The organism is Cellulosimicrobium sp. NPDC030954, assembly GCF_055571305.1.
This window is the reverse complement of record NZ_JBVIFN010000003.1, coordinates 172,083-228,922: the sequence shown is the minus strand read 5'-3', so window position 1 is coordinate 228,922 and position 56,840 is coordinate 172,083. Positions and strand designations below refer to the sequence as shown.

Here is a 56,840-nt window from a genome sequence, read left to right as displayed (position 1 = left end):
GCTCCCCGACACCCCGACGCTCGAGGCGTTCGTCGAGCGCGTGAACCGGCACACGCTGGTGCACGAGGACTTCCGCACCTTCATGGGGACGTTCCCGCGCAACGCCCACCCGATGGCCGTGCTCTCCTCCGCGATCAACGCGCTGTCGACGTTCTACCCCGAGTCGCTCGACCCGTTCGACGACGAGACCGTCGAGCTCGCGACGGTCCTGCTCCTCGCGAAGACGCGCACCATCACCTCTTACCTGCACCGCCGCCGCGTCGGTGAGCCGCTGCTCTACCCCGACTACTCCCGCGGGTACGTCGACGACTTCCTGCGCATGACGTTCGCGACGCCGTACCAGCAGTACGAGGCGGACCCGGTCGTCGTCGACGCGCTCGACAAGCTGCTCATCCTGCACGCCGACCACGAGCAGAACTGCTCGACCTCGACGGTCCGCGTCGTCGGCTCGTCGCACGCCAACCTCTACGCGTCCGTCGCCGCAGGCGTCAACGCGCTCTCCGGCCCGCTGCACGGCGGCGCCAACGAGTCAGTGCTGACGATGCTCGACAAGATCGCGGGCGCCGAGTACGACGTCGACACCTTCATGAAGAAGGTGAAGAACAAGGAGGACGGCGTCCGCCTCATGGGCTTCGGGCACCGGGTCTACAAGAACTACGACCCGCGCGCCGCCATCGTGAAGAAGTCCGCCGACGCCGTGCTCTCGACGCTCGGCAAGAAGGACCAGCTCCTCGACATCGCGATGGGCCTCGAGGAGATCGCGCTCAACGACGACTACTTCATCGAGCGCAAGCTCTACCCGAACGTCGACTTCTACACGGGCCTCATCTACAAGGCCATGGGCTTCTCGCCCGCGATGTTCACGCCGCTCTTCGCCCTCGGCCGCATGCCCGGCTGGATCGCGCAGTGGCGCGAGATGATGAAGGACCCCCAGACCAAGATCGGCCGCCCCCGCCAGGTCTACGTCGGCGAGACCGAGCGCGACTACGTCCCGGTCTCCGACCGCTGACACCCGCTCCTCCGGACGCCGCGTCGCTCACCCTCGGTGAGCGACGCGGCGTCCGTCGTCTCCGGTAGCTGCCGGTCAGTCCTCGTCGGGGACGGCGACGTGGACGCGGACGAGGCCCGCGTCGAGCGGGGCAAGCTCGTCGGGGTCGAGCGCGCTCCACGTCGAGTCGTCGCGGGACCAGCGGCGGTCCCCGACCTCGACGGCGACGACGTTCGTCGCGTCCGCGGTGGCGACCGCCCACTGCGCGACGGCCCAGGCCGCACGGTCGAGGCCGCCGTCCTCGCCGGCGGCCGGCAGCCCGGAGGCGTCGACCTGGAGGGTGCTCCCGTCGCCGCCGTCGAAGGGCTCGACCCGGGCGCCGTCGCCGAGGTCGCGGGCGAGGCGGTCCTGGAACGGCTGCGTCGCGGCGCCGTCGGTGGGGACCTCCGTCGTGGCGACGGGGGCGAGGTCGCACGTGAGCGACGCGGGGGACCAGCCGGAGAGCGCGGAGGCCCAGGCGCGGGATCGCGGCTCGTGCTGCGCGTACGCGTCGGGGAAGCCGGACCGCTGGACGGTCTGCGCGGCGACGGTGACCTCCATCGCCTCGTAGCCCTCGACCGTCTCGAGCACGTCGTAGAACGCGTTGCTCGAGTACACCGGGTCCATGATCTCCTCGACGCTGCCCCAGCCCTGCGACGGGCGCTGCTGGAACAGGCCGACGGAGTCGCGGTCGCCGTAGTCGATGTTGACGAGGCGGGACTCCTGGAGCGCGGTCGCGAGCCCGATGGTCGCGGCGCGGGCGGGGAGGCCGCGGCGCACGGCGGTGCCCGCGACGAGCGCGGCGTTGTCCGCCTGCGTGACGGACAGGTACCAGGTGCGGCCGTCGGCGGTGGCCGCGCACCGCTCGGCGACGGGCGTCTCGTCGTCGAGCCGGTTGAGAGCGACGACGACGCCGCCCACCCCGACCGCGGCCACCGTGAGGAGGGTGACCGCGGCGCGGAGCGGGCGGCGCCGGCGGCGCGGGCGACCGACGTCGGGCAGGTCCCGGGAGCGGGGGGCTCGGGTCGCGGTCATGCGGGGCGCCGTCGTGCTCGTCGGCGGGTCAGTTGGCGTGCAGCGCGGCGTTGAGCTCGACGCCGGCACCGGTGCGGGACACGGCCTCGACACCGCCGGTGAGCGAGTTGCGGCGGAACAGGATGCCGGAGCGGCCGGAGAGCTCGCGCGCCTTGACGACGAGCGGCGCACCGTCGGCGCCGGTCTGCCCGACGACGGTCACCTTGGTCCCCGCGGTGACGTACAGGCCGGACTCGACGACGCAGTCGTCGCCCAGGGGGATGCCCAGGCCCGCGTTGGCGCCGAGGAGCGAGCGCTGCCCGACGGAGATGACCTCGCGGCCGCCCCCGGAGAGGGTGCCCATGATCGAGGCGCCGCCCCCGACGTCGGAGCCGTCGCCGACGACGACGCCGGCCGAGATGCGACCCTCGACCATCGAGGTGCCGAGCGTCCCGGCGTTGAAGTTGACGAAGCCCTCGTGCATGACGGTGGTGCCGGGCGCGAGGTGGGCCCCGAGGCGCACCCGATCGGCGTCGGCGACGCGGACGCCCGCGGGGACGACGTAGTCGACCATGCGGGGGAACTTGTCCACGCCGTACACGGTGACGGTCTGGCCGGCCGCGCGCAGGCGGAGGCGCGTCTCCTCGAAGCCGTCGACCGCGCACGGACCGTGGTTGGTCCAGACGACGTTCGTCAGGACGCCGAAGAGGCCGTCGAGGTTCTGGCCATGCGGCGCGACGAGGCGGTGGGAGAGCAGGTGGAGTCGCAGGTACGCGTCGGCGGTGTCGGCGGGGGCGGCGTCGAGGTCGATCTCGGTCCGGACCACGATGACGTCCACGCCGCGCAGCTCGTCGCGCTCGGCGAGCGCGTCGAGAGAGGCGGGGACGGTCGTGTCCGCGGGGGCGCTGCCGAGCGCCGGGGCCGGGTACCAGACGTCGAGGGTCGTGTCGTCGTCGGTGACGGTCGCCAGGCCGTAGCCCCACGCCGTACGCGGCTCGGACGCGGCCGCGGAGGGGGCGGTCGCGGGGGTCGCAGAAGTCATGCGCCCCACCCTATCCGCCGCGGGTAGGGTGCTGGCGTGACCTCTCCCACCACCGGCACCACGCCCGTCCTCGACCTCCGCGGCGACCTCGTCGCGCTCTTCCGCGCCGTGTGCGACACGCCGTCGGTGAGCGGCGACGAGCGGACGCTCGCGGACGCGGTCGAGACGGCGCTGCGTGCGTACCGGCACCTGGAGGTGGTGCGCGACGGCGACACGGTGGTCGCGCGCACGTCGCTCGGCCGGGAGCGGCGCGTCGTGGTCGCGGGCCACCTGGACACGGTGCCCCTCACGGACCCGCCGAACCTGCCCACGCGAGTCGTGGGGGAGGGTGCGCACGCCGAGGTCTGGGGCCGTGGGACGGTCGACATGAAGGGCGGCGTCGCGGTCGCGCTCGCGCTCGCGGCCGAGCTCGACGCCCCGGCGCAGGACGTGACGTGGGTGTTCTACGACAACGAGGAGGTCGCGTCCGACCTCAACGGGCTCGGGCGCCTCGCGCGCAACCGTCCCGACCTGCTCGCGGCCGACTTCGCGGTCCTCGGCGAGCCGACGTCCGCCGGTCTCGAGGGCGGGTGCAACGGCACGCTGCGGGTCGACGTGCGCGTCCCCGGGGTCGCGGCGCACTCCGCGCGCTCCTGGACGGGCGCCAACGCGATCCACGCCGCGCACGAGGTGCTCGACCGGCTGGCGGCGTACGTCCCGCAGGAGATCGAGGTCGACGGCCTGGTCTACCGGGAGGGCATGAACGCGGTGGGGATCCGCGGCGGGATCGCGGGCAACGTGATCCCGGACGAGTGCGTGGTCACGGTGAACTTCCGGTTCGCGCCGTCGCGCTCGGTCGCCGAGGCGGAGCAGCACGTCCGCGAGCTGCTCGCCGGCTTCGAGGTGGTGCTCACCGACGCCGCACCGGGCGCGCGCCCGGGGCTGGACGACCCGCTCGCGGCGGACTTCGCCGCCGCGGTGCTGGGCGTCACGGGCGGCGCGCCGGCCCCGAAGTACGGCTGGACCGACGTCGCGCGCTTCGCGGAGCTGGGCGTCCCCGCGGTGAACTTCGGCCCGGGAGACCCGCTGCTCGCCCACAAGGACGACGAGCGGTGCCCGGTCGGCGAGCTCGCGCTGTGCCGCGAGGCGCTGCGTGCGTGGCTCACGGCCGCCCCTGCGACATAGGCTCGTGACCATGAGCGACACGGTGCGTGACCAGGGTTCCGACGACGGCCTGCCCCAGGCCGGGACGGGGTACCGCAAGGGGCCGGTCCTGCTGCGCGGGGACCAGATCCCGCGCCAGACGACCGACCAGCGTCTCCTCGACACGGGGGGCAGCGCGGACTGGGTCCACTCGGACCCGTGGCGCGTGATGCGGATCCAGAGCGAGTTCGTCGAGGGCTTCGGCGCGCTGGCGGAGGTCGGCCCGGCCGTGTCCGTCTTCGGGTCGGCCCGGACCAAGCCGGACCACACGGACTACGCGCTGGCCGAGGACGTCGGCCGTCGCCTCGTCGACGAGGGCTTCGCCGTCATCACGGGCGGGGGACCGGGCATCATGGAGGCGGCCAACAAGGGCGCGTCCGAGGCGGGCGGGCTGTCGATCGGTCTCGGCATCGAGCTCCCGTTCGAGCAGGGCATGAACCGGTACGTCAACCTCGGCGTGAACTTCCGCTACTTCTTCGCCCGCAAGACGATGTTCGTCAAGTACGCGCAGGGCTTCGTCGTCCTGCCCGGGGGCTTCGGGACGTTCGACGAGCTGTTCGAGGCGCTCACGCTCGTGCAGACCCACAAGATCACCGAGTTCCCCGTGGCGCTCGTCGGGACCGACTACTGGAGCGGGTTGCTCGACTGGGCCCGGACCGCGGTCGCCGGACGCGGCATGATCAGCGCGCACGACCTCGACCTCGTCCACCTGTGCGACGACCCCGCCGAGGCCGTCGCGTACGTATGCGACCGCGGCGCCGAGCTGCGCGCCGAGGAGCTCGAGGCGACCGAGGAGCTCGCCCGGGCGCAGGCCGGCGACGCGAGCTGACGGCCGCGGCGCGATGACGTCACCTGGCTCGGCCGCGCCCACCGGGCCGACGGCGGCGCGACCCGACGACGGCCCCCTGCCGCTGCCGCCGCTCGGGGTGCCGCCCCGCGGCACGTCGCTCGTGCTGCGCGGGCGGACCCTCGCCCGGCCCGCCGTGATGGCGATCCTCAACCGGACCGACGACTCGTTCTACGCGGGGGCGCGCCAGCTCGACGACCGCGCCGCGCTCGCGGCGGTCGAGCGCGCGGCGGTCGAGGGCGCGGAGATCCTCGACGTGGGCGGCGTGCGGGCCGGCGTGGGGCCGGAGGTGACACCCGCGGAAGAGGTCCGCCGTGTCGTGCCGTTCGTCGCCCGGGTGCGCGCGGAGTTCCCGGACCTGCTCGTCAGCGTCGACACGTGGCGGGCCGAGGTGGCGCACGAGGCGGCGCTCGCGGGAGCCGACCTCATCAACGACACGTGGGCAGGTCATGACCCGCGGCTCGTCGAGGTCGCGGGCGAGCACGGCGTCGGGGTCGTGTGCTCGCACACCGGGGGCGCGACCCCGCGCACCGACCCGTTCCGCGTCGCGTATCCCGCCCGGCCCGGTGCCGCGGACCCGCGCGACGGCGTCGTCCAGGACGTCGTGGCGACCCTCCGCGCGGCGGCGGAGCGCGCGGTCGCGTGCGGGGTCCCGCCGGCGTCGGTCCTCGTCGACCCGACGCACGACTTCGGCAAGAACACGTGGCACTCCCTGCACCTCCTGCGCCGGACCGAGGTTCTCGCGGACCTCGGGTTCCCGCTGCTCATGGCGTTGTCCCGCAAGGACTTCGTGGGGGAGACGCTCGACCTGCCCGCCGACGAGCGGCTGGAGGGCACGCTCGCCGCGACGGCCGTCGCCGCGTGGCTCGGCGCGCGCGTCTTCCGCGCGCACGACGTCGCGGCGACCCGGCGCGTCCTGGACCTGGTCGCCGCGGTGCGCGACGAGGTCCCTCCGGCGGCCCCGTTGCGGGGACTCGCGTGACCACGCCGCGCGCCGCGGCCGGTCCGGACGGGCGACCGCGGCTGCTGCGTCCGGCCACCTGGCCGTGGTGGGCGCAGGTCCTCGTGGTGTACGGCCTCGCGCGCGGCGTGAGCGCCGTGGTCCTCCTCGCCGTCGCCAGGTCCCAGGAGGCGAACCCCTGGACGGACGCCGCACCGTCGTACGTGCCGTACGTCGCGCGCATGTGGGACGCGAGCTGGTACGAGCAGATCTACGCGTCCGGCTATCCCGACACGCTCCCCGTCGGGCCGGACGGCGCCGTCGAGCAGAACGTCTGGGCGTTCTTCCCGCTCTTCCCGGCGCTGGTCCGCGCCCTCGACGCCGTCACGGGCCTGGGATGGGACGTGCTCGCGCCCGCGGTCGCGCTCGCGTGCGGCGCCGGCGCGGTGCTCGTGATCCACCGGCTCGTCGCGACGGCGGGCGCCGCGGCGGTCGCGCGCAGGCCGGGCCTGCCCCTCGCGACCGTCCTGCTCGTCAGCGTCTTCCCGTCCAGCCCCGTGCTCCAGGTCGCGTACACGGAGTCCCTGGCGCTGCTCCTCGTGGCGTCCGCGCTCCTGCTGCTGGCGCGGCGCCGCTACGGGTGGGCGGCGATCGTGATCGTGCTCCTCGGCTTCTCCCGGGCCGTCGCGCTGCCCATGGCGGCGGTCGTCCTGTGGCACGGGTTCGTCCGGTGGCGCCGGGGCGACCTGCGCGTGCCCGACGTCGCGCGGCTCGGTGGCCTCCTCGCGGTCGCGCTGGCCAGCGGGTTCGTGTGGCCGTGGGCGTGCAGCGTCGTCACGGGGGTGCACCAGGGGTACTTCCGCACGCAGGAGGCGTGGCGCGGGGGCGCGGAGGTCGTCCCCTTCGTCCCGTGGGTCGACGTGTCGCGATGGCTCCTGGGCGACGCCGGTCCATGGGTCCTCGCCCTCGTGCTGCTCGCGACGGCCGCCCTGGTGCTCAACCCGGTCGCGGCGCGGCTCGGCCCGGAGATGCAGGCGTGGTCCGGCGCGTACCTCGCCTACCTGGTCGCGGCGATCCAGCCGGGCACGTCGCTCGTGCGGTTCCTGCTGCTCGCCTTCCCGCTCGTGGCGGTCACCGCCGGGTGGACGCGGTCGCGCCCGTGGCTGGCCGCCGCGACGGTCGCCGGCGTCGCGGGCCAGGTGTGGTGGGTGTGGTCGCTCTGGCGGCTCGTCCCGCCGTCCGGCTGGCCGCCGTGACCCGGACGCCCGGGATGTCGGCACGGGTGAACTAGACTGTCCTCGGGCGTCGTCCGAGGTCGGACGCCCCTCCTCGCGCGCGCGGGGTGGACTCGGGACAACGGAAATGGAGTGCCATCGATGGCTGCGATGAAGCCGCGGACGGGTGACGGGCCGCTGGAGGTCACCAAGGAAGGGCGAGGCATCGTCATGCGGGTCCCGCTCGAGGGTGGCGGACGCCTGGTGGTCGAGCTCAACGCGACCGAGGCCAGCGAGCTGGGTGAGGCGCTCCAGGCCGTGGTGGGCTGATTGCCCGCACGTGAGCGCCGGGCCTCCGGTCTCCCCGGGCTGCCACGCGCGCTGCCCGAGGTGGTCGGTGCCCGGGGCGCCCTGAGCGACGCGGTACTCCTCGACGACACGCAGGTCGACGCGGTCGTCGTGGCCGTCGCGCCCCCGCGCGAGGCCGAGGACGGGTTGCAGCCGCGTGCCGGGACGATCGACGCCACGGTGCGGTACGGCGTCGACCTCGCGGAGCTCGCCGAGCGTGCGGGCGGACGGAGCTTCCGCGGCGCGTCCGGAGAGGTCGTGCGCGTCGACCTGCCGCGTGCGCACGCCGGGTCCGCGACACGGCTCCCGTGGGCGGGCCTGCCTCCGCGGATCCTGCTGCTCGGCGTCGGGACCGGGACGTCGGCCGACCTCCGGCGTGCCGGTGCGGCTCTCGCCCGTGCGTCGCGCGGCCTGGAGCGCGTCGTCAGCGCCGCCACCGCCGACGCGGGTGCCGACGAGGTCCGGGCGTTCGTCGAGGGCTACCTGCTCGCCGCCTACGACCAGCCGCGGCAGAGCGGGTCCTCACGCCCCGCGGGCGACGCGGCCGCGGAGCAGCTCGTCCTGCTCGCGCCGGAGGGCCGGCCCGACCTCACGGCGCCGATCGAGGCCGCGCACCGCGCGGCGACGGCGACCTGGCTCGTCCGCGACCTCGCCAACATCCCGTCCGACGTCAAGGACCCGGCGTGGTTCGCCGACCGCGCGGTGGAGCTCGCCGACGCGCTCGGGCTCGACGCGACGGTCCGCGGTCCCGCCGAGCTCGGCGCGGAGGGCTTCGGGGCGATCCTGGCGGTCGGGGCGGGATCCGCCCGCCCGCCGCGCCTCGTGACCGTCACCTACGACCCGGCGGACCACGGCGTCCTCCCGGAGGGCGGCGACACGGACGTCCGGCACGTCGTCGTCGTCGGCAAGGGCATCACGTACGACACGGGCGGGCTCTCCATCAAGCCGCGCGAGGCGATGGTGCCGATGAAGACCGACATGGCGGGCGCCGCCGTCGCCCTCGCGGTCGTGCTCGGCGCTGCCCGCGCACGCTCCGGACGTCGGGTGACCGCGGTGCTCCCGCTCGCCGAGAACCACGTCGGCGCCGCCTCGTACCGCCCGGGGGACGTGCTGCGCACCTGGTCGGGCCGCACCGTGGAGGTGGCGAACACCGACGCGGAGGGCCGCCTCGTCCTCGCCGACGCGATCGCGTACGCCGTGGCCGAGCTCGCGCCCGACGTGCTCGTCGACGTCGCGACCCTGACCGGAGCGGCGAGCCTCGGTCTGGGCCGCGGGCACGGCGCGCTGTTCGCCACGGACGACACCCTCGCCGAGGCGCTGGAGGACGCGGCGCTCGCCACCGGGGAGCGCGTGTGGCGGCTGCCTCTCGTCGAGGACTACGCGGGCGCCCTGCGCTCGGACGTCGCCGACCTCCGCCACGTCCCCGTCGAGAGCCCGGGCGGCGGGTCGATCACGGCCGCGCTGTTCCTGCGCGAGTTCGCCGGGGACGTGCCGTGGGCGCACCTCGACGTCGCCGGTCCGGCGCGAGCGACGGCCGACCGGCACGAGGTCGTCGCCGGGGCCACCGGGTACGGCGCGCGGCTCCTGCTCGAGGCGCTCGACCGGCTCTGACCGTCCGGTGCGTCAGCGGCGCACGGCGAGGAGGAGGCCGTCGCCGCTCGGGAGCAGCGCGGGCAGGACGCGCTCGTCCGACCGCAGCGACCGGCCCACCTCGCGGACGATCGTCGTCACCTCGTCGCGCCGCGCGGGGTCGGCGACGCGGTCGTGCGACAGCGCGCCGTCGACCGCGAGCACGCCGCCCGGTCGCAGCAGCCGCAGGCCCTGCTCGACGTACTCGGGGTAGCTGTGCTTGTCCGCCCCCACGAGCACGAGGTCGTAGGCGCCGTCGGTGAGCCGGGGGAGGACCTCGCTCGCGCGGCCCGGGATGGTGCGGGTCCGTGCCGAGGGCACGCCCTCCTCCGCGAAGGCCTCCTTGGCCGCGCGCTGGTGCTCGACCTCGACGTCGATCGTCGTGAGCACGCCGTCCGCCGGCATGCCGCGCAGGAGCCAGAGCGACGCCACGCCGGTGCCGGTGCCGATCTCGACCACCGCGCGGGCGGCCAGCGAGGCCGCGAGCACCTGTAGGACCGCCCCCACGCCGGGGAGCACCGTCGGGCAGCCGAGCTCGGCGGCGCGGTCGCGCGCACGCAGGAGGACCTCGTCCTCGGGGACGAACTCCTCGCTGTACACCCAGCTCGCCGCCTTGGCGCTGCGGTGGGTGCCGACGTCGCTGGTGATCGGTGCCTCCTGGTGGTCCGTCGTCCGCGCGTGCGGCCCGGGACGGGTGTCCCTGGCGGGTGCGCTGCCTCGGATCGTACCCGCCCCCTCCCACGGCGGCCCGCTCCCGCGCCGCGCGTGTGTGCACGGGCCGTGGACGTCGCGCGCACGTCCCGCGCGAGAGGGGGAACACCGGGAGGGTGCCGGACGTTCTTCTGGGACGATGGACGACGTGGACGACGCACGACCAGGGACGAGCACGCACGGGACGCAGGACGGGAGCGCGTGGGTGCCGCCGTCGTGGGACGAGATCGTCCGTGAGCACTCGGCGCGCGTGTACCGCCTCGCGTACCGCCTGACCGGGAACCGGCACGACGCCGAGGACCTCACGCAGGAGACGTTCGTCCGCGTGTTCCGCTCGCTGTCGAGCTACACCCCGGGCACGTTCGAGGGCTGGCTGCACCGGATCACGACCAACCTGTTCCTCGACCAGGTCCGGCGCAAGCAGCGCATCCGCATGGAGGCCATGGGCGACGACGACGGGCAGTACCCGGCCCGCTCGGAGGCCCAGCCGGAACGCGGGTTCGAGCACGCCAACCTCGACCACGACGTCCAGCGGGCGCTCGACGCGCTCTCGCCCGAGTACCGGGCCGCCGTCGTGCTGTGCGACATCGAGGGCCTGTCCTACGAGGAGATCGCCGTGACGCTGGGGATCAAGCTCGGCACGGTGCGCTCCCGCATCCACCGCGCGCGGTCCCAGCTCCGCGCCGCGCTCCCGCACCGCGACCCCGCGGACCGCCCGGCGTCGGACGACGTGCCGACGCCCGTGGCCGCCCGGGGGGTGGCGTGACGCACCTCGGCTCCCGGCTCTCCGCGCTCGTCGACGGGCAGCTCACGCCCGCCGAGGCGGAGCGTGCCCTCGAGCACGTGGCGTGCTGCCCGCGGTGCGCCGCCGAGCTGTCGGCGGCGCGCGCCGCGCGCCGGGCGCTGAGCTCTGCCGGGCCGGTCGAGCCCGCTCCCGACCTCGCGGCCCGCCTGCTCGCGCTGTCCGCTCAGATCCCCTCGACCGACGGCGACCCGCTGCGCTCCGCGCCCGTCGCGGGCGACCCCTGGACGCAGCCCGTCCCGCTCCCGCGCGGTGCGTGGAGCGGGGAGGTGCGCCGGGGGACGGTGCGACGACGCGTCGTCGGGCTCGTCGTGGGCGGCGTCGGCGCGGCCGCGATCGGCCTCTTCGCGCTCGGGGAGAGCCCGGTCGTCACGCCCGACCTCCATCGCAGCGACCCGCTCAACGTGCTGGCGCAGGCCGCGCCACGGGCCACCGGGGCGCTCGTCGTGGGCGGGGTGCGCACCGCGGACCGGTCCGCGGGCGACGAGTCGGCTCCCGGTGCCGCAGCGCTCGCGGCGCTCGCGGCCCAGGGGTGGACCTGCCCGACGGCGCTGCCGGAGGGGTTCAGCGTGGCCGACGTCCGGGACGACGCCGCGCGCGGCCTCGTCGAGATCGACCTCGAGGCGCCGGGGGGCGAGGCCGTCGTGCGCGAGCAGTCGGGTCTCCTGGACACCGCCGCTCTCGCGGGCGGCGAGACCTGGGACGTCGACGGCCGTCGGGTGCACGTGCTGTCCGAGGCACCGTGGCACGTCGTCTGGCAGTCCGGCGACACGGTGATCGACGTCGTCGCCGACACCGAGCAGGAGACGGTCGCCGCCCTCGTGGCGGCCTTCCCGGCCCGTGACTACGATGCCGGGGTCCCGGCGCGCATCTCCCGGGGCTGGACGACCATGACAGGAGCGCTCGGCACCTCATGACCGACCCCCAGACCGGCCCTCAGACGGGCCGTCAGACCGGCACCGAGCAGCCCGGGGCGCCCGACGCCGCACGGAACCCGTTCGCGCCGCCGTCCGCGTACCGCAGCGTGCCGCCCGTCCCGCCGTCGGCCCCGGTCGGTCCCGGTCCGGTCCCGCCCCCGCCCGGCGCGACCGCCCCGCCCCCGAGCGTGCCCCCGCAGCCGTCACCGGTACCAGCGCCGGCCGGCGTGCCCGGTCCCGCCGACCCGTGGCAGACCCTGCGCTCGTTCGGCGAGCCCGAGCCGCCGTCGGCACCGACACGACCCGGCGGGTCGGTCGACCCGACGCTCGTCGGGGTCCCGCGGGGCGCTGCCGGCCCGTCGTCCGGGCGCGGGCTGCGTCCCGCCGTGGTGGCGGGCGTCGCCGCGCTCGCACTCGTCGCGGGCGCGGTCGGCGGCGTCGCCGCGGACCGGCTCCTCGGCCAGGACTCGCCCGGGTCGTACACGTCGGCCCTGCCGCCGGCGAGCGTCGAGCCGGGCGCCGACCGCCCGGCGGGGTCGGTGGCGGACATCGCGGCCACGGTGCTGCCGAGCGTCGTCTCGCTCCAGGTCCGCGGGACCGACGGTGTCGCCACCGGTTCCGGCTTCGTCCTCCGCGAGGACGGGTACATCCTCACGAACAACCACGTGGTCGCGGGGGCCGCCGACGGCGGGGACGTCGTCGTGCTGTTCTCGGACGGGCACGAGAGCCCGGCCGAGCTGGTCGGCCGGACCGTCGACTACGACCTGGCCGTCGTGAAGGTCGACGACTCAGGCCTGACACCGCTCGCGCTCGGCGACTCCGACGCCGTCGTCGTCGGGGACCCCGTGGTCGCGGTCGGTGCTCCGCTCGGTCTCAACGGGACCGTCACCACGGGCATCATCAGCGCGCTCAACCGCCCGGTCCAGGCCGGTGCCGCGGCCGAGACGGCGTTCATCAACGCGATCCAGACCGACGCGGCGATCAACCCCGGCAACTCCGGAGGCCCGCTCGTCAACGGACGCGGCGAGGTCGTGGGCATCAACTCCGCCATCGCGCAGCCCCCGGGCAGCGCGTCGGCGACCGGGAGCATCGGGCTCGGCTTCGCCATCCCGTCCAACCAGGCGCGCCGGACCGCGGAGCAGCTCATCGCCGACGGCGTAGCGACGTACCCGGTGATCGGCGTGCTGCTCGACCAGCGGTACCAGGGCGAGGGCGTCCAGGTGTCGACCGACCCGCAGTCCGGGACGGCCGCGGTCACGCCCGACGGCCCGGCCGACGCCGCGGGGATCCGGCCCGGGGACGTGATCCTCTCCATCGACGGCCGGCCCGTCACCGAGTCGGACGAGCTCATCGTCGCCATCCGGGCGAAGGCCCCGGGAGACGCCGTGACCCTGCGCGTCCGCACGGGAGACCGGGAGCGCGACGTCCGCGTCGTCCTCGACGAGGCCACGAGCGAGTAGTCTGTCGGCGTGTTCGGGATCAACGGAGCCGAGTTCATCGTGCTCCTCGTCGTGGCGGTCGTCGTCATCGGTCCTGAGCGTCTGCCGCGCTACGCGGAACAGCTCGGGTCGTTCGTCCGCTCGGCCCGAGGGTACCTGCGGGACGCCAAGGCCCGTGTGGACGCCGAGATCGGGGACGAGATCGCGGACGTCGACTGGTCGAAGCTCGACCCCCGCCAGTACGACCCGCGCCGGATCGTGCGCGAGGCCCTCCTCGACGACGAGCCCGTGCGCGAGCGGGTCGCGCCGCCCCCGCCGCCTGCCCCCTCGTCAGTGCCGCCGGGCAGCCCCGCACCGTTCGACGACGAGGCCACCTGAGGCCGGCGCCGACCGCCCGCGCGACGGGAGGCGATTCGTTCCGTCACGGCACCACCTGTCAGAATGGGGCAATGTCCATCGAGGCGACGCACACCGGTCCGGCACCGGTCCCGGAGACCGCGCAGGCGACCGGGAACCCGACCAGCACCCAGCCCCGGATCCTCTCCGGCATGCAGCCCACGGAGGACTCGCTGCAGCTCGGGAACTACATCGGGGCCCTGCGCCAGTGGGTCGCCCTCCAGGACTCCTACGACGCGCTGTACTGCGTCGTCGACCTCCACGCCCTGACGGTCAACCCCGACCCCGAGCGGCTGCGCGAGCGGACGCGCCGCACGGCGGCGCAGTACCTCGCGGGCGGCGTCGACCCGGAGCGGTCCGCCCTGTTCGTGCAGTCGCACGTGCCGCAGCACGCGGAGCTCTCCTGGGTCCTGTCGTGCCAGACGGGCTTCGGCGAGGCCGGTCGCATGACCCAGTTCAAGGACAAGTCCGCGAAGCAGGGCGCCGACGGCACGACCGTGGGCCTGTTCACCTACCCCGTCCTCATGGCGGCGGACATCCTGCTCTACGACGCGGCCCTCGTGCCGGTCGGGGAGGACCAGCGCCAGCACCTCGAGCTCACCCGCGACCTCGCCGAGCGGCTCAACGCCCGCTTCGGTGACGGGACGGCCGTCGTGCCGGAGGCGCACATCGTGCGCTCGGTGGCGAAGATCTACGACCTGCAGGAACCGACGGCGAAGATGAGCAAGTCGTCGTCGAACGGCAAGGGCGTCATCTGGCTCCTGGAGGACCCGAAGACCGCCGCGAAGCGGATCCGGTCCGCCGCGACGGACTCGGGCACCGAGATCCGGTACGACCCGGTCGCCAAGCCCGGCGTGTCGAACCTCCTCACCATCTACTCCGCGCTGACCGGTCGGGACGTCGAGGCGATCGCGGCCGAGTACGACGGCCAGGGGTACGGACGGCTCAAGGTCGACCTCGCCGACGTCGTGGTCGACTTCCTCGTGCCGTTCCAGGAGCGCGCCAACACCTACCTCGCGGACCCCGCGGAGCTCGACGCGGTGCTCGCACGGGGCGCCCAGAAGGCACGGGACATCGCCGCCGGGACGCTCGCGCGCATCTACGACCGCGTCGGCCTCCTGCCCGTCGGGGGGCCGACCGCGTGAACCTCCCGGAGCGTGGGCCGGACCAGGTGCGGATCGGCATCGCGATCGAGGTGCCCGAGCCCTTCGCGACGCAGCTCCAGGACGCGCGCGCACGGTTCGGGGACCCGCTCGCACGGTCGATCCCGCCGCACGTCACGCTCCTCGGGCCCACGGTGCTCGACCCGGTCGAGCTCGCCGCCGCGCGCGCGCACCTCACCGCCGTCGCCGCGACCGCGGCTCCGTTCCAGGTCCACCTGCGCGGCAGCGCGACGTTCCGGCCGATCTCGCCGGTGGTGTTCATCCAGGTGGTCGAGGGCATCGCCGAGTGCGAGCACCTCGAGAGCGCCATCCGCACCGGTCCGCTCGCCCAGGACCTCCGGTTCAACTACCACCCGCACGTGACCGTCGCGCACGAGGTGCCGGACGCCGCGCTCGACGCCGCGTTCGACGAGATGGCCACCTACGAGGCGCGGTTCGAGGTCGCCGGAATCTCTCTCTACGAGCACGGCGACGACGGTGTGTGGCGTCCGGGGCAGGTCTTCCCGCTCACCGCGGATGCCGGGATCGCGACCTCCTCGTAGGGTTCGGGGCGTGATGTCGCCTCCCTCCGCCGCTCCGAGCGTCGTCCGGCGCACGAGGGAGCGCGTGGAGGCGCTCGTCGAGTGGTGGAAGGACAGCCGTCCCGGGCGCGCGACCTACCGCTACCTGTACGCGCGTGGTGCCCTGCTGTGCGGCGGCATCGCCTACTCGGCCCTGTTCTCCCTCTTCGCCGCGCTGACCATCGGCTACACCGTCTTCATGCAGGTCCTCGGCGGGAGCCAGGAGCTCATGGACGCCGTGTTCGGCGAGATCAACGAGCTCGTCCCCGGCCTCATCGCGGTCGACGGGAAGAAAGGCGTGATCGACCCCGAGGACCTCCTCCTCCCGCCCGGCCTCAGCGTCACGAGCATCGTCGCCGGCGTCGTGCTCCTCTTCTCCGTCGTCTCCTTCATGTACCACCTGCGCGGCGCCGTCCGGACGATGTTCGGCGTCAGCGACATCGGGCAGAGCCCCGTCCTCGCGCGGGCGCGCGCCCTCCTCGGCTTCTTCCTCCTGGCGCTGAGCATGCTCGTCTCCGCCGTCGCGAGCATCGCCGTCTCCTCGATCGGCTACCAGGTCCTGGAGGCGCTCGGGCTCTCCGGAGGGCCCGCGATCCTCGTCACCGGCGCCGGGCTCGTGGTGAGCGTCCTGCTCGACGCCCTCGTCGTCGTCGTGGTGGTCACGCTGCTGGCCGGCGTCCACGTGCGCCGCCGCGACCTCCTCGTCGGGTCGCTCACCGCCGCCGTCGCGTTCGGCGTCCTCCGCTACCTCGGGTCGTCCTTCGTCGCCGGGAGCGCCAGCAGGAACGCGCTCCTCGCGTCGTTCGCCGTCCTCGTCACGCTCCTCGTCCTCGTCAACTTCACCGCGCGCATCCTCCTCGCGGTGTGCGCCTGGATGGCGGACCCGCCCCGCCTCCCCGACCCGGAGCCCGACGGTCCTCGGCACGCCCGCGAGGGACGCCCCGAGCTCCCCGTCGTCGACGGCACCCCCACGACCGACGCCCGGCACGCGCGCGTCGCCCGCCACGCCGCGTCCGAGGGCGCTGCGGGCTCCGTCGTCGTGGCCGCGTCGACGGAGGAGCGCCTCCGCGCCGGGCAAGGGTCCGGCAGGCCCTGGAGCCCGATCGTCCGCGGCGTGCGCCGCGCACGCCTCCCGCGCGGCGCGTAGCGGTCGGTGTCGGGTCCGCGGTGGCGGGGCTGTTCCTGGCCGAGATGCGAGAAGTGGACCCTGCGGGCCTCGTTCTCGGGGCCATTTCTCGCTTCTCGTCGCCCGGCGCGCGGCTCATCGACCGGATCACGGACGTGACCCTGCAGGCAGCGCAGCCCGGCCACGGCTCGACCACGCGGACAGCGAAGCGCTGTACGGACGACGCAGGGCGCCGACCGTGGTGGTCGGCGCCCTGCGTGCGGGACGTGCTCGGGATCAGAAGGCGCGCGTGATCATCGCGCGCTTGACCTCCTGGATCGCCTTCGTGACCTCGATGCCGCGGGGGCAGGCCTCGGTGCAGTTGAAGGTCGTGCGGCAGCGCCACACGCCCTCCTTGTCGTTGAGGATCTCGAGGCGCTGGGTGGCGCCCTCGTCGCGGCTGTCGAAGATGAAGCGGTGGGCGTTGACGATCGCGGCGGGGCCGAAGTACTGACCGTCGGTCCAGAACACCGGGCACGACGACGTGCAGGCCGCGCACAGGATGCACTTGGTGGTGTCGTCGAAGCGCTCGCGCTGCTCGGCGGACTGGAGGCGCTCCTTGCTGGGCTCGTTCCCGGACGTGATGAGGAACGGCATGATCTCGCGGTAGGACGCGAAGAACGGCTCCATGTCCACGACGAGGTCCTTGACCACGGGCAGGCCCTTGATGGGCTCGACCGTGATGGGCTTGTCGGGGTTGACGTCCTTGAGCAGCGTCTTGCACGCGAGACGGTTGCGGCCGTTGATGCGCATCGCGTCGGACCCGCACACGCCGTGCGCGCACGAGCGGCGGAACGTGAGCGAGCCGTCGTGCTCCCACTTGATCTTGTGCAGGGCGTCGAGCACGCGGTCGGTGCCGTGCGCGAGGACGGTGAACTCGTCCCAGTACGCGTCCTCGCCGTGCTCCGACTCGGGGGAGTAGCGGCGGATGCGGAGCGTGACCTCGAACGAGGGGATCTCGCCGGCCTTGGGCTCGGCGGCCGGGCTCTCGAGTGTGGCAGTCATCAGTACTTCCGCTCCATGGGCTCGTACCGGGTCTGGGTGACGGGCTTGGAGCCCAGGGCGACCTTGTAGCCGTCGAAGGCCTCGACGTGGTCGAAGTAGCCGGCGACGTGCCCGTCGGCGACGTCGCTGGCCGAGGTGGGACGGCGGTACGCCATCGTGTGCAGCATGTAGTTGGCGTCGTCGCGGTCGGGGTAGTCCTCGCGGTAGTGGCCGCCGCGCGACTCCTTGCGGTTGATCGCCGCGACGACGGTGACCTCGGCGATGTCGAGGAGGAACCCGAGCTCGATGGCCTCGAGCAGGTCGGTGTTGAACAGCCGGCCCTTGTCCTGGACCGAGACGTTCTTGTACCGCTTCTGCAGGTCGCGGATGTCCGCGAGGGCCTGGTTGAGCGACTCGCCGGTGCGGAACACCTGGGCGTTGGCGTCCATGGTCTCCTGGAGCGCCTTGCGCACGTCGGCGACGCGCTCGCCGTCGGGCCGGTTGCGCATCTCCTCGAGCTGCGCGATCACGGCTGCGGCGGGGTTCTCCGGGAGCTCGGTGTACGACGCCGTCGCGGCGTACGCGGCGGCGGTGCGGCCCGCGCGCTTGCCGAAGACGTTGATGTCGAGCAGCGAGTTGGTGCCGAGGCGGTTGGAGCCGTGGACGCTCACGCACGCGACCTCGCCGGCGGCGTAGAGGCCCTTGACGACGTTGTGGCTGTCGCGCAGGACCTCGGCCTCGACGTTGGTCGGGATGCCGCCCATCGCGTAGTGCGCCGTCGGGTACACGGGCACGGGCTCGGTGTACGGTTCGATGCCGAGGTAGGTCCGGGCGAACTCGGTGATGTCGGGGAGCTTCGCGTCGATGTGCGCGGGCTCGAGGTGCGTGAGGTCGAGCAGGACGTAGTCCTTGTTCGGCCCTGCTCCGCGGCCCTCGCGGACCTCGTTCGCCATCGAGCGGGCGACGATGTCGCGCGGCGCGAGGTCCTTGATCGTCGGCGCGTAGCGCTCCATGAAGCGCTCGCCGTCGGAGTTGCGGAGAATGCCGCCCTCGCCGCGCGCCGCCTCCGACAGGAGGATGCCGAGACCGGCGAGGCCCGTCGGGTGGAACTGGAAGAACTCCATGTCCTCCAGCGGCAGGCCACGACGGTACGCCAGGGCCATGCCGTCGCCCGTGAGCGTGTGCGCGTTGGACGTCGTCTTGAAGATCTTGCCCGCGCCGCCGGTGGCGAAGATGATCGCCTTCGCCTGGAACACGTGGATCTCGCCGGTCGCCAGGTCGTAGGCGACGACGCCGGTCGCGGTGACCGTCTCGCCGTCGGGGATCTCGCCCGTGGACAGGTCGTGGTCCGTGATGAGGTCGAGCACGTAGAACTCGTTGAAGAACTCGACGTCCTGCTTGACGCACTGCTGGTAGAGCGTCTGGAGGATCATGTGCCCGGTGCGGTCCGCGGCGTAGCAGGAGCGGCGCACCGCGGCCTCGCCGTGGTTGCGGGTGTGCCCGCCGAACCGGCGCTGGTCGATGCGTCCCTCGGGCGTGCGGTTGAACGGCAGGCCCATCCGTTCGAGGTCGAGGACCGCGTCGATGGCCTCCTTGGCCATGATCTCCGCGGCGTCCTGGTCGACGAGGTAGTCGCCGCCCTTGACCGTGTCGAACGTGTGCCACTCCCAGTTGTCCTCCTCCACGTTCGCGAGGGCGGCGCACATGCCGCCCTGCGCGGCGCCCGTGTGCGAGCGCGTGGGGTAGAGCTTGGAGATGACGGCCGTGCGGACCTTGCCGGACGACTCCAGCGCCGCGCGCATCCCGGCGCCGCCTGCGCCGACGATGACGACGTCGTACTGATGGGTTTGCATCGGGGTCGATGCCTCCTGGGAGAGAGCCGGGTGGAGCGTGAAGACGGGGGCGTGCGGTGGTACGGGCTCAGGCCGTGCAGAACGACGCGAGCAGCTCGGCCGGCGCGTTCGCGGGGCACGGGTCGAACGTGAAGATCACGAGCGTGCCGAGGACCGTGACGATCGTGAAGGCGAGGTACAGCGCGAGCTTGAGGACGAGGCGAGTGCCGTCACGCTCGGCGTAGTCGTTGATGATCGTGCGCACGCCGTTGGTGCCGTGGAACATGGCGAGCCACAGCATGAGCAGGTCCCAGATCTGCCAGAACGGGGAGGCCCACTTGCCGGCGACGAAGCCGAAGTCGATCGCATGCACGCCCTCGCCGACCATGAGGTTGACGAAGAGGTGCCCGAAGATGAGGACGATCAGCACGACGCCGGAGGCGCGCATGAAGATCCAGCTGTACAGCTCGTAGTTGCTGCGCGTGGCCTTGCGACGCTTGTACGGGTCTCGCGGGCTCGCGACCTCGACCGTGGGTGCGGTAGCCATCAGTGCCCCCCTCCGAAGACGTTCATGAGGTGACGCGGCAGGAAGCCGGCCATCGTCACGACGAAGAGGCCGACGACGATCCAGAGCATGGTGCGCTGGTACCGCGGGCCCTTGGCCCAGAAGTCGACGAGGATGATGCGGATGCCGTTGAAGGCGTGGAAGACGATGGCCGCGACCAGTCCCGCCTCGCCCAGGCCCATGACCGGTGTCTGGTACGTCCCGATGACGGCGTTGTAGGCCTCGGGCGAGACCCGGACGAGCGCCGTGTCGAGGACGTGGACGAGCAGGAAGAAGAAGATGAGCACGCCGGTCACGCGATGCGCGACCCACGACCACATGCCTTCACGGCCGCGGTAGAGCGTGCCAGCTGGTGCACTGGGCACTTTGGGGGCCTCCTGTGGCGAGATCAGGGGGAGATGTCACGTTGCGGTACCGGCCCGGAACTCCCTCAGTCCGAACCGCGGGACCGTCGTCGGCATCGGTCTCTGGGCTTCCACCATAGTGACATCGGCGTCATGATGCGGACCGTCGAAGGCGGCGGAACGCCCCTGCGCGGGGGGTTTGTGACTGATCCCACAGCCCGCGGGGGAACTGTGCGGCTCACTATGCTGCCCTCATGGCCTCTTCGCCGCACCCCTCGTCCGCCGGGCCGATCCCCGGCTTCCACGCTGTCGTCCCGGCGGGAGGCGCGGGCACGCGACTGTGGCCGCTCTCGCGCGCCGGCTCGCCCAAGTTCCTCCTCGACCTCACCGGCTCGGGCCGCTCGCTCCTGCAGGCGACGGTGGACCGGCTCGTCCCGCTCGCGGGCGAGCGGGGCGTCGTGCTCGTGACGGGGGACCGGCACGTCGCCGCGGCGCGCACCCAGCTCCCCGGGCTCCCGGTCGAGAACGTCCTGGCCGAGCCGTCGCCCCGCGACTCGATGGCGGCGATCGGGCTCGCCGCGGCCGTCCTCGAGCAGCGCCACGGGGACGTCGTCGTCGGGTCGTTCGCCGCGGACCAGGTCATCACGGGCCGGGAGGCGTTCGAGTCGTCGGTCCGAGAGGCGGTGGAGGCGGCCCGCGCGGGCTACGTCGTGACGATCGGCATCGCCGCGTCGCGGCCGTCGACGGCGTTCGGCTACGTCCACAGCGGCGCGCCGCTCGGCGTCGCGGGGGCGCCGAGCGCGCAGCACGTGCGCGGCTTCACGGAGAAGCCGGACGCCGCGACCGCCCAGCGCTACCTCGCGTCCGGCGAGTACCGCTGGAACGCCGGCATCTTCATCGTGCGCTCGTCCGTCCTCCTCGGGCACCTCGCGGACCAGCGCCCCGAGCTGCACGACGGCCTGCGCGCGGTCGCCGCCGTGTGGGACGGCCCGGACCGCGACCGCGTGCTCGCCGAGCGCTGGCCCGCCCTCGAGCGGATCGCGATCGACCACGCCGTCGCCGAGCCGGTCGCCGCCGTGGGCGGCGTGGCGGTGGTCCCCGGCACGTTCGGCTGGGACGACGTGGGCGACTTCAACTCGCTCGCCGCGCTGCTGCCCTCGGTCGACGGGTCGGGCTCGAAGGTCCTCGGCGACACGGGTCGCGTCGTGCGCCGGGAGAGCGCCGGGTCGGTGGTCGTGCCGGCGAGCGACCGGGTCGTCACGGTGCTGGGGCTCGACGACGTCGTCGTCGTGGACACCCCGGACGCCCTGCTCGTCACGACGCGGGCCCGCGCCCAGCAGGTGAAGTCGATGGTCGACACGGTGCGCGAGCTCGGGATGGACGAGCTCCTGTGACGGCCGACGTGACCCTCGCCGCCCGGATCGGTGCCTCCGTCGCGCGCCACGTGGACGAGGTCGTCGCGGTCCGGCGCGACATCCACGCCCACCCGGAGGTCTCGCGGGCCGAGACCCGGACGACGGCGCTGCTCGCCGACCGGCTGCGCGCCGCAGGGCTCGAGCCGCGGCTCCTGCCGGGCACGGGCCTGGTGTGCGACGTCGGCCCCGAGCCCGGGGACGTGACGCCCGGGTCCTCGGCCACGACGTCGTCCGACGACGCTGCGTCGGCCGTCCCGGGCCGGGTCGCGCTGCGCGCCGACATCGACGCGCTGCCGCTGCAGGACAGGTGCGACCTCCCGTGGGCCTCGACGGTCCCGGGCGTGGCGCACGCGTGCGGGCACGATCTGCACACCGCCGCGGTGCTCGGTGCCGGACTGGTCCTCGCGGACCTGCACGCGCAGGGGGAGCTGAGGCGCGGGGTGCGGCTCGTGTTCCAGCCGGCCGAGGAGGTCCAGCCGGGCGGGTCGCTCGACGTCCTCGCCGCGGGGGCGATGGACGGCGTGGACGAGATCTACGCCGTGCACGTCGACCCGAAGGTCGACGTGGGGCGCATCGGGACCCGCATCGGACCGATCACGTCGGCGTCCGACGAGGTCTCGGTGACCATCGCGTCCCCGGGTGGGCACACGTCCCGGCCGCACCTCACGGGGGACGTGGTGTACGCGCTGGGCCAGGTCATCACGCAGGTCCCCGCGGTGCTGGGCCGGCGGCTCGACCCGCGCTCGGGCGTGAACCTCACGTGGGGAGCGGTGCACGCGGGGTCCGCGCACAACGCGATCCCGAGCACGGGGACCGTGCGGGGCACCCTGCGCTGCCTCGACGTGCGCGCGTGGGAGTTCGCGGGCCAGGTGCTGCACGACGCGGTCGAGCAGGTCGTCGCGCCGTACGAGGTCGAGGTGACCGTGCACCACACGCGCGGCGTGCCGCCGGTGGAGAACGACGAGCGCTGCACGGGACTGCTCGAGGCGGCCGCGCGCGACGTCCTCGGCCCGGACTCCGTGCTCCTCACCGAGCAGTCCCTCGGGGGAGAGGACTTCGCCTGGTACCTGACGAAGGTCCCCGGCGCGATGGCGCGGCTCGGCACGCGGACGCCCGGCGGGCGCAGCTACGACATCCACCAGGGCGACCTGCAGGTCGACGAGCGCGCGGTGGACGCGGGGATGCGTCTCCTGGCCCGTGTCGCCGCCGGTCAGGGCGGGTGAATCGGTCCCGAACGGTGGACAGGGGTGTGTCACGCCTCAGACGCAAAGTGACGCTTGCATAACGAAGCAGCGGCGTTACCGACAAGTAACGTGCAAGACCCGTCGGGCTGATTAGTGTTCGGTCCTATAGAGGCCGACGGACCGGTCCTCCCGTGCAACGACGCTCGGGAGGGCCCAGGGGTCCTTCCCTGCGCGGCCCTGCTACGAGAACGACAGGAGCTATCAGGTGAAGAGAGCGACTCAGGTCACCGCGCTCGCGGCCGTCGCCGCGCTCGCGCTGGCCGCGTGCGGCGCCGCACCCGAGGACGACGAGACCACCGGCGGCGGCGAGAACACCGCGGGCGGCAACTCCGACTTCTCGGCGTGCATGGTGTCCGACGCCGGCGGGTTCGACGACCAGTCCTTCAACCAGGCCGGTTTCGAGGGCCTGGAGCAGGCGAAGTCCGAGCTGGGGATCACGGCCACCGAGGTCGAGTCCTCGGCGGACACGGACTACGCGCCGAACATCGACAACCTCGTCCAGCAGGGCTGCAACCTCGTCATCGGCGTCGGGTTCCTCCTCGAGGACCCGATCCAGGCGGCGGCCGAGGCCAACCCCGACACGAACTTCGCGCTCATCGACTCGTCGTTCTCCGACGCGGACTTCAACCCGGTCGAGATCGACAACGCCAAGCCGATCCTCTTCAACACGGCCGAGGCCGCGTTCCTCGCGGGCTACCTCGCGGCGGGCATGACCGAGACGGGCACCGTCGCCACGTTCGGCGGCATCCAGATCCCGTCGGTCGCCATCTTCATGGACGGCTTCGTCGACGGCGTCGCGAAGTACAACGAGGACAACGGCACCGAGGTCAAGACCCTCGGCTGGGACAAGGAGGCCCAGACGGGCTCCTTCACCGGTGACTTCGACAACCAGGCGAACGGCCAGAACCTCGCGCAGGGCTTCATCGACCAGGGCGCGGACATCATCATGCCCGTCGCCGGCCCGGTGGGTCTCGGTGCGGCAGCCGCCGCGCAGAGCGGCGGCGCGAAGATCATCTGGGTCGACTCGGACGGCTTCCTCACGACGGAGTACGGCGACATCATCATCACCTCGGTGATGAAGCAGATCGGTCCGGCGGTCTTCGACACCGTGAGCGAGTCGGTCGACGGCAACTTCACCAACGAGCCCTACGTGGGCACGCTCGAGAACGAGGGCGTCGGCCTCGCGCCGTTCCACGACTTCGAGGACAAGGTGCCGGCCGAGCTGCAGGACATGCTCGCCCAGTACCAGGAGCAGATCATCGCCGGGGACCTGGTCGTGGAGTCGACCAACACCCCGTGACGACCTTCTGAGACCGTCGGTCCCGCGGCCCCTGCGGCTGCCGGGACCGGCGGGACGGTGGCCCGGGCGAGCCCGCCCGGGCCACCGTCGTCATGAGGCGACGCACGAGGCGACGGCGCGACGGAAGTACGGTTCGATGGAGTTCCCTGTTCTCAGAGAGGCCGCCCGGTGAAGCTGGAGCTGCGCGGGATCACGAAGGTGTTCGGGTCCCTGGTCGCGAACGACCACATCGACCTGGTGATCGAGCCAGGCGAGATCCACGCCCTGCTGGGCGAGAACGGTGCCGGCAAGAGCACGCTCATGAACGTGCTGTACGGCCTGTACGACCCGGACGACGGCGAGATCCTCGTCGACGACCGGCCGGTCGCTTTCACGGGCCCCGGCGACGCCATGGCAGCGGGGATCGGGATGGTGCACCAGCACTTCATGCTCGTCCCGGTGTTCTCGGTGGCGGAGAACGTCGCGCTCGGGCACGAGCCCGTGAAGGGGGCCGGTCTCATCGACGCCCGGCGCGCACGCCGGCTCGTCCAGGAGATCTCCGACCGCTTCGGGTTCGAGGTCGACCCGGACGCCATGGTCGAGGACATCCCGGTCGGCGTGCAGCAGCGCGTCGAGATCATCAAGGCGCTCTCGCGCGACGCGCGCGTGCTCATCCTCGACGAGCCGACCGCGGTCCTGACCCCGCAGGAGACCGACGAGCTCATCGCGATCATGCGCCAGCTCAAGGCCGCGGGGACGTCGATCGTCTTCATCACGCACAAGCTGCGCGAGGTGCGCGCCGTGGCGGACCGCATCACGGTCATCCGCCGCGGGAAGGTCGTGGGGACCGCGGACCCGAGCGCGAGCGAGACCGAGCTCGCCTCCCTCATGGTCGGCCGGTCCGTCTCGCTCGGCGTGGAGAAGGCGCCCGCCGAGCCGGGCGACGCGACGTTACGGGTCACCGACCTCACGGTCATGGACGACCTCGACACCGCGGTCGTGGACCGCGTGAGCCTCGACGTCGCGCGCGGCGAGATCCTCGTCCTCGCGGGCGTCCAGGGCAACGGGCAGACCGAGCTCACCGAGACGATCGTGGGCCTGCGCAGGCCCGTCGCCGGCTCCATCACGCTCGACGGCAAGGAGCTCGTCGGCCGCGGGGTGTCGGACGTCCTCGCCGCCGGTGTCGGGTACGTCCCGGAGGACCGGAGCACGGACGGCATCGTCGGGACGTTCTCCGTCGAGGAGAACCTCGTCCTCGACCTCTTCGACCGTCCCCCCTACTCGCGCGGCGGCGCGCTCAACCGGGCCGCGATCCGCGACAACGCCGAGCAGCGGGTGGTCGAGTTCGACGTCCGTACCCAGACGGTCGAGGTGCCCGCCGGGAACCTCTCCGGCGGCAACCAGCAGAAGGTCGTCCTCGCGCGCGAGATGTCGCGCCCGCTGCGCCTGCTCATCGCGTCGCAGCCGACGCGCGGGCTCGACGTCGGGTCGATCGAGTTCGTCCACAAGCGCGTCGTCGAGGAGCGCGACAACGGCACCCCGGTGATCATCGTCTCGACCGAGCTCGACGAGGTGCTCGCCCTCGCGGACCGGATCGCCGTGATGTACCGCGGTCGCATCGTCGGCGTCGTCCCGGGCGACACGGACCGCGACGTGCTGGGGCTCATGATGGCGGGGGTCCCGCTCGACGAGGCCGTCGCGCAGGCGGCCGAGCACCGCACCACCCTCGGCGAGGCCGACATCGAGGCGGGAGACGCGCCGTCGAGCGCCGGGGTCGACGTCGACCTGGCCGACGCCGACGCCCGCGAGGAGGAGATCCAGTGACCCAGCAGGCCATGCCCGACGACGCGGCGGCCGTCCCGCCGACGCCCGCGCCGCCGAGCGACACCACGAAGGCCCGGCCGCCGGCCGGAGCGAGCATCCTGCGCGAGATGCTCGAGAGCAGCTGGCTCGTCTCGCTGCTCGCGATCGTCGCGGCCCTCGTCCTCGGCGGCGTGCTCATCGCGGCGGCCGACCCGGAGGTGCAGGAGGCCGCGACCTACTTCTTCGCGCGGCCCGCGGACTTCTTCGAGGCCGTCTGGAACGCCGTGTTCGGCGCCTACAGCGCGCTCTTCCAGGGCGCCGTCATCAACTTCCAGGCACCCGACCTCCAGCGGGCCCTCCGCCCGCTGACCGAGACCATGACGGTCTCGACACCGCTCATCCTCGCGGGCCTCGGCCTCGGCATCGGGTTCCGCGCGGGCCTGTTCAACATCGGTGCGCAGGGCCAGATCATCCTGGGCGGCATCTTCGCCGGGTTCATCGGTTTCACGTTCTCCCTGCCCCCCGGCCTGCACCTGCTGCTCGCGGTCCTCGGTGCCGCGCTCGGCGGGGCGATCTGGGCGAGCATCGCGGGTGTGCTCAAGGCCCGGACGGGCGCGCACGAGGTGATCGTCACGATCATGCTCAACAACATCGCGGTCTACCTCGTGGCGTACCTGCTCACGACGCCCGCGTTCCAGCGCCCGGGCAGCAGCAACCCGATCAGCCCGCCCATCCCGAGCTCGGCCACGTTCCCGCTGCTGCTCGGCGAGGGCTTCCGCCTGCACCTCGGCTTCCTGCTCGCCCTGCTCGCGGCCGTGGGCGTGTGGTGGCTCATGGAGCGCTCGACGCTCGGCTTCCGCTTCCGCGCGGTCGGCGAGAACCCGCACGCGGCGCGTACCGCGGGTATCTCCGTGGCGTGGGTGACCGTCTGGGTCATGGCCATCGCCGGTGCGCTCGCCGGCCTCGGCGGCGCCGCGCAGGTGCTCGGCACCGAGAAGGTCCTCACGGCGGGCATCGCCGCGAGCTTCGGGTTCGACGCGATCACCGTGGCGCTCCTCGGCCGCTCCCGGCCGCTCGGCACCGTCCTCGCCGGTCTGCTCTTCGGCGCGCTCCGCGCAGGCGGCTTCGCGATGCAGGCGCGCACCGGGACGCCGATCGACATCGTGCTCGTCGTGCAGTCCCTCATCGTGCTCTTCATCGCCGCCCCGCCGCTCGTGCGGGCGATCTTCCGGCTCCCGACCCCGGGTGGCCCGACGCGCGCCGAGCGTCACGCCGCGAGACGGCGGGCCGAGGCGGCCACGACCACCACGACGACGCAGGAGGCCGGAGCATGAGCACCGCGACCACCACCCCGGCGCCGGCCTCCGCGCCCCAGCGCGCGGCCAAGCCGCTCCCGCCCATCAGCTGGAAGGCCCCCGTCGCGTACGCGGTCATCGGGCTGCTGTCACTGGTCTTCTTCGCCCTGCTCCCCGCCGGGGGGCAGCAGACGACGTTCCGCCTCTCGACCGCGAGCGACTTCTTCCAGATCGAGCCGATCACGGTCAGCTCGACGGGAGCGGCGCTGTTCCTGTCGATCCTCGCGCTCCTGCTCGCGGGGCTGTCCTTCTGGGCGGCGCGCGACCGGCGCAAGGTGGGCGTCTGGCTCCCCATCGTGTTCGGCGTCGCCGTGGTCTTCGCCTTCCTGAGCTGGGCGGGGGCGGGCAAGGCCGCGATCCCGCTCACGGGGCTGCTGCAGGGCTCGCTCTTCCTGGCGGTCCCGCTCGTGTTCGGCGCGCTCTCGGGCGTGCTGTGCGAGCGCGTCGGCATCATCAACATCGCCATCGAGGGCCAGCTCCTCGCCGGGGCGTTCCTCGCGGCGGTCGTCGCGTCGCTGACGTCGTCCGCGTACGCCGGCCTCATCGCGGCCCCGATCGCGGGTGCCCTCGTGGGCGTGCTGCTCGTGATCTTCTCGGTGAAGTACTGGGTGAACCAGATCATCGTCGGCGTCGTGCTCAACGTGCTCGTCGTGGGCGTGACGAGCTACCTGTACTCCACGGTGCTCACCGAGGACCCGGGCACGTGGAACACGCGGACCCCGCTACCCGTGATCGAGATCCCGGTGCTCTCGCAGATCCCCGTCGTGGGACCGGTGCTCTTCCGCCAGACGCTGCTCGTCTACATCATGTACGTCGTCGTGATCCTGCTCCAGGTCTTCCTCTTCCGGAGCCGGTGGGGCCTGCGCCTGCGCGCGGTCGGCGAGCACCCCAAGGCCGCCGACACCGTGGGCATCAAGGTCAACGCGACCCGCGTGCGCAACACGATCCTCGGCGGCGCGGTCGCCGGCCTCGGCGGCGCGTTCTTCACCGTCGCCGCGGGGCTCGCCTTCGGCAAGGAGATGACGGGCGGCAAGGGCTTCATCGCCCTGGCGGCCATGATCCTCGGGCGGTGGAACCCGGTCGGCGCGCTCGTCGCGGCGCTCCTGTTCGGGTTCTCCGACAACCTGCAGACCGTGCTCGGGATCGTCGGGACGCCGATCCCGAGCCAGATCATGCTCATGACGCCGTACGTCGTGACGATCTTCGCCGTCGCCGGCCTCGTCGGGCGCGTGCGCCCGCCGGCCGCCGAGGGCATCCCCTACGTGAAGTGAGGCCGCGGTGCCGATGACAGACCTGCCGAACGCGCACGACGGCGAGCCCCGCTCGGGCGGGGCCGCCGTCGGGCCGGACGTCGACTGGGACGCGCTGCGCGACGCCGCGCGCGAGATCATGACCCGCGCGTACGCGCCCTACTCGGGATTCCCGGTGGGCGCCGCCGCGCTCGTGGACGACGGCCGCGTCGTCGTCGGGTGCAACGTCGAGAACGCCGCGTACGGCGTGACGCTGTGCGCGGAGTGCTCTCTCGTCAGCTCGCTCGTCGGGACGGGCGGGGGCCGTCTCGTGGCGTTCGCGTGCGTGGACCGGCACGGCGCGACCCTCATGCCGTGCGGTCGCTGCCGACAGCTCCTGTGGGAGCACGGGGGCCCCGACCTGCTGGTCGACACCGTGCGTGGTATCAAGACGATGAGGGACGTGCTGCCCGACGCCTTCGGGCCCGAGGATCTGGAGGAGCGCTCGTGACCAGCGACGACGTGACCCCGCAGGGTGGCGGGACGCAGGACCAGGACGCGACGGCGGAGGCCCCCGTCGGGGCCGACGGCACAGACGCGGGCACAGGCACGGGCGCGGACGACGCGGGGTCGGCGCCCGAGCCCTTCGACGCGGTCGACGTGATCCGCACCAAGCGCGACGGCGCGCGGCTCGACCCCGCGCAGATCGACTGGGTGATCGACGCCTACACGCGCGGCGTCGTCGCCGAGGAGCAGATGGCCGCCCTCGCGATGGCGATCTACCTCAACGGCATGGACCGGACCGAGATCGGCCGCTGGACGCAGGCGATGATCGCCTCGGGCGAGCGGATGGACTTCTCGGGGCTCTCGCGCCCGACGGCGGACAAGCACTCGACAGGGGGCGTGGGCGACAAGATCACGCTGCCGCTCGCGCCGCTCGTCGCGGTGTACGGCGTCGCGGTGCCGCAGCTCTCCGGCCGCGGCCTGGGGCACACGGGCGGCACGCTCGACAAGCTCGAGGCCATACCGGGATGGCGCGCCGCGCTGTCCAACGAGCAGATGATGAACGCGCTCGAGCACGTGGGCGCCGTGATCTGCCAGGCGGGCTCGGGGCTCGCGCCCGCCGACCGGCTGCTCTACGCGCTGCGCGACGTCACGGGGACGGTCGAGTCGATCCCGCTCATCGCGAGCTCGATCATGAGCAAGAAGATCGCGGAGGGCACGGGCGCGCTCGTGCTCGACGTCAAGGTGGGATCCGGCGCGTTCATGAAGGAGCTCGACGCGGCGCGCGAGCTCGCGCGGACGATGGTCGACCTCGGCACCGACGCCGGCGTGCGCACCGTCGCGCTGCTCACCGACATGTCGACGCCGCTCGGGCTCACCGCGGGCAACGCGCTCGAGGTGCGCGAGTCCGTCGAGGTCATGAAGGGCGCAGGGCCGCAGGACGTCGTCGACCTCACGGTCGCGCTCGCCCTCGAGATGCTGGCCGGGGCGGGCCGCCCGCAGGACGAGGACGACGTGCGGCACGCGCTCGTGGGCGGCCGTGCGCTCGACAAGTGGCGCGAGATGATCGCGGAGCAGGGCGGCGACTCGCGGGCCCCGCTGCCGGTCGCGCGCGAGCGCGAGCACGTCGTCGCCGACCGCGACGGCGTCCTCGAACGCCTCGACGCGTACGCCGTCGGGGTCGCCGCGTGGCGGCTCGGGGCGGGGCGCGCGCGCAAGGAGGACCCGGTGCAGGCGGGTGCGGGCGTCGAGCTGTTCGCCAAGCCGGGCGACACCGTGCGCAAGGGCCAGCACCTCATGACGTTGCACACCGACACGCCGGAGCGCTTCGAGCGGGCCGTGCAGGCGCTCGAGGGGGCGTGGGCGGTCGCGGCACCGGGCACCGTCGTCGAGCGTGGTCCCGTGGTCCTGGACCGCGTCGACTGAGCGTGGCACCCGACGAGCCGGGCGCGGGCGAGCCGGCGGACACGCGTCGACCGCGCTCCGTGTACGGGGTCGGGTCCGAGCCCGACGCGCGGTTCAGCCTCGCCAACGAGCGCACCGCGCTCGCGTGGGTCCGCACGGGCCTCGGGCTGGTCGCGGGCGGCGTCGCGCTGACGTCCTTCGCGACGTTCGCCGACATGCCGGGCGTGCTCGACGTCGTCGCCGGCGTCGCGTGCCTCGTGGGCGCCGGGTTCGCGGGCTACGCGCTCGTCTCCTGGCGCCGCAACGAGCGCGCGCTGCGCCTGCGACGGCGGCTGCCCGCCCCGAGCGGGCTGCCCGTGCTCGTGGCGGGGGTCGTGGTCCTCGCGCTGCTGCTCGCGGGCTACGCCGTGGGCTCGGCGGGCGGGCCGTGAGCACGCCGCCGGGAGAGGTGCCCTCGCCGCCGGTCCGGGACGAGGGCATGCAGCCGGAGCGCACGGCGCTCGCGTGGCAGCGGACGGTGCTCGGCGTCGTCGTGGGCGCGCTCCTGCTGGCGGGCGCGGGGCTCCGCTCCGGGTCGACCGTCACGGTGTGCGCGGCGGTCGCCGTGGGGGTGCTGGCGCTCGTCCCCGCCGTCCTGCGGCCCCCGACCGGCGGGCTGCCCGGCCACGGGCGGCTGTACTCGTGGTCCTTCCTGGTGCGCGTCGCGAGCCTCGTCGTCGTGCTGGCCGTCGTGGGCGCCGTCTGGGCGCTCGGCCGCGCGCTGGGAGCGGCATGACCGTCCGGGGTGCGCTCGGCGCGCTGCGGGTCACGGACCTCGCGCGGCTCGTGCCCGCGCGCGCGGTGCCGCAGCCACCGCCCGGCGGCGTCTACCGGCCCGACGGCGGGACGGACCGTGCCCTCGCCCTCGCCCGGCGCGCGGGCCACCCCGCGGACCGGGTGCGCGCGCTCGCCGGCACGCTCGCCGCGCTCGACCCGAGGACCCGGCGCGCCGTCGTCGACCCGTTGGGCCGCGCGGCCCACGGGTGGGGTGGCCCGCGCGAACGCGGGGTCCGGCTGCTCGAGCTCGGCGGGGAGCCGGCACGCCAGACCGACGCGACCACGTGCGGCTCGGCCGTGCTCGGGCTGCTCGCCGCGGCCGGCGACCCGGTGCTCGCGCTGTGGCTCGCCACAGGCCTGCGCGCGGGGGACGACGCCGGGACGGGCGGCCGGCCCCGGTCGGGAGGGGCGGCGCGGTTCGGAGAGCTGCAGCGGGTGCTGAAGCGCCGGACCAACCGTGCCGCTCTGGGCCCCCTGCCGTGGCCCGCGTCCCTCGGGACGCCGCCGTGGGGCGCCGCGCGGGCCGCGCGCCACGCGGACGTGCGGTACGTCGAGCGCGTCGTCGCCGGAGACCGGGACGACGACCCGGTGGTCCGGGCCGCCCTCGCCGCGGCGGCACACGGCGTGCCCGTTCCGCTCTTCACCGGCGGTGACCTCGCCCTCGGCGTCGCGACCGCCGTGCCGCGCCACGTCGTGCTGCTCACCGACGCCGACGTCGGCACTGACGCCGACGCCGACGACGGCGCCAGTGCCGGCACCGCCGCGCGGGCGCGGCGCTGCCGGGTCTACGAGCCGTCGTCGGGCACCGTGCACGACCTGGACGTGGCGCACCTGCTCGACGGCGCCCGGTCGCCCGGGGCGAGGAGCGCGCTCGGGGGGTGGCCGCACGTCTGCTGGGCGCTCCTGCCCGCCGTCGGCCGGGCTGGCGAGGCCCCGCACCCGGCGGGAGGATGAAGAGAGCCGCCACGGCCGTGGCGCGCCGAGTCGTCAGGTGAGGAGTCGCGATGAGCACCGTGCCCGGGAACGACGCGTGGCGGGACGCCGGCCTGGTCGAGCAGGACGAGGAGGTCGTGAGCCTGGTCGAGGAGTCGGAGGACGACGGCCCGGGCGTCGACGACGCCGAGCACGAGAGCGACGAGTACCGCCCGCGCACCGCTCGCCCCGACCTCGAGGGCGAGGCGAACGAGGCCGACGTCGTCGAGCAGGCGTCCGCCGTGCCGGGCGAGGAGGACGACTACGCCTGACCGGTCCCGGTCGCGCGGTCGTTCGGCGCGAGCGTCGACGTACCGGCCGGTACCGTGAGCGCATGACCACCGAGAACGCACCCCTGACGGTCGACGTCATCCGCTCGCTGCCCAAGGTCGTGCTGCACGACCACCTCGACGGAGGGCTGCGCCCCGCCACGATCCTGGAGCTCGCCGCCGACGTCGGGCACCAGCTTCCCGCGGGCGACGCCGAGTCCCTCGGCGCCTGGTTCGCCGAGTCGGCCGACTCCGGCTCCCTCGTGCGCTATCTCGAGACGTTCGACCACACGATCGCCGTGATGCAGACGCGTGACGCGCTCGCGCGCGTGGCGCGCGAGGCGGTCCTCGACCTCGCACGGGACGGCGTCGTGTACGCCGAGCAGCGGTGGGCGCCCGAGCAGCACCTCCAGCGCGGGCTCACCCTCCAGGAGACGGTGGACGCCGTGCAGTCCGGCATCGAGCAGGGCGTCGCGGAGGCCGAGGCCGAGGGCCGGACCATCCGCGTCGGGCAGCTCGTCACCGCGATGCGGCACGCCGACCGGTGGCAGGAGATCGCCGAGCTCGCCGTCGCGAACCGTGCGAACGGCGTCGTCGGGTTCGACATCGCGGGCGCCGAGGACGGGTTCCCGCCCTCGCGCCACGCGGAGATCTGGCGCTACCTCGCCGACGAGAACTTCCCCGTCACCATCCACGCGGGCGAGGCCGCCGGTCCGGCGTCGATCGCGGAGGCCGTGCACCTGGGCCAGGCGAGCCGCATCGGTCACGGCGTGCGCATCGTCGAGGACATCACGTTCGACCCGGAGCACCCGCACAGCGCGGAGGGTGAGTCCGGGACGGCCGCGCTCGGCCTCCTCGCGCACTGGGTGCGCGACCACCAGATCCCGCTCGAGCTGTGCCCGTCGTCGAACGTGCAGACCGGCGCGGCGACGTCGGTCGCGGCCCACCCGATCACGCGCCTCAAGGAGCTCGACTTCGCCGTCACGCTCAACACCGACAACCGCCTCATGTCGCGCACGACGATGACCCAGGAGATGGCGCTCCTCGTCGAGCACGCCGGGTGGACGATCGACGACCTCGCCGACGTGACGATGACCGCCGCGTGGAGCGCGTTCGTCCACCACGACGAGCGGCGCGCGCTCGTCGACGACGTGATCCTGCCGGGCTACCAGGAGGTCCAGGGCGCCCAGCTCTGACCCTTCCCGGGGCCGAGAGCGACGTTGGTGCGGTGATCGACGCGATCACGGCACCAACGTCGTTCTCGGCGGGGGGTCAGGCGCCCTTGGGGTGCCAGACCGTCTTGGTCTCGGTGAACGCGAGGATGCGCTGGGGGCGCGGGGCCTCGGTCCAGTCGGGCTCGGCGTCGTCGCCGCGGCGGCCGACGGCGGGGCGCAGGACGCGCTTGACGGAGTCGGCCGCGGCGGCCTCGAGCTCGCCCCACGTGACGCCCTCGGCGCCGACGGCGCCGGCGAGGTCGATCGCGTTGACGTCGAGGTGCGACGCGAGCGGGGGAGCGAGCTCCCTGGTGAAGCCGGTGAGGACGTTGACCACGCCGCCCGGGACGTCCGAGGTCGCGAGCACCTCGGACAGCGTGACGGCCGGGATCGGGCGCTGCTCGCTCGCGACGACGATCACCGCGTTGCCCGTGACGAGCGGCGGGACGATCGTCGAGACGAGGCCGAGCAGCGACGAGCGCTGCGGGGCGACGACGACGACCACGCCGGTCGGCTCGGGGGCGGACAGGTTGAAGTACGGGCCGGCGACCGGGTTGGCGGAGCCGGCGACCTGCGCGACCTTGTCCGTCCAGCCCGCGTACCAGACCCAGCGGTCGATGGCCTCGGAGACGGCGACCTCGGCCTGACGCGCCGTGAGGCCCTCGCCCGCGACGACCTCGGCGACGAACTGCTCGCGGCGCCCCTCCAGCATCTCCGCGACGCGGTAGAGCACCTGGCCGCGGTTGTACGCCGTCGCGCCCGCCCACTTCGCCTGCGCCGCGCGGGCGGCGACGACGGCCTCGCGCGCGTCCTTGCGGGAGCCCTGCGCGACGTTCGCGAGGAACCGCCCCTTGGCGTCCGTCACCTCGTACGTGCGGCCCGACTCGCTGCGGGGGAACTTCCCGCCGACGTAGAGCTTGTACGTCTTGCGCACGCCCAGGCGCTCGGGTGCGGGAGCGGTGCGGGCTGAGCCGGTCGGCGCCTTGCTCGTGCGGGCCATCAGTAGGTGCTCCCCTCGATCAGGTAGGGCGCCAGGCCGTGCCGGCCGCCCTCACGTCCGTAGCCCGACTCCTTGTAGCCGCCGAACGGGCTCGTCGGGTCGAACCGGTTGAAGGTGTTGGACCACACGACGCCCGCGCGGAGCTGGTCGGCCATCCAGAGGATGCGCGACCCCTTCTCGGTCCAGATCCCTGCCGAGAGGCCGTACGGGGTGTTGTTCGCCTTGGCGACCGCCTCGGCGGGGGTGCGGAACGTCAGGACGCTCAGCACCGGGCCGAAGATCTCCTCGCGCGCGATGCGGTGCGCGGCGGAGACGCCCGTGAACAGGGTCGGGGCGAACCAGTACCCCGACGACGGCAGCTCGCAGTCCGGGCTCCAGCGCGTCGCGCCCTCGGCCGTGCCCGCGTCGGTGAGCTCGGTGATGCGCGCGAGCTGCTGCGGCGAGTTGATCGCGCCGACGTCGGTGTTCTTGTCCATCGGGTCGCCGACGCGCAGCGTGCCGAGTCGGGCCTTGAGCCGGTCCACGAGCTCCTCGGCGATCGACTCCTGCACGAGCAGGCGCGACCCGGCGCAGCACACCTGGCCCTGGTTGAAGAAGATGCCGTTGACGATGCCCTCGATCGCCTGGTCGATCGGCGCGTCGTCGAACACGATGTTCGCGGCCTTGCCGCCGAGCTCGAGCGTCGCGTGCTTGCGCGTGCCCGCGATCTCCTGGGCGATGCGCTTGCCGACCGGGGTCGAGCCCGTGAACGCGATCTTGTCGACGTCCGGGTGGTTGACCAGTGCCGAGCCGGTGGCGCGCGCGCCGGTGACGATGTTGACGACGCCGGCCGGCAGCTCGGCCTGGCGCAGCAGGTCCGCGAACAGGAGCGCGGTGAGCGGCGTGGTCTCGGCGGGCTTGAGCACGACCGTGTTGCCCGTCGCGAGCGCGGGGGCGATCTTCCACGCGAGCATGAGCAGCGGGAAGTTCCACGGGATCACCTGCGCGGCGACGCCGTGCGGGCGCGGGTCGGGGCCGTAGCCCGCGTGCTCGAGCTTGTCGGCCCAGCCCGCGTAGTAGAAGAAGTGCGCGGCCGCCGTCGGGACGTCGACGTCGCGCGACTCGCGGATCGGCTTGCCGTTGTCGAGCGTCTCGAGGACCGCGAACTCGCGCGAGCGCTCGGCGAGCAGGCGCGCGATGCGGAACAGGTACTTGGCGCGCTCGCGGCCCGGCATGGGGCCCCACACCTTCTCCTGCGCGCGGCGCGCCGCGCGGACGGCGCGGTCGACGTCCTCCTCGGTCGCCTCGGCGACCTCGGCGAGGACCTCCTCCGTGGCGGGGTTGACGGTCTTGAACGAGCCCGAGTCCGACGCGGGCGTGAACTCGCCGTCGATGAACAGGCCGTACGACGACGCGATGTCGACGACGGCGCGCGACTCGGGGGCCGGCGCGTACTCGAACGGCGAGCCGGCCGTGCTTGCTGTGGTGGTCATGGTGTCCTTCAGTCCGGCTCAGTCGACGGTCACGTAGTCGGGGCCCCAGTAGGCACCCGTGGCGAGCTTGTTGCGCTGCATGAGCACGTCGTTGAGCAGCGACGAGGCCCCGAACCGGAACCAGTCCGGGTCGAGCCAGTCGCCGCCCGCGGTCTCGTTGACCGCGACGAGGTACTTGATGGCGTCCTTCGACGTGCGGATGCCGCCCGCGGGCTTGACCCCGACCGGGACGCCTGTGAGCGCCCGGAAGTCGCGCACGGCCTCGAGCATGACGATCGTCACCGGGAGCGTCGCCGCGGGGGAGATCTTGCCGGTGCTCGTCTTGATGAAGTCGGCCCCCGCGAGCATCGCGAGCCACGACGCGCGGCGCACGTTGTCGTACGTGGCGAGCTCGCCGGTCTCGAGGATGACCTTGAGGTGCGCGTGGTGCCCGTTCGCCCGGCACTCCTCGCGCACGGCGACGATGTCCTCGTAGACCTGGGAGTAGCGCCCCGAGAGGAACGCGCCGCGGTCGATGACCATGTCGATCTCGTCCGCGCCCGCCTCGACGGCGTCGCGCGTGTCCGCGAGGCGCACCGCGCGGCTCGCGCGGCCCGACGGGAACGCGGTCGAGACGGCGGCGACCTTGACGCCCGTCCCGGCGAGCGCCTCGACCGCGACGGGGACGAGGTCGTTGTACACGCACACGGCGGCGGCGGACGGGCACGTCGGGTCGGCCGGCTCGGGGCGCACGGCCTTCGCGGCGAGCGCGCGCACCTTGCCGGGCGTGTCCGCACCCTCGAGCGTCGTGAGGTCGACCATGCGGATGATCGTGTCGAGCGCCCAGGCCTTGGACGTCGTCTTGATCGAGCGGGTGCCGAGGGCGGCCGCGCGGCCGTCGGCGCCCACCTTGTCGACGCCCGGCAGCCCGTGCAGGTAGCGGCGCCAGGCGGTGTCGTCGAGGAGGGCGGAACCCGTCACGGAGCGCGCGAGATCGGCGATCTCGGCAGCGGACCGGTCGGCCGAACCCGGGGTCGCCGGCGCCGTTCCGGTGCCCGCCCGGCCGGTCTCGGCGACCGACGTCGGTGTCGTTGTGCTCATCGCACCAGGTTACCCGTCGGTACGCCTCGTGGTGGGTCCGGCAGGTTCGTCGCGGTCGGTCGCCGTGGGGCGGGTTTCGGCCTGTGGACGACGGCGCTTGCGGTGTCGCGGGCGCCGCTAGGTTGGTCCGCAGGGGGCTCGGCGCGAGGCCGAGCGACGAGGAGCAGGGGGTGCTCGTGTCGGTGCCGTGGTCGATGGATCCCGCAGGCGTGCGTCATGTCGCGTCGACGGTGGAAGGCCTGCCCGGGCTGGTCATGGCGCCGGGCTGGCGGGCGGCCGGGTCGGGGGAGCGGGTGGTCGACGCCACCGAGTCCGTGCGGCAGTGGCTGGTCGCGGAGCTCGCGCTGCTGCGGGCTGATTGTGAGGACGCTGGGGCGGTGGCGCGGTTCGCCGGGTCCGAGGGTGAGCGTGCGGACGGTGCGGCGGTGTCCGGGTTCGCGGCGCGTCGGGTCTGAGGGTGGCGTCGGTGTGGTCGTGGGTGCCGGGGGATCCGGGTGAGGGTGACGTGTCGGGGCTGCGGTCGATGGTGGCCGGGCTGGCTGCGGCGGGTACGGGCGCGGTGGGGGTGCAGGCGGGCGCGTTCGACGTGTCGGGGGTGATGGAGCGGTTCTGGTCGGGGGAGTCGTTCCGGGCGTGGTTGGACGGGCCGTTGTGGTCGGTGTCGGTGCGGGCGTCCGGCGTCGTGGAGGGGTGTGAGGCGGCGCGGGTCGCGGTGTCGCGGTACGTCGGGGTGCTGGAGGAGATCGGGCCGCAGTACGTGGGGTACCGCGACCGGTTGAGGGTCTTGTCCGCGCGGGCGGCCGGGTACGGGCTGGCGTGCCACCGGGACGGTGCGGGGCACGTGCGGTGCACGGTGGTCGGTCTGGCGGGTCCTGGGACGGTGACGGCGCGCGAGGTCGAGGAGCTGGAGTCGGACGCGACGTGGGCGGTGTGCCGGATCGACGAGCTCGTTGCGGAGCGTGAGGCTGCGGACCGCAGGTTGGTCGACGAGCTGGCGGCGGCGGTGCCGGCGGGTTGGGCGGAGCGTCGGGCGGCGTACGCGGCGATCGGGGTGCTGGGGTCGGACGACCTGGGGGCGGGGGCCGTGGGTGCGGGTCTGGCCGCGTACCTGGGCGGTGAGGCGTGGGCGGACGGCCGGTTGGACGCGGCAGAGGTCGAGCACGTCCTGACGGTGCTGGGGGCGCACGGTGGTGACGAGGCTCTGCTGAAGGCGTGGGTGCGTGAGCTCGGGCCGGGGCTGTCGATGCGGGTGCTGGAGGCTGCCGGGACGGGTGTCGCGGACCGGACGCTGGACCCGGTCCAGGGCGCCGCGGTGGCCGGGTGGTTGCGGCTGGGTGTGTCGGTGGCGTCGCGGGACTGGACGACGCTCCGGTCGGGCGAGTTCGCGCAGGGTCTGGTCGAGGCGGCGCGCGTGGGCGGGGACTGGTCGGTGCTCGGGTACCTGTTCGACGACCCGGTGAGCACGCCGATGGGTCGGGGCCTGACGGTCGCGATGGCGGGGATGGTCGACGAGCTCGAACGGACGGGCCCGTGGGCCGGGGGACGGCTCGCCGACGCGGGGCTCGTCGCGGCGGGGGTGGAGCTGACCAAGGTCGCGCTCGGGGCGAGCGTGGACGCAGGCCGGGTGCGCGAGCCTGCGGGTGCCGTGCTGCAGACCCTGGGCCTGTACCCGCAGGACGCAGCGGACTGGCTCACCGACACCACGCCGGATCCTGTGCGCGACGGCTGGGACACCGGGCAGGCACGGGTGGACTACTGGTTCCAGCAGCGGGACTGGTCCCAGGGCGACGGGTTTGCCGGGGTCGCGGGCCTCTGGGCCGGTGCGCAGCACGTCCCGGGCGGGCCGAGCGACACCGACGTGGTCGACGAGCGGGCGTGGCAGCAGGTCGCGACCCTGAACACCTGGGTGTTCGACAGCCTCGCGGACAATCCGTCGCTGCGGCCGCAGCACGTGAGCGCGACGGCCGGGATCCTGCTCACCGAGGCGGTGGGCACGCAGCTCCCCTACCTCGTGGAGTACCCGCTCGACCGCTCGACCGCGGGCTTGCCCGCGGACTCAACCGGTACAGACTCTAAGCAGAAGCCCTTCATCTTTGGGTCTCTTCCCGGCGGGCCGAAGCAGCCGATCGGTGACGTGCAGGCAGGGGATCTGGGGAGGGTCGTGGCGATGGCGACGTTCCACCCGCAGGGCGCGGAGCGGTTCGAGCGGTACGTGGCCGCGTATCAGGGATGGGTCGTGGACCGGGCCGTCACGACCCCGGGCGTGGCGGGGTACGACGCGCTGGAGCGTGTGGTGCTGTGCCAGGCGTTGCTGGACGCCGGGCCGGCCGCATCGGGGCTGGTGGCGGCCGGGGACGAGGACGACGCACGGCGCAAGGCCGTCGCCGACGTCACCGCCGTCCTCGGTGCGATCCCGATCGGGGGTGGCCCGCTCAGGTCGTACCTGTACGGCAGCGGGCTCGGCACGATGGGTGACCAGATCGCACGGTCGTGGGCGGACGAGTACCAGGGCGCGGTCCAGGAGCTGCCCGCGACGCGTGAGGCCCGTGCTGAGGTGCTTCGCGCGGCGTTGTACGACCTCGGGGACCTGATGCGCGAGGCCGGGGCCTACCACCCTCGCGACTTCCCCGAGCAGGCCGACGACGTGGACGACCTGGTCGGCGACTGGGGCCAGACCTTCGATGCCGTCACCGGCCAGACCGTCCTGAGCAGCGAACGATGAGGACGAGGAGCACCCGCGTGAACCGACGCCCCCGAACGACCCCACGCCCCTGGACCGGTGCTGCGCTCGTCCTCACGCTCGCCGCGACCGGGGCGGGGTGTGCGAGCGAGCCGGAGCCGTTGGTGGTGCCGGAGGTGCGGTGGCCGCAGGGTGAGCCGTCGGGTGAGCTGGAGTCGGACCCGTGGGTGCAGGCGGTGCGGGAGTACGAGGCCCTGCTCGCGGCCGCGTGGAATGCGCATGACTGGTCGGACTCGGCCTTGCTTGAGGTGATGAGCGGCGGCATCGCGCACTTGACTGCGTCGGGGCAGCGGGATGCCTTCGATCAGGGCCGGTATTTCACGCTGGTGGGTCCGTTGCCGTTCGAGCCATTGTCGGTGGAGGAGACGGGGCCGGACAAGGCGGAGGTGGTGGTGTGTGCGTATGCGACGTGGAGCCTGGCTCCGGGTCAGGTGGCGCCGGCGTCGCCCGTCGCGTTCGAGCAGGGCTACTACCTGGAGCGGGACGAGTCGGGGCAGATTCGGGTGATGACGCCGTACGGGACCGAGACTGAGTGTGATGTCGACTCGATCTCGCCGGGCTTGTTCGATCCGGCGCCCGAGCCGCTGGACGGGTTGGACGGTGACGATGTGCGTGAGGCGGAGCCGAAGCGTCCATGAGTCCGTCGTCGCTGGTCGGTGTTCGCTCGATGGTTCCTCGCGTGGTGGGTGCTGTCGCTGTCGTGGCCCTCATGCTGACGGGGGCGGGGTGTGCGAGCGAGTCGGAGCCGTTGGTGGTGCCGGAGGTGCGGTGGCCGCAGGGTGAGCCGTCGGGTGAGCTGGAGTCGGACCCGTGGGTGCAGGCGTTGCGGGAGTACGAGGCCCTGTTCGCGGCGGCGTGGAACGCGCACGACTGGTCGGACCCGGCGTTGCTGGCTGTCATGAGCGGCGACATCGTGCACCGGACCGCGTCGGGGCAGCGGGACGCTCTCGATCAGGGCCGGTACTTCACGCTGGTGGGTCCGAGGCCGTTCGAGCCGTTGTCGGTGGAGGAGACGGGGCCGGACAAGGCGGAGGTGGTGGTGTGCGCGTATGCGACGTGGAGCCTGGCCTCGGGTCAGGTGGCGCCGGCGTCGCCGGTCGCGTTCGAGCGCGGGTACTACCTGGAGCGGGACGAGTCGGGGCAGGTTCGGGTGATGACGACGTACGGGACCGAGACTGAGTGTGATGTCGACTCGATCAAGCCGGGGTTCTTCGATCCGGCGCCTGAGCCGCTGGACGGCTTGGACGGGGACGACGTTCGTGAGGCGGAGCCGGAGCGTCGATGAGGTGCAGGGCATGGACACGAGCGCACTCCTCGACCTGTCCCTCCGCTGCATGCAGAGGGCGCTCGAGCTTCCCGACCGCTGAGACTCAGAGTCCCAGGGCCCGCTGCATGTCGGCCTTGACGCGGTCGAGGCGGTCGCGCGCGGCGGCGCGGGCCGCCGTGAGGTCGGCGTGCGAGGCGTCGGGGGCGACGGGCAGCACGACCTCGAGGTAGCACTTCACCTTGGGCTCGGTGCCGCTCGGGCGGACGATGACGCGCGTGCCGTCGGCGGTGAGGATCCGCACGCCGTCGGTGGGCGGCAGGCCGTCGAGGCCTGCGGACAGGTCGGCGACGTCCGAGACGCCGGCACCCGCGAGCGTGCGCGGGGGAGCGGCCCGCAGGTGCGTCATCGTCTCGCCGATGCGGTCGAGGTCGGTGAACCGCGCGGAGAGCTGGTCGCTCACGTGGAGGCCGTGCCGGCGCGCCAGGTCGTCGAGCGCGTCGACGAGCGTGCGGCCCTCCGCCTTGAGTCGGTTGGCGAGCTGCGCGACGAGCAGCGCGGCGCTGATCCCGTCCTTGTCCCGGACGTGCGCGGGGTCGACGCAGTAGCCGAGCGCCTCCTCGTACCCGAACACGAGCCCGTCGACGCGCGAGATCCACTTGAAGCCCGTGAGCGTCGTCGCGAAGCCGAGCCCGTGCGCGGCCGCGATCTTCCCGAGCAGCCGCGAGGACACGACCGAGCACGCGAGCACGCCTCCCCGGGTGCCCGACGCCGCGCCGGACGCCGCGATGCGCCGCGCGACGTCGTCGCCGAGCAGCGCGCCCACCTCGTCGCCGTGCAGCATGCGCCACCCGTTGGAGCGCGCGGTCTCCGCGCCCTGGTAGGTGCCGACGCGCGCGTCGAACACCGCGACCGCGCACCGGTCGGCGTCGGGGTCGTTGGCGAGCACGACGTCGGCGCTCGCGTCCTGCGCGACGGCGAGCGCGAGGTCCATCGCGCCCGGCTCCTCCGGGTTGGGGAACGCGACCGACGGGAAGTCGGGGTTCGGGTCGAGCTGCTCCTCGACCGGCACGACGGTCGTGAAGCCCGCGTCGCGCAGCACGTGCGCGACCGTCTCGCCGCCCACGCCGTGCAGCGCGGTGGTGACGACCCTGAGGCGGCGGGGGGCGCCGTCGGACAGCGCGAGGACCGAGCGGACGTACGCGCCGACGACCTCCCGGTCGAGGACGGTCCAGCCCCCGCTCGCGCGCGGGACCGTCCGCGCCGGTCCGACGGCCGCGATCGCGGCGGCGATGCGGGCGTCGAACGGCGGGACGATCTGGGCGCCCTGCCCGGAGTCGGCGACGACCCGTCCGCCGAGGTAGACCTTGTACCCGTTGTCGGCCGGCGGGTTGTGGCTCGCGGTCACCATGACGCCCGCGTCCGCGCCGAGGTGGCGCACCGCGAACGCGAGGACCGGCGTCGGCAGGGCCGAGGGCAGGACGAGGACGTCCAGCCCGGCCGCCGTGAGCACGGCCGCGCTGTCGACCGCGAACGTCCGCGAACGGTGCCGCGCGTCGAACCCGACGACGACGCGCGGGCGGGCCGCGCCGCCGGCGCCCGCAGGCCCGAGCGCGTCGAGCAGGTACGCCCCGAGCCCCGCCGCCGCGCGGATCACGACCGCGCGGTTCATGCGGTGCGGACCGGCGGCCATGCGCCCGCGGAGCCCGGCGGTCCCGAACTCGAGCGGGCCGGAGAACCGGTCCTGCAGCTCGGTGAGGGCCGCGACGCGCACGTCGTGCTTGCGTGGGTCGGGCGAGTCGGCCAGGTCGAGCAGGTGCCGCAGCTCGTCCTGGTCGCCCGCGTCGACGTCGTCGTCGATCCACGCGGCGACGCGCTCGAGGAACGCGCCGCGGTCGGTCCCCGGGTCGAACGTCGGGTCGTCGGCGGGGTCGGTCCGGTACCCCGCGGTGCGGTCCGTCATGTCACACCAGCTTCGCGATGTCGGCCAGGAGGGCGCTGATCCGGGGTCCCGCGGCCTGGCCGGCCTCGATGACCTCGGCGTGGGAGAGCGGCGTCGGGCTGATCCCGGCGGCGAGGTTCGTCACGAGCGAGACGCCGAGCACCTCCAGGCCGCAGTGGCGGGCCGCGATGGCCTCGAGCGTCGTGGACATGCCGACCAGGTCGGCGCCGAGGATCCCGGCCATCCGCACCTCGGCCGGGGTCTCGTAGTGCGGCCCCGGGAACTGCGCGTACACGCCCTCCGGGAGCGTGGGGTCGACACGGTGCGCGAGCTCGCGCAGGCGCGGCGAGTAGACGTCGGTGAGGTCGACGAACGTCGGGCCCTCGAGCGGGCTGCGGGCCGTGAGGTTGATGTGGTCGGAGAGCAGCACGGGCGTGCCCGCTCCCCAGTCCTGGTTGAGGCCGCCGCACCCGTTCGTGAGGATCAGCGTCTCGGCGCCCGTCGCCGCGGCCGTGCGCACGCCGTGCACGACGGCGCGCACGCCCTTGCCCTCGTACAGGTGCGTGCGCGAGCCGAGCACCAGGGCGTGCCGGACGGAGCCGTCGGCCCGCTCGACCCGGATCGACCGCGTCACCGAGAGGTGGCCCGCGACCGCGGGGGCGGAGAATCCGGGGATCTCGTGCGTCGGGACCTCCGCGACGACGTCGCCCAGGAGCTCCGCGGCACCGCCCCACCCCGAGCCCAGCACGAGCGCCATGTCGTGGCCCTCGACCCCCGTGGCCTGCGCGATGTGGTCGGCGGCGGCCCGCGCCACGAGGAACGGGTCGGTGGCGGGGTCGTCGAGCGGGGGTGTGCTCGCAGGCGTCGTCGTCATGGACGCAAGGCTAGTCCGTCCCCGGGCGCCCGACCCGACGAGCGGCGAGGCCCGCCGCACGGTCCTGACCGGCCGCGTCGTCTCGCATGCTGACACCGTGGGACGCGACGGCCTGACAGAATGTCCGGCGTGACGCACGCGAGCATCGACCATCAGGCCACCCGCATCGTCGTCCTCGGAGGCGGGCCCGGCGGCTACGAGGCCGCTCTCGTCGCCCGCCGGCTCGGCGCCGACGTGACCGTCGTCGAACGGCACGGCCTGGGCGGCGCGGCCGTGCTCACGGACGTCGTCCCCTCCAAGACCCTCATCGCGACCGCCGACTGGATGACCATCGCGGAGCGCGCCGCCGAGCTCGGGATCCGCCTGCCCGTCGACACTGCCAAGGCGCAGCACCCGGCCATGCGCCGGCACATCGTCGACCTCGAGGCCGTGAACACGCGCGTCATGGCGCTCGCGGCGGCACAGTCCGCGGACATCCACGCGCGGCTGGAGCGCGAGGGCGTGCGCGTCGTCATCGGCGAGGGTCGCCTCGACGGCCCCGAGCGCGTCGTCGTCGACTCGCCCGACGGCACCGACGGTCCCGTCGTGCTCGACGCCGACGTGATCCTGCTCGCGGTCGGCGCGACGCCGCGCGTCCTGCCGACGGCGCAGCCCGACGGCGAGCGCATCCTCACGTGGACGCAGCTCTACAACCTGGCCGAGCTCCCGGAACGGCTGATCGTCGTCGGGTCGGGCGTCACCGGCGCCGAGTTCGCGGGCGCGTACAACGCGCTGGGGTCCGACGTCGTCCTCGTGTCGAGCCGCGACCGCGTGCTCCCGGGGGAGGACGCCGACGCCGCGGAGCTGCTCGAGGGCGTGTTCCGCTCGCGCGGCATGACCGTCATGTCGCGGTCCCGTGCCGAGTCCGCCGAGCGCACCGAGGACGGCGTGCGCGTCACCCTGTCCGACGGCCGCGTCGTCGAGGGCTCGCACGTCCTCATCGCCGTCGGCGCCATCCCCTCGACGAGCGGCATCGGCCTCGAGGAGGCCGGGGTCCGGCTCACGCCGAGCGGCCACGTGGAGGTGGACAAGGTGTCGCGCACGTCCGTGCGCGGCATCTACGCGGCCGGCGACTGCACCGGGGTGCTGCCGCTCGCGTCGGTCGCCGCCATGCAGGGCCGGGTCGCCATGTCGCACGCGCTCGGCGACGCCGTCGTGCCGATCAAGCTGCGGACCGTCGCGGCGAACATCTTCACCGCGCCCGAGATCGCGACCGTCGGGTACAGCGAGGAGCGGCTCAAGGCGCAGAACAGCAAGTACGTCACGACCGTGCTGCCGCTCGCGCGCAACCCGCGCGCCAAGATGCTCGGCATGCGCGACGGCTTCGTCAAGCTCTTCGCGCACCCCGAGGCGGGGGTCGTCCTCGGCGGCGTCGTCGTCGCGCCGCGGGCGAGCGAGCTCGTGTTCCCCATCACGCTCGCCGTGTCGCACCGGCTCACCGTCGACGACGTCGCGGAGGCCTTCACCGTCTACCCGTCGCTCTCCGGGTCCATCGCCGAGGTCGCGCGCATGCTGCACCACCGCGAGGACTGAGCGCGGCGGTTCCCCTCGGCGGGCTCGTCAGCCGAGCACGTCGAGGAGCCGGCGGGCGCTCGCGGCCGGGTCGTCCGCGCCCGTGAGGAACGTGCGGTGCGCCAGGCCGCGCGTCCCGACGTCGTCGAACCACTCGGCGAGGAAGTCGTGGCCGTCACGGACCCAGTCCGTGCCCTTCGCCGCGACCGACCGCGCCCGCAGCACCGTCAGCGCGTGCTCGCGGTCGGCGCCGGGCAGGACGAGGACGACGTGCGGCACGGGCGCGAGCGCCGCACGGACGCGGTCCAGGCATGCCGGGTCCGTGTACGACGCGTGCCCGGCACCCAGCGCGAGCACCGCGCCGGGGTGGTCGGCCACGGCACGCTCGACGGCGTGCGCCCGCGCCGGCTCCCACTCCCGCTCCGCGGCGACCCGGCCGACCACCGCGATGCGCTCGACGAGCCGGTCGACGCTCCACCCGACCTCCGGGTAGTAGCGGTCGGCGACGGCATCGAGGTCGACGAACGCGACGCCGAGCAGCCCGGCGACGAGCTCGCCGAGCGTGGACTTGCCGGTGGCCGCAGGGCCGAGCAGGACGAGGACCGGCGCGACGGCCCGGCCGTCGGCGTGATGCTGCGACACGTCAGAGCCGACCGTCCAGCCGCAGCGTCCCGTCCGCGAACGCCAGCTCGGTGAGCTGGAACCCGGGGAAGGTGTGCTCGAGCACCCCGCCGAGCAGCGCCTGCACGTCGACCGCGACCCGCGCCTCGGGCAGCATGCGCACGGCCTCCGGCAGCAGGCCCCGGGAACGCAGGGCTCCCTGCAACGGCGCCTCGACGAAGCCGAGCAGCTTGTGCGCGGGCAGGCCGGCGGCGTTGGCCTCGACCGCGAGCACGGCGGTGCCGGCCACGACCGACTCGACGTGCAGCGTCGCCCGGACCACGGGGACCAGCCGCGCGGCGAGCCTCAGCGCCGACGGCGGGTCGGGCACCTCGCGCAGGTCGACGACGACCCGCACGTCGTCGCCCTCGCTCGTCACCGAGCGCACGTACGGCGGCAGCCCGCCCGTCGCACGCGCGATCTCGACGGCCTCGGTCACGGTCAGCTCGATGCGCACCCGCTGACCCTAACGCGGCGAGGTGAGAGCCGAGTCGCGCGAGGTAGAGCCGTGGTTGCGCGGGTAGAACCCTGGTTGCGCGGGGACAGGGCCGTGGTCGCGCGGCGACAGGTCTGTCAGACCGCGGGCCGCCGACGCGGGCGTCAGCCGCGCGCGCGGAGCTCGGCGAGCAGGGGGCGGTGGTCGGAGGCGGTGACGTCGAGGACCTCGAAGGAGCGGAAGGTCACGGGGTCGGAACCGAAGACCCAGTCGATGCGGTGGGCGGGCGCGACCGAGGGCGACGTGAGGGCGTCGGGGTCGCCGGCGGCGTCCTGGCCGCTCTCGAGCCCGTGCTCCTCCAGCAGGGTGATCTCGTCCCAGCCGGGCTCGGCGTTGAGGTCTCCCGCGAGGACGTACGCGCCCTCCACGGGCTCGTCGGCGAGGAGCGTCTCGAGCTGGTCGAGCCGGGTCGGCGTGTTCTCCTCGCGGTGCTGGAGGTGCACGGAGGTCACGCGCACGGGGACGCCGGCGGCGTCGAGCGTCGCGGTGATCGCCGAGCGCTCCTGCGGCCCCGCGCCGTACGGCAGGGCGTGGCGCGCGACGTCGGCGAGGTCGCCGCGCAGCGGGTCCCAGAGGATCGCGTTGCCGAACTGGCGGTCGGCCGCGGGGACGAAGACGACGCGCATCCCCGTCTCGCGCGCGAGGTAGGTCGCCATGTCGGCGCCGCCGCCGAGCACCCAGCCGCGGGACACCTCCTGGAGCGTGACGACATCGGCCCCGGAGCCGTCGATCGTCGCGACCATCTCGTCGAGGCGGACCGACGGGTCGGCGCTCACGCCGTAGTGCAGGTTCCAGTCGAGCAGGCGCAGGTCGCCGACGGGGTAGTCGGCGACGGCGGACGTCGTGGTCGGCACGTGCACCTGCGTCACCCCGACGAGCGCGATCAGCGCGACCGCCCCGCCGACGGCGAGCGCCGGGATCTCTGCGCGACCGGCGGCGGGCGTCGTGCCCGGCGCCGCGGGGTCGCCCGCGGAGGCCGTGGCGCCCCGGGCGCGGAGTCCGGCGGCGACGGCGGGCACGGCGAGCGCGAGCGCCGCGGCGACGGGGACGAGCGTGTGCGGGAACGGGAGCGGGACGTCGTACTCGAGCTGGTACCCGAGCAGGGGGACCGCCATCCCGAGCCCGGCGACGCTCGCTGCGCCGGCGAGGCGCAGCCACGTGAGCGGGTGCGCCGCGCGGGTCAGGGCGAGCGCGAGCGTGCGGGCGGCGACGGGGACGAGCAGCACGAGCAGAACGAGGAGCGCCCAGCCCCCGACGGCCCCCGGCCCGTCCAGGCGCGGCACGGCGAGGAACACGACGGCGACGCCCACGACGAGCAGGGCGGGGGACACCCACGGCGACCCCGGCGGGGTCGAGCGCCCCGTCCACGGGACGAACCACGCGGCGAGCACGGCGGCGACGGCGAGCGCGCCGACGGCGAACGGCAGCGCGACGCCCGCCTGCGACGCGGCGAACGCGGGGTTGGCGAGCGCCTGCACGAGGAGCGCGACGAACGGGCCGAGCACCCAGAGCCCGCGCGATCCCGGCCGGGCCGCGCGCCCCCGCAGCGCCGCCGCGCACGCGACGGCACCGGCGGCGACGACGACCGTCACGACCCACCCCGCGACGTCGGCGCGCCAGTACGCGTCCCAGGTGCCGAGGACCGCGCTCAGCGCCCCGGCGAGCAGCGCGCCGAGCACGATGCCGACGGCGACGAGCGACCCGCGCGCGATCGGGGAGCCGGAGCGCGACGGCGTCGGCCCCGGAGCGGCGTCGGTCCCGGGCGCGGGGTCCGCACCGCCCGCCGGTCCGCCCGTCCCGCTCGCGAACGCGGCGACGAGCACCAGCACGCCGATCCCGAGCGCGACCGTCGCGAGCCCGACGCCGTAGCGCACGAGCCCGAGGTCGACGCCCCCGGCGATGGCGGCGCCGAGCCCCTGGAGCGCGAGGCGCGCGACGGCGAGCGACGTCACCGCGAGCAGCACGACCTTGCCCGTGAGCTCGAGGCGCGCCGTGATCATCACGACGAGGACGCCGGGTGCGGCGTACGTCGCGAGCGCCGTGAGGGCCACGGTGACGACGCCCGCGGAGAACGCGTGGTCGAGCAGCGGCCCGCTGGACCGCACGAGCTCGACGACGATCGCGGTGACCGTCACGAGGAGGAGGAGCGGGACGACGGTCGCCCGGTCGAGCCGGGCGGCGGACCGAGGCACGGGCCGCGGGGAGGGGGGCTGCGCTGCGCTCACGAGGCACGACGGTACCCGGCGGCCGATGTGATCCGCACCACACGATCGGGTCTTCCGTGCCAGACTGAGGGATCGGCTGCGACGGCGCGCCACCACCTCGGCGCGCGAGGAGGCGAGGACGTGGAGACGACGGCGGGGATGTCTCCGGTCGCGCAGGGTGCCACGAGCGCCCCGACCGCGACGGACGACGGACGCGCGCGCGCCGGGCAGGCGCGCGTAGGGCACTGGGTCGCGGGTCGCGTGCGACCGGACGCGGAACGGTACGGGCCGGTCCACGACCCGGCGTCGGGCACGGTGACGGGACAGGTCGCGCTCGCGTCCGCGGGCGACGTCGACGCCGCGGTCGCGGCGGCGCGGGACGCGTTCCCCGCATGGCGCGCGACGAGCGTCTCGCGCCGCGTCGAGATCCTCTTCGCGTTCCACCAGCTCCTCGTGGAGCACCGCGACGAGATCGCCGCGGTGGTGAGCGCGGAGCACGGCAAGGTGCTCTCGGACGCGGCGGGCGAGGTCGCGCGCGCGCTCGAGTGCGTCGAGTTCGCGTGCGGGATCGGCCAGCTCCTCAAGGGCGGGTACACCGAGCAGGCGTCGTCGGGCGTGGACGTGCACGAGGTGAAGCAGGCCCTCGGCGTCGTCGCCTGCATCACGCCGTTCAACTTCCCGGCCATGGTGCCGCTGTGGATGATCCCGAACGCGATCGCGTGCGGGAACGCGGTCGTGCTCAAGCCGAGCGAGCGCGACCCGTCGGCGTCGCTCGTCGTCGCGCGGCTGCTCCAGGAGGCCGGCCTGCCCGACGGCGTCGTGAACGTCGTGCAGGGCGACCGGGTCGCGGTGGAGCGCCTGCTGGAGCACCCCGACGTGGAGGCCGTGAGCTTCGTCGGCTCGACGCCCGTCGCCCGCCACGTGTACGAGACGGGGACGCGGCACGGCAAGCGGGTCCAGGCCCTCGGCGGCGCGAAGAACCACATGGTGGTCCTGCCCGACGCCGACGTGGACGTCGCGGCGGACGCGGCGGTCTCCGCGGCGTACGGGTCGGCGGGCGAGCGGTGCATGGCGGTCTCCGTGCTCGTCGCCGTGGGCGCGGTGGCCGACCCGCTCGTCGAGGCGATCCGCGAGCGCGTGGCGCGCCTCGTCGTCGGGCCGGGTTCCGACCCCGCGTCCCAGATGGGGCCGCTCATCACGGCCGAGCACCGCGACCGGGTCGCGGCGCGCGTCGGCACGGCGGCCGAGGAGGGCGCGACGCTCGTCGTCGACGGCCGCCGGGCGCCCGACGGCACCCCCGACCTGGGGGAGGGGTTCTTCCTGCACCCCACGCTCGTCGACCACGTGCGACCCGAGCACACGGTGTACCGCGAGGAGATCTTCGGGCCGGTGCTGTCCGTCGTCCGGGCGGACACGTACGACGAGGCGGTCGGGCTCGTCAACGACAACCCGTACGGCAACGGCGCGGCGATCTTCACGCGCGACGGCGGCGCGGCGCGCGCGTTCGAGGTCGACGCCCGCGCGGGCATGATCGGCGTCAACGTCCCCATCCCCGTGCCGGTCGGCTACTACTCGTTCGGGGGCTGGAAGAGCTCGCTCTTCGGCGACCTGCACGTCTACGGACCGGAGAGCGTGCAGTTCTACACGCGCACCAAGGTCGTCACGACGCGCTGGCCCGACCCGTCGACGGCGGGCGTCGACCTCGGCTTTCCCCGGACTCGGTGAGCGACCGATGACGACGGAGGAGCTCGCCCGGCGCACGTCGCGCACGCGCGCCGACGACCGGTACGTCTTCCACTCCTGGTCCGCGCAGGGCGCGATCGACCCGCTGCCCGTCGCGGGCGGCGAGGGCGCGTGGTTCTGGGACGAGGACGGCAACCGCTACCTCGACTTCGCGTCCCAGCTCGTCAACCTCAACCTGGGCCACCAGCACCCCCGCCTCGTGGCGGCGCTGCAGGCCCAGGCCGGGCGCCTCGCGACGGTCGGGCCGACCTTCGCCAACGACGTGCGGGGCGAGCTCGCCCGGCTCATCGCGGAGCGCGCCCCGGGCGCGCGGGACGGCGGGTCGGCGACCGGCGACGAGCGACGATGGCGCGTCTTCTTCACGAACGGCGGGGCCGACGCGGTCGAGAACGCGGTGCGCCTCGCGCGCCTGCACACCGGGCGCGCGAAGGTGCTCGCCGCGTACCGGTCGTACCACGGCAACACCACGACGGCGATCTCCCTCACGGGCGACCCGCGCCGGTGGCCCAACGAGGTCTCGCCGGACCCGCACGTGCGCCACTTCCTCGGGCCCTACACGTACCGCTCGTCGTTCGGGGCGGCCGACGACGCGGAGGAGGGCGAGCGCGCGCTCGCCCACCTGCGGGAGGTCGTGCAGCTCGAGGGGCCCGGGACGGTCGCGGCGATCCTGCTCGAGACGGTCGTCGGGACCAACGGCGTGCTGGTCCCGCCCGACGGCTACCTCGCGGGCGTGCGCGCGCTGTGCGACGAGCACGGGATCCTGCTCGTCACCGACGAGGTGATGGTCGGGTTCGGGCGGGTCGGCGAGTGGTTCGCGGTGGACCGGTGGGGCGTCGTGCCGGACCTCGTGACCTTCGCCAAGGGCGTGAACTCGGGCTACGTGCCGCTCGGCGGCGTCGTGATCGGTGAGCACGTCGCGCGGACGTTCGACGACCGCGTGTTCCCCGGCGGGCTCACCTACTCCGGCCACCCGCTCGCGTGCGCCGTCGGGGTCGAGTCGGTCCGCACGTTCGAGGACGAGCGGATCCTGGAGCGGGTGCGCACGCTCGGCGCCGACGTGATCGGGCCGCGGCTGCGCGAGATCGCCGCCCGGCACCCGAGCGTCGGCGACGTGCGCGGGCTCGGGTTCTTCTGGGCGGTCGAGCTCGTGCGCGACCGGGAGACGCGCGAGCCCCTCGTCCCGTTCAACGCGAGCGGCCCCGCCGCCGCGCCGATGGGCGCCGTCGTCGCCGCGGTCAAGGAGCGCGGCGTGTGGCCGTTCGTGCACTTCAACCGCCTGCACGTCGCGCCGCCGCTCGTCACGTCCGCCGCCGACCTCGAGCACGGCCTCGCGGCGATCGACGCGGCGCTCGACGTCGCCGACGAGCAGGCCGAGGCGGTGCGGGCATGAAATGGGCCCGGTTCGCGCCCCCAGACCAGGCCCATTTCATGCCCACAACCGAGGAGGGGTCATGACCGCCGTACGTGCCGCGCTCACCCAGGTCCGCTGGACGGGCGACAAGGAGTCGATGATCGACGCCCACGAGAAGCACCTGCGCGACGCCGCCGACCAGGGCGCGAGGCTCGTGTGCTTCCAGGAGCTGTTCTACGGGCCGTACTTCTGCCAGGTGCAGGACGCCGCGTACTACGCGTACGCCGAGTCGGTGCCCGGCCCCACGGTCGAGCGGTTCTCGGCGCTCGCGGCCGAGCTGGGGACCGTCGTCGTGCTGCCCGTGTACGAGGAGGAGCAGCCGGGGGTGCTCTACAACACGGCGGCCGTGATCGACGCGGACGGGCGCTACCTCGGCAAGTACCGCAAGACGCACATCCCGCACGTGCGCGGGTTCTGGGAGAAGTTCTACTTCCGCCCCGGCAACCTCGGGTACCCGGTGTTCGACACCGCCGTCGGGCGCGTGGGCGTGTACATCTGCTACGACCGGCACTTCCCCGAGGGCTGGCGCGCGCTCGGGCTGAACGGGGCGGAGATCGTGCTCAACCCCAGCGCGACGAGCCGCGGGCTGTCGAACTACCTGTGGAAGCTCGAGCAGCCGGCGGCGGCGGTCGCGAACGAGTACTACGTCGGCGCGAGCAACCGGGTGGGCGTGGAGGACCTGGGCGACGACGACTTCTACGGCACGTCGTACTTCGTCGACCCCGAGGGCGCGTTCGTCGGGGACCCCGCCGACGACCACGAGGAGGAGCTCGTGGTGCGCGACCTCGACCTGGACCTGCTGCGCGTCGTGCGCGACCGGTGGCAGTTCTACCGGGATCGCCGACCGGACGCCTACGACGACCTCACCCGGCCGTGACCTGAGGATCCGAGAGGGGAGCACGCGATGCCGCACACGCTGATCCGGGGAGGGACCGTCGTCGGGCCCACGGGCTCGACGCCCGCCGACGTGCTGGTCGACGGCGAGCAGGTCGCCGCGCTCCTGCGCCCCGGGGACACGAGCCTGGGCGCCAACCTTGCCGCGACCGCCGAGCGCGTGATCGACGCGACGGGCAAGTACGTCATCCCGGGCGCGGTCGACTGCCACACGCACATGGAGCTGCCGTTCGGCGGGACGAACGCGTCGGACACGTTCGAGACCGGGACGCGTGCCGCGGCCTGGGGCGGCACGACGACGATCGTCGACTTCGCCGTCCAGCGCACCGGGGAGCGGGTCCAGGACGGGCTCGCCGCGTGGCACGCCAAGGCGGACGGGCGGTGCGCGATCGACTACGGGTTCCACCAGATCCTCGGCGGCGTCGACGACGACTCGCTCAAGGCCATGGACGAGCTCGTCACCGAGGGCATCACGAGCTTCAAGCTCTTCATGGCCTACCCGGGCGTGTTCTACAGCGACGACGGGCAGATCCTGCGCGCGATGCAGAAGGCGCGCGACAACGGGTCGGTGATCATGATGCACGCCGAGAACGGCATCGCGATCGACGTGCTCGTGCGCGAGGCGCTCGACCGCGGCGACACCGCACCGTACTTCCACGGCACGAGCCGCCCGTGGGAGACCGAGGAGGAGGCGACGCACCGCGCGATCATGCTCGCGCGCCTGACCGGGGCGCCGCTGTACGTCGTGCACATGTCGGCCAAGCAGGCGGTGGCGACGCTCGCGCAGGCGCGCGACGAGGGGCACAACGTGTTCGGCGAGACGTGCCCGCAGTACCTCTACCTCTCGCTCGAGGAGCAGCTCGGCGCGCGCAGCGACGAGTGGGGCGACTTCGAGGGCGCCAAGTGGGTGTGCTCGACGCCGCTGCGCTCGCGCGCGGAGGGTCACCAGGACGAGCTGTGGCGGTACCTGCGCACGGGGGACCTGTCCGTCGTGAGCACCGACCACTGCCCGTTCTGCATGAAGGAGCAGAAGGAGCTCGGCCTCGGCGACTTCTCCAAGATCCCCAACGGGATCGGGGGCGTCGAGCACCGCCTCGACCTGCTCTACCAGGGCGTCGTCAACGGGCGGATCTCGCGCGAGCGGTGGGTCGAGCTGTGCTGCACGACGCCGGCCCGCATGTTCGGGCTCGACGGCCGCAAGGGCGTGCTCGCCCCGGGCGCGGACGCCGACGTCGTCGTCTACGACCCCGCCGGGCGCACCTCGATCGGGTACGGGAAGACGCACCACATGAACATGGACCACTCCGCGTGGGAGGGGTTCGAGGTCGACGGGCACGTGGACGTCGTCATGTCGCGCGGGCGCGTGGTCGTCGAGGACGGCACGTACCACGGCACCCCCGGGCACGGGCGGTTCCTGCGGCGCGGGCTGTCGGCGTACCTGCGCTGAGCGCGGGGACCTGATCGGAGGCGGGCGCATGGACCTCGGGGTGGTGCTGCAGAACGACCCGCCGGCGTGGCGGGTCGTCGACCTCGCGCGGCAGGCGGAGACGTACGGCTTCACGCACGTGTGGACGTTCGACTCGCACCTGCTGTGGGAGGAGCCGTTCGTCGTCTACTCCCAGATCCTCGCCGCCACGCACCGGGTCACGGTCGGCCCCATGGTCACCAACCCCGCCACGCGCGACGTCACCGTCACCGCCTCGCTCTTCGCGACCCTCAACGAGATGTTCGGCAACCGGACGATCTGCGGGATCGGCCGGGGGGACTCCGCCGTGCGCGTGATCAACGGGAGGCCCGTGACGCTCGCCGAGCTCCGCGAGGCCATCGGCGTGATCCGTGGCCTCGCGTCGGGCGAGGCGGTGGAGTACCGCGGCTCGACGCTGCGGCTCCCGTGGAACCCCGACTCCCGGCTCCCGGTGTGGGTGGCCGCGTACGGGCCCAGGGCGCTCGCGCTCACGGGGGAGGTGGGCGACGGGTTCATCCTCCAGCTCGCGGACCCCGACGTCGTCGCGTGGTCCGTCGCGGCGGTGCGCGCCGCCGCCGAGCGCGCGGGACGCGACCCGGACGCGATCCGCATCTGCGTGGCCGCGCCCGCCTACGTGACGGGCACCGCGCCCGCGGACGGCGAGGCGGGACGGCACGCGCTCGCGCACGCCTACGACCAGTGCCGCTGGTTCGGCGGGATGGTCGGCAACCACGTCGCGGAGATCGTCGCGCGCTACGGTCCCGGCGGGTCCGAGGAGGGTGCGGGGGTGACCATCCCGCACGCGCTCACCGACTTCGTGGCCGGGCGCGAGGGCTACGACTACAACGAGCACGGGCGCGCGGGCAACACGCACACCGCGTTCGTCACGGACGAGATCGTCGACCGGTTCTGCCTCGTCGGGCCGGCGGAACGGCACGTCGAGCGCCTGCGGGAGCTCGCCGCGCTCGGGGTCGACCAGTTCGCCCTCTACCTCCAGCACGACGCCAAGGACGAGACCCTGCGCGCGTACGGCGAGACGGTCGGACCCGCCGTGCGCGACCTCGCCCGCGCGCGCGAGTGAGCGCGCACGACCCCACCCGCGTGACGGTCACGCGACGGACCGCGTGACGGACCGCGTGACGGGCTCCGTGACGGACTGCGTGACCCACCCCACGTGACTGCCCGGGTGCGACGGGACCTTCGGCCCTGTCCGGGCGTACCGCCGCTTTCCTACGGTCGGGACCGTGGAAAACCCTCGCGGCGTGACGACCAGGACGCCGTTCCGCGCGCTCCTCGTGCTGCCCGCCGGGGTCGCGCTGCTCACGGGGCTCGCGACCGGGCTCGCCCTGCTCGGCCTCCCGTCGCCCGTCCCCGCCGCGCGGGTCCAGGACGCGCACGGCCTCCTCATGGTGCTCGGGTTCGTCGGCACCCTCGTCACCCTCGAACGGGCCGTCGCCGTGCGGCGACCGGTCGCCTACCTCGCGCCCGCCGCGCTCGGCCTCGGCGCGCTCGCGCTCCTCTCGCCCGCACCCCGCGCCGTCGGTCAGGGGCTCCTCGTCGCGGGAACTCTCGGGCTCGTCGCGATCTACGCCGTCGTGTGGCGACGGCAGCCCGCCGTCGCGACGGCGATCCAGGCCGCGGGCGCCGTGCTCGCCGTCGGGGGTGCCGCGCTCTGGGCCGCGGGCCTCGCGGTGCCGGACCTGCTGCCGTGGCTCGTCGGGTTCGTCGCCTGGACCGTGCTCGGCGAGCGGGTCGAGCTCGCGCGGCTCGAGATCGACGCCCGCACCGAGCGCACGGTCCTCGCCGGGGCGCTGGTCTACCTCGGCGCCGCGTGCCTCGCCCTGCTCGCGCCCGCACCCGGGTACGCCGTCGCCGGGGCGGCGCTCGCGGCGTCGGCCGTCACGCTGCTGCGGCACGACGTCGCGCGCCGCACCGTCCGCGGTCGCGGGCTGCCGCGCTTCGCCGCGGCGGCGATGCTCGCGGGCTACGCGTGGCTCGTCCTCGCCGGCGCGGCCTGGGTGTTCCTCGCGGCCGGCGCGGGGCCCACCGGGCTCGGCCCCGTGGTGACGCTGCGCTCCGGGACGACGTACGACGCCGTCGTGCACGCCGTGTTCCTCGGGTTCGGGCTGTCGATGATCATGGCGCACGGGCCGCTCATCCTCCCGGCCGTCCTGCGCCGTCCGCTCCCGTACCGCGCCGCGATGTGGGCGCCGCTCGTCCTGCTGCACGCCTCGCTCGCGGTCCGGGTCACCGGTGACCTCGCGGGCGACGGACCGGGCGCGGTCGCGGCCGTCCGCGTCGGCGGCGTCGGGAACGTCGTCGCCGTGCTCGCGTTCGTCGGGGTCGCGCTGTGGTCGGCACTGCTCCGCGACCAGAGCTCTACCTCGCGTGACCCGGCCTCTACCTCGCGTGACCAGCC

The 56,840-nt window shown here is 73.9% G+C and carries 53 protein-coding genes (2 of these 53 cut by a window edge); 38 read left to right on the top strand and 15 right to left on the bottom strand.

Going from position 1 to position 56,840, the window contains the following annotated elements:
* On the top strand, window positions 1-1,009 hold the 3' portion of the coding sequence (locus ACZ402_RS08710) for a citrate synthase (protein WP_375822973.1). 290 nt of this gene lie to the left of the window's left edge; 1,009 of the gene's 1,299 nt are visible here — the last part of the coding sequence; its start codon lies off the left edge, out of view; the stop codon is at window positions 1,007-1,009.
* A gap of 75 nt (window positions 1,010-1,084) precedes the next feature.
* Here the strand turns inward: ACZ402_RS08710 and ACZ402_RS08705 are convergent, their stop codons facing one another.
* Window positions 1,085-2,062, bottom strand: coding sequence for a hypothetical protein (locus ACZ402_RS08705; RefSeq protein WP_375822972.1), 978 nt, complete (start codon window positions 2,060-2,062; stop codon window positions 1,085-1,087).
* Window positions 2,063-2,090: 28 nt separating this feature from the next.
* Window positions 2,091-3,083 carry a 2,3,4,5-tetrahydropyridine-2,6-dicarboxylate N-succinyltransferase gene (dapD, locus tag ACZ402_RS08700; RefSeq protein ID WP_375822971.1) on the bottom strand — a complete coding sequence of 331 codons (993 nt, stop codon included), beginning with the start codon at window positions 3,081-3,083 and terminating at the stop codon, window positions 2,091-2,093.
* Between the two features lie 36 nt (window positions 3,084-3,119).
* On the opposite strand from dapD, the gene dapE reads away from it, so the two are divergent.
* The 6 genes from dapE to ACZ402_RS08670 all read left to right on the top strand — a co-directional run bounded on the left by dapE (window position 3,120) and on the right by ACZ402_RS08670 (window position 9,225).
* Window positions 3,120-4,247 carry a succinyl-diaminopimelate desuccinylase gene (dapE, locus tag ACZ402_RS08695; protein WP_375822970.1) on the top strand — a complete coding sequence of 376 codons (1,128 nt, stop codon included), beginning with the start codon at window positions 3,120-3,122 and terminating at the stop codon, window positions 4,245-4,247.
* A gap of 10 nt (window positions 4,248-4,257) precedes the next feature.
* Window positions 4,258-5,094 (top strand): LOG family protein, encoded by an 837-nt coding sequence (locus ACZ402_RS08690; RefSeq protein ID WP_375822969.1) that lies wholly within the window; start codon window positions 4,258-4,260, stop codon window positions 5,092-5,094.
* Between the two features lie 13 nt (window positions 5,095-5,107).
* On the top strand, window positions 5,108-6,094 hold the full coding sequence (gene folP / locus ACZ402_RS08685) for a dihydropteroate synthase (protein ID WP_375822968.1): 987 nt from the start codon (window positions 5,108-5,110) through the stop codon (window positions 6,092-6,094).
* Window positions 6,091-7,308 (top strand): hypothetical protein, encoded by a 1,218-nt coding sequence (locus ACZ402_RS08680; RefSeq protein WP_375822967.1) that lies wholly within the window; start codon window positions 6,091-6,093, stop codon window positions 7,306-7,308. The genes folP and ACZ402_RS08680 overlap by 4 nt, the downstream gene beginning before the upstream one ends.
* Before the next feature lie 120 nt (window positions 7,309-7,428).
* Window positions 7,429-7,596, top strand: a complete 168-nt coding sequence (locus ACZ402_RS08675; RefSeq protein WP_064506638.1) for a DUF3117 domain-containing protein — start codon at window positions 7,429-7,431, stop codon at window positions 7,594-7,596.
* Window positions 7,597-9,225 (top strand): leucyl aminopeptidase family protein, encoded by a 1,629-nt coding sequence (locus ACZ402_RS08670; protein WP_375822966.1) that lies wholly within the window; start codon window positions 7,597-7,599, stop codon window positions 9,223-9,225.
* Between the two features lie 12 nt (window positions 9,226-9,237).
* Here the strand turns inward: ACZ402_RS08670 and ACZ402_RS08665 are convergent, their stop codons facing one another.
* Complete coding sequence (locus ACZ402_RS08665) at window positions 9,238-9,843, bottom strand: O-methyltransferase (protein WP_269430019.1); 606 nt, start codon at window positions 9,841-9,843, stop codon at window positions 9,238-9,240.
* A 250-nt stretch (window positions 9,844-10,093) separates the two neighbouring features.
* Between ACZ402_RS08665 and sigE the strand changes: the two genes are divergently transcribed.
* The 7 genes from sigE to ACZ402_RS08630 all read left to right on the top strand — a co-directional run bounded on the left by sigE (window position 10,094) and on the right by ACZ402_RS08630 (window position 16,378).
* On the top strand, window positions 10,094-10,720 hold the full coding sequence (gene sigE / locus ACZ402_RS08660) for an RNA polymerase sigma factor SigE (protein ID WP_375822965.1): 627 nt from the start codon (window positions 10,094-10,096) through the stop codon (window positions 10,718-10,720).
* Window positions 10,717-11,673, top strand: a complete 957-nt coding sequence (locus ACZ402_RS08655) for a zf-HC2 domain-containing protein (RefSeq protein ID WP_375822964.1) — start codon at window positions 10,717-10,719, stop codon at window positions 11,671-11,673. Before sigE ends, ACZ402_RS08655 begins: the two co-directional genes overlap by 4 nt.
* Window positions 11,670-13,133, top strand: coding sequence for a S1C family serine protease (locus ACZ402_RS08650; protein ID WP_375822963.1), 1,464 nt, complete (start codon window positions 11,670-11,672; stop codon window positions 13,131-13,133). The genes ACZ402_RS08655 and ACZ402_RS08650 overlap by 4 nt, the downstream gene beginning before the upstream one ends.
* 9 nt (window positions 13,134-13,142) lie before the next feature.
* Window positions 13,143-13,490, top strand: a complete 348-nt coding sequence (locus ACZ402_RS08645) for a twin-arginine translocase TatA/TatE family subunit (protein WP_375822962.1) — start codon at window positions 13,143-13,145, stop codon at window positions 13,488-13,490.
* Window positions 13,491-13,561: 71 nt separating this feature from the next.
* Entirely contained in the window at window positions 13,562-14,653 is a 1,092-nt protein-coding gene (trpS, locus tag ACZ402_RS08640) for a tryptophan--tRNA ligase (RefSeq protein WP_375822961.1), read from the top strand.
* A complete protein-coding gene (locus ACZ402_RS08635) occupies window positions 14,650-15,213 on the top strand; it encodes a 2'-5' RNA ligase family protein (protein WP_375822960.1) in 564 nt (187 codons plus the stop codon). The genes trpS and ACZ402_RS08635 overlap by 4 nt, the downstream gene beginning before the upstream one ends.
* Before the next feature lie 13 nt (window positions 15,214-15,226).
* The gene (locus tag ACZ402_RS08630; protein WP_375823170.1) at window positions 15,227-16,378 is read left to right on the top strand and encodes a YihY/virulence factor BrkB family protein; all 1,152 of its coding nucleotides are present in this window, start codon (window positions 15,227-15,229) and stop codon (window positions 16,376-16,378) included.
* Between the two features lie 255 nt (window positions 16,379-16,633).
* Here ACZ402_RS08630 and ACZ402_RS08625 read toward each other — a convergent pair whose 3' ends face one another.
* The 4 genes from ACZ402_RS08625 to sdhC form a co-directional block, all read right to left on the bottom strand.
* Window positions 16,634-17,401: a succinate dehydrogenase iron-sulfur subunit gene (locus tag ACZ402_RS08625; protein WP_375822959.1), complete on the bottom strand. Its 768-nt coding sequence runs from the start codon at window positions 17,399-17,401 to the stop codon at window positions 16,634-16,636.
* On the bottom strand, window positions 17,401-19,233 hold the full coding sequence (gene sdhA, locus ACZ402_RS08620) for a succinate dehydrogenase flavoprotein subunit (RefSeq protein WP_375822958.1): 1,833 nt from the start codon (window positions 19,231-19,233) through the stop codon (window positions 17,401-17,403). The genes ACZ402_RS08625 and sdhA overlap by 1 nt, the downstream gene beginning before the upstream one ends.
* A 67-nt stretch (window positions 19,234-19,300) precedes the next feature.
* The gene (locus tag ACZ402_RS08615; RefSeq protein ID WP_375822957.1) at window positions 19,301-19,759 is read right to left on the bottom strand and encodes a succinate dehydrogenase hydrophobic membrane anchor subunit; all 459 of its coding nucleotides are present in this window, start codon (window positions 19,757-19,759) and stop codon (window positions 19,301-19,303) included.
* Window positions 19,759-20,142, bottom strand: a complete 384-nt coding sequence (gene sdhC, locus ACZ402_RS08610) for a succinate dehydrogenase, cytochrome b556 subunit (RefSeq protein WP_375822956.1) — start codon at window positions 20,140-20,142, stop codon at window positions 19,759-19,761. Before sdhC ends, ACZ402_RS08615 begins: the two co-directional genes overlap by 1 nt.
* A 233-nt stretch (window positions 20,143-20,375) precedes the next feature.
* On the opposite strand from sdhC, the gene ACZ402_RS08605 reads away from it, so the two are divergent.
* The 13 genes from ACZ402_RS08605 (at window position 20,376) to ACZ402_RS08545 (ending at window position 33,607) form a co-directional block, all read left to right on the top strand.
* Window positions 20,376-21,515 carry a mannose-1-phosphate guanylyltransferase gene (locus ACZ402_RS08605; protein ID WP_375822955.1) on the top strand — a complete coding sequence of 380 codons (1,140 nt, stop codon included), beginning with the start codon at window positions 20,376-20,378 and terminating at the stop codon, window positions 21,513-21,515.
* A complete protein-coding gene (locus tag ACZ402_RS08600) occupies window positions 21,512-22,759 on the top strand; it encodes an amidohydrolase (RefSeq protein ID WP_375822954.1) in 1,248 nt (415 codons plus the stop codon). Before ACZ402_RS08605 ends, ACZ402_RS08600 begins: the two co-directional genes overlap by 4 nt.
* A gap of 226 nt (window positions 22,760-22,985) precedes the next feature.
* Complete coding sequence (locus tag ACZ402_RS08595) at window positions 22,986-24,080, top strand: BMP family lipoprotein (protein WP_047233505.1); 1,095 nt, start codon at window positions 22,986-22,988, stop codon at window positions 24,078-24,080.
* Between the two features lie 168 nt (window positions 24,081-24,248).
* Entirely contained in the window at window positions 24,249-25,883 is a 1,635-nt protein-coding gene (locus ACZ402_RS08590; protein ID WP_375822953.1) for an ABC transporter ATP-binding protein, read from the top strand.
* A gap of 11 nt (window positions 25,884-25,894) precedes the next feature.
* Window positions 25,895-27,196 (top strand): ABC transporter permease, encoded by a 1,302-nt coding sequence (locus ACZ402_RS08585; RefSeq protein WP_375823169.1) that lies wholly within the window; start codon window positions 25,895-25,897, stop codon window positions 27,194-27,196.
* Window positions 27,193-28,488: an ABC transporter permease gene (locus ACZ402_RS08580; RefSeq protein WP_375822952.1), complete on the top strand. Its 1,296-nt coding sequence runs from the start codon at window positions 27,193-27,195 to the stop codon at window positions 28,486-28,488. The genes ACZ402_RS08585 and ACZ402_RS08580 overlap by 4 nt, the downstream gene beginning before the upstream one ends.
* A 13-nt stretch (window positions 28,489-28,501) precedes the next feature.
* Window positions 28,502-28,957: a cytidine deaminase gene (locus ACZ402_RS08575; protein WP_375822951.1), complete on the top strand. Its 456-nt coding sequence runs from the start codon at window positions 28,502-28,504 to the stop codon at window positions 28,955-28,957.
* 149 nt (window positions 28,958-29,106) lie between these two features.
* Window positions 29,107-30,375, top strand: coding sequence for a thymidine phosphorylase (locus ACZ402_RS08570; protein WP_375823168.1), 1,269 nt, complete (start codon window positions 29,107-29,109; stop codon window positions 30,373-30,375).
* A gap of 2 nt (window positions 30,376-30,377) precedes the next feature.
* Window positions 30,378-30,785 carry a YidH family protein gene (locus ACZ402_RS08565; RefSeq protein WP_375822950.1) on the top strand — a complete coding sequence of 136 codons (408 nt, stop codon included), beginning with the start codon at window positions 30,378-30,380 and terminating at the stop codon, window positions 30,783-30,785.
* Window positions 30,782-31,129: a DUF202 domain-containing protein gene (locus ACZ402_RS08560; protein ID WP_375822949.1), complete on the top strand. Its 348-nt coding sequence runs from the start codon at window positions 30,782-30,784 to the stop codon at window positions 31,127-31,129. The genes ACZ402_RS08565 and ACZ402_RS08560 overlap by 4 nt, the downstream gene beginning before the upstream one ends.
* Window positions 31,126-32,124, top strand: coding sequence for a hypothetical protein (locus tag ACZ402_RS08555; protein ID WP_375822948.1), 999 nt, complete (start codon window positions 31,126-31,128; stop codon window positions 32,122-32,124). Before ACZ402_RS08560 ends, ACZ402_RS08555 begins: the two co-directional genes overlap by 4 nt.
* Before the next feature lie 50 nt (window positions 32,125-32,174).
* Window positions 32,175-32,414 carry a hypothetical protein gene (locus ACZ402_RS08550; RefSeq protein ID WP_253051096.1) on the top strand — a complete coding sequence of 80 codons (240 nt, stop codon included), beginning with the start codon at window positions 32,175-32,177 and terminating at the stop codon, window positions 32,412-32,414.
* A gap of 62 nt (window positions 32,415-32,476) precedes the next feature.
* Entirely contained in the window at window positions 32,477-33,607 is a 1,131-nt protein-coding gene (locus tag ACZ402_RS08545; protein WP_375822947.1) for an adenosine deaminase, read from the top strand.
* Between the two features lie 76 nt (window positions 33,608-33,683).
* Here the strand turns inward: ACZ402_RS08545 and ACZ402_RS08540 are convergent, their stop codons facing one another.
* Genes ACZ402_RS08540 through deoC form a run of 3 tightly spaced genes read right to left on the bottom strand, consistent with a single transcriptional unit; the run spans window position 33,684 to window position 37,177 of the window.
* Window positions 33,684-34,625: an aldehyde dehydrogenase family protein gene (locus ACZ402_RS08540; protein WP_375822946.1), complete on the bottom strand. Its 942-nt coding sequence runs from the start codon at window positions 34,623-34,625 to the stop codon at window positions 33,684-33,686.
* Entirely contained in the window at window positions 34,625-36,097 is a 1,473-nt protein-coding gene (locus tag ACZ402_RS08535; protein ID WP_253051099.1) for an aldehyde dehydrogenase family protein, read from the bottom strand. The genes ACZ402_RS08540 and ACZ402_RS08535 overlap by 1 nt, the downstream gene beginning before the upstream one ends.
* Before the next feature lie 18 nt (window positions 36,098-36,115).
* The gene (gene deoC / locus ACZ402_RS08530) at window positions 36,116-37,177 is read right to left on the bottom strand and encodes a deoxyribose-phosphate aldolase (protein ID WP_375822945.1); all 1,062 of its coding nucleotides are present in this window, start codon (window positions 37,175-37,177) and stop codon (window positions 36,116-36,118) included.
* Window positions 37,178-37,347: 170 nt separating this feature from the next.
* Here deoC and ACZ402_RS08525 point away from each other — a divergent pair, with 170 nt between their 5' ends.
* The 4 genes from ACZ402_RS08525 (at window position 37,348) to ACZ402_RS08510 (ending at window position 41,202) form a co-directional block, all read left to right on the top strand.
* Window positions 37,348-37,632: a hypothetical protein gene (locus ACZ402_RS08525; RefSeq protein ID WP_375822944.1), complete on the top strand. Its 285-nt coding sequence runs from the start codon at window positions 37,348-37,350 to the stop codon at window positions 37,630-37,632.
* Between the two features lie 50 nt (window positions 37,633-37,682).
* Window positions 37,683-39,899 (top strand): hypothetical protein, encoded by a 2,217-nt coding sequence (locus tag ACZ402_RS08520; protein ID WP_375822943.1) that lies wholly within the window; start codon window positions 37,683-37,685, stop codon window positions 39,897-39,899.
* A gap of 17 nt (window positions 39,900-39,916) precedes the next feature.
* Window positions 39,917-40,555, top strand: coding sequence for a hypothetical protein (locus tag ACZ402_RS08515; RefSeq protein WP_375822942.1), 639 nt, complete (start codon window positions 39,917-39,919; stop codon window positions 40,553-40,555).
* A 62-nt stretch (window positions 40,556-40,617) separates the two neighbouring features.
* A complete protein-coding gene (locus tag ACZ402_RS08510; protein WP_375822941.1) occupies window positions 40,618-41,202 on the top strand; it encodes a hypothetical protein in 585 nt (194 codons plus the stop codon).
* An 85-nt stretch (window positions 41,203-41,287) separates the two neighbouring features.
* On the opposite strand, the gene ACZ402_RS08505 is transcribed toward ACZ402_RS08510, so the two are convergent.
* Together ACZ402_RS08505 and ACZ402_RS08500 are read right to left on the bottom strand one after the other, a co-directional pair.
* Window positions 41,288-43,144, bottom strand: a complete 1,857-nt coding sequence (locus ACZ402_RS08505) for a phospho-sugar mutase (RefSeq protein WP_375822940.1) — start codon at window positions 43,142-43,144, stop codon at window positions 41,288-41,290.
* A gap of 1 nt (window position 43,145) precedes the next feature.
* Window positions 43,146-43,997 (bottom strand): purine-nucleoside phosphorylase, encoded by an 852-nt coding sequence (locus ACZ402_RS08500; protein WP_375822939.1) that lies wholly within the window; start codon window positions 43,995-43,997, stop codon window positions 43,146-43,148.
* 120 nt (window positions 43,998-44,117) lie between these two features.
* Here ACZ402_RS08500 and ACZ402_RS08495 point away from each other — a divergent pair, with 120 nt between their 5' ends.
* Window positions 44,118-45,569, top strand: a complete 1,452-nt coding sequence (locus ACZ402_RS08495; protein ID WP_375822938.1) for an NAD(P)H-quinone dehydrogenase — start codon at window positions 44,118-44,120, stop codon at window positions 45,567-45,569.
* Window positions 45,570-45,596: 27 nt separating this feature from the next.
* On the opposite strand, the gene ACZ402_RS08490 is transcribed toward ACZ402_RS08495, so the two are convergent.
* The 3 genes from ACZ402_RS08490 to ACZ402_RS08480 form a co-directional block, all read right to left on the bottom strand.
* Complete coding sequence (locus tag ACZ402_RS08490) at window positions 45,597-46,190, bottom strand: hypothetical protein (RefSeq protein WP_375822937.1); 594 nt, start codon at window positions 46,188-46,190, stop codon at window positions 45,597-45,599.
* A 1-nt stretch (window position 46,191) separates the two neighbouring features.
* The gene (locus ACZ402_RS08485) at window positions 46,192-46,665 is read right to left on the bottom strand and encodes a hypothetical protein (RefSeq protein ID WP_255180858.1); all 474 of its coding nucleotides are present in this window, start codon (window positions 46,663-46,665) and stop codon (window positions 46,192-46,194) included.
* A 143-nt stretch (window positions 46,666-46,808) separates the two neighbouring features.
* Entirely contained in the window at window positions 46,809-48,929 is a 2,121-nt protein-coding gene (locus tag ACZ402_RS08480; protein WP_375822936.1) for an endonuclease/exonuclease/phosphatase family protein, read from the bottom strand.
* A 138-nt stretch (window positions 48,930-49,067) separates the two neighbouring features.
* Between ACZ402_RS08480 and ACZ402_RS08475 the strand changes: the two genes are divergently transcribed.
* The 6 genes from ACZ402_RS08475 to ACZ402_RS08450 form a co-directional block, all read left to right on the top strand.
* Window positions 49,068-50,633 carry a CoA-acylating methylmalonate-semialdehyde dehydrogenase gene (locus tag ACZ402_RS08475; RefSeq protein ID WP_375823167.1) on the top strand — a complete coding sequence of 522 codons (1,566 nt, stop codon included), beginning with the start codon at window positions 49,068-49,070 and terminating at the stop codon, window positions 50,631-50,633.
* Window positions 50,634-50,640: 7 nt separating this feature from the next.
* The gene (locus ACZ402_RS08470) at window positions 50,641-52,041 is read left to right on the top strand and encodes an aspartate aminotransferase family protein (protein WP_375822935.1); all 1,401 of its coding nucleotides are present in this window, start codon (window positions 50,641-50,643) and stop codon (window positions 52,039-52,041) included.
* Between the two features lie 61 nt (window positions 52,042-52,102).
* Entirely contained in the window at window positions 52,103-52,939 is an 837-nt protein-coding gene (locus tag ACZ402_RS08465; protein WP_375822934.1) for a nitrilase-related carbon-nitrogen hydrolase, read from the top strand.
* Window positions 52,940-52,966: 27 nt separating this feature from the next.
* The gene (hydA, locus tag ACZ402_RS08460; protein WP_375822933.1) at window positions 52,967-54,403 is read left to right on the top strand and encodes a dihydropyrimidinase; all 1,437 of its coding nucleotides are present in this window, start codon (window positions 52,967-52,969) and stop codon (window positions 54,401-54,403) included.
* A gap of 28 nt (window positions 54,404-54,431) precedes the next feature.
* Window positions 54,432-55,502 carry a TIGR03842 family LLM class F420-dependent oxidoreductase gene (locus tag ACZ402_RS08455; protein ID WP_375822932.1) on the top strand — a complete coding sequence of 357 codons (1,071 nt, stop codon included), beginning with the start codon at window positions 54,432-54,434 and terminating at the stop codon, window positions 55,500-55,502.
* A gap of 181 nt (window positions 55,503-55,683) precedes the next feature.
* Window positions 55,684-56,840, top strand: partial view of a hypothetical protein gene (locus ACZ402_RS08450; protein WP_375822931.1) — the 5' portion only. The gene runs 112 nt beyond the window's last position; only the first 1,157 of its 1,269 coding nucleotides appear in the window; it begins with the start codon at window positions 55,684-55,686; its stop codon lies beyond the right edge, outside the window.

Coding starts and splice junctions, on each gene's coding strand:
- ACZ402_RS08705 (WP_375822972.1), bottom strand. CDS start 2,062: ATGACCGCGACCCGAGCCCCCCGCTCCCGGGACCTGCCCGACGTCGGT.
- dapD (WP_375822971.1), bottom strand. CDS start 3,083: ATGACTTCTGCGACCCCCGCGACCGCCCCCTCCGCGGCCGCGTCCGAG.
- ACZ402_RS08690 (WP_375822969.1), top strand. CDS start 4,258: ATGAGCGACACGGTGCGTGACCAGGGTTCCGACGACGGCCTGCCCCAG.
- folP (WP_375822968.1), top strand. CDS start 5,108: ATGACGTCACCTGGCTCGGCCGCGCCCACCGGGCCGACGGCGGCGCGA.
- ACZ402_RS08675 (WP_064506638.1), top strand. CDS start 7,429: ATGGCTGCGATGAAGCCGCGGACGGGTGACGGGCCGCTGGAGGTCACC.
- sigE (WP_375822965.1), top strand. CDS start 10,094: ATGGACGACGTGGACGACGCACGACCAGGGACGAGCACGCACGGGACG.
- ACZ402_RS08650 (WP_375822963.1), top strand. CDS start 11,670: ATGACCGACCCCCAGACCGGCCCTCAGACGGGCCGTCAGACCGGCACC.
- trpS (WP_375822961.1), top strand. CDS start 13,562: ATGTCCATCGAGGCGACGCACACCGGTCCGGCACCGGTCCCGGAGACC.
- ACZ402_RS08630 (WP_375823170.1), top strand. CDS start 15,227: ATGTCGCCTCCCTCCGCCGCTCCGAGCGTCGTCCGGCGCACGAGGGAG.
- ACZ402_RS08625 (WP_375822959.1), bottom strand. CDS start 17,401: ATGACTGCCACACTCGAGAGCCCGGCCGCCGAGCCCAAGGCCGGCGAG.
- sdhA (WP_375822958.1), bottom strand. CDS start 19,233: ATGCAAACCCATCAGTACGACGTCGTCATCGTCGGCGCAGGCGGCGCC.
- ACZ402_RS08615 (WP_375822957.1), bottom strand. CDS start 19,759: ATGGCTACCGCACCCACGGTCGAGGTCGCGAGCCCGCGAGACCCGTAC.
- ACZ402_RS08605 (WP_375822955.1), top strand. CDS start 20,376: ATGGCCTCTTCGCCGCACCCCTCGTCCGCCGGGCCGATCCCCGGCTTC.
- ACZ402_RS08585 (WP_375823169.1), top strand. CDS start 25,895: ATGCCCGACGACGCGGCGGCCGTCCCGCCGACGCCCGCGCCGCCGAGC.
- ACZ402_RS08580 (WP_375822952.1), top strand. CDS start 27,193: ATGAGCACCGCGACCACCACCCCGGCGCCGGCCTCCGCGCCCCAGCGC.
- ACZ402_RS08575 (WP_375822951.1), top strand. CDS start 28,502: ATGACAGACCTGCCGAACGCGCACGACGGCGAGCCCCGCTCGGGCGGG.
- ACZ402_RS08555 (WP_375822948.1), top strand. CDS start 31,126: ATGACCGTCCGGGGTGCGCTCGGCGCGCTGCGGGTCACGGACCTCGCG.
- ACZ402_RS08550 (WP_253051096.1), top strand. CDS start 32,175: ATGAGCACCGTGCCCGGGAACGACGCGTGGCGGGACGCCGGCCTGGTC.
- ACZ402_RS08545 (WP_375822947.1), top strand. CDS start 32,477: ATGACCACCGAGAACGCACCCCTGACGGTCGACGTCATCCGCTCGCTG.
- ACZ402_RS08540 (WP_375822946.1), bottom strand. CDS start 34,625: ATGGCCCGCACGAGCAAGGCGCCGACCGGCTCAGCCCGCACCGCTCCC.
- ACZ402_RS08535 (WP_253051099.1), bottom strand. CDS start 36,097: ATGACCACCACAGCAAGCACGGCCGGCTCGCCGTTCGAGTACGCGCCG.
- deoC (WP_375822945.1), bottom strand. CDS start 37,177: ATGAGCACAACGACACCGACGTCGGTCGCCGAGACCGGCCGGGCGGGC.
- ACZ402_RS08505 (WP_375822940.1), bottom strand. CDS start 43,144: ATGACGGACCGCACCGCGGGGTACCGGACCGACCCCGCCGACGACCCG.
- ACZ402_RS08500 (WP_375822939.1), bottom strand. CDS start 43,997: ATGACGACGACGCCTGCGAGCACACCCCCGCTCGACGACCCCGCCACC.
- ACZ402_RS08495 (WP_375822938.1), top strand. CDS start 44,118: ATGTCCGGCGTGACGCACGCGAGCATCGACCATCAGGCCACCCGCATC.
- ACZ402_RS08475 (WP_375823167.1), top strand. CDS start 49,068: ATGTCTCCGGTCGCGCAGGGTGCCACGAGCGCCCCGACCGCGACGGAC.
- ACZ402_RS08470 (WP_375822935.1), top strand. CDS start 50,641: ATGACGACGGAGGAGCTCGCCCGGCGCACGTCGCGCACGCGCGCCGAC.
- ACZ402_RS08465 (WP_375822934.1), top strand. CDS start 52,103: ATGACCGCCGTACGTGCCGCGCTCACCCAGGTCCGCTGGACGGGCGAC.
- hydA (WP_375822933.1), top strand. CDS start 52,967: ATGCCGCACACGCTGATCCGGGGAGGGACCGTCGTCGGGCCCACGGGC.
- ACZ402_RS08455 (WP_375822932.1), top strand. CDS start 54,432: ATGGACCTCGGGGTGGTGCTGCAGAACGACCCGCCGGCGTGGCGGGTC.